Below are 57,671 nucleotides of genomic sequence, written 5' to 3' on the forward strand. Positions count from 1 at the left end.
AATGTTTATAAAATAGATTTCGATTACGGCTATAAGGATGGAAATTATCATGCATATCTCAAAAGCGTAATAGTGAAATTATAAAGAAAAAAATTTAATTTTTTCACAGGGGATTTAGAAATCCCCTGTAATTAAAAATTATTAGTTTCCCGACCATCTATCTACCTGTACTGCATCCTCTTGTGCGCGAATAATATCCGTAACGGCAACCTTTGACTCTATTTTTATCGATTTGATTGCTTTTATTAAAGCATCATTATCAATAGATTCGGGTGCTTCTATTGCAGGCATTAGTCCACCAGAAGCAAACTCTCTTTGGAATGGCAGTTCGAAACCCTGTGATGCTCTGGCGAAAAATCCGGTTACATCGGAGGGTGTTAATTCTTTACGTTGGGAGTTTATATAGCGTACCAAGCCGAGATTTTTACTTGTTGACTCTCTGTTTATAACATATTCGCCGCCTTCTACTTCTATATTTGTACCTTCGATGCGCATGCCGCCTTGTGAGTGGCGTTTGCCATTAAGCAGTCCACCGTCGGCAAATTTGGCAAGCTGCTTTGTCATTATACCCACCTGAATAGCCCCTGCTGCGGCAACTACCGCCGCCAATATAGGGCCGAGAATTGGCCCATAAGATAAAGCCTTTGTTACTCCTTGTGCTACATTAAAGATACCTTCACCAATATTTTTAAGTAATGTCGCTTTGCGGTTTAGCTTTTCTATTTTTTCTTGCTCTTTTTGTTTCTTGGCTTTTTTGTCTTCTAATGCTTTATCTTTATCATCATATTCTTTTTTAGTGGCTAAGATTCCATTATGATAATCTATTTCATTTTGAAGCTGTTGTGCTTTTTGGGTCTGTCCTTGTTCTGTTGCTTTTTTCTTTTCTTCTTCAAGTTCTTTTAATTTGCTGGTACTTTGTTCAGCATCGTATTTAATAGCTGCTATATTAACCTTATTTTGTTTTATGTCTTCATCTATTGCATCTATCTCTGCCTTATACACACTACTAATAGCCCCAAAAGTCGCACCAAAATAATCGGCAGTCTGGGTCAATGCTCCTTTTATGCTATTTGCCACCGTGCTTAGCTGTTCGGTATACTGCTTCCACTGCACCATGCCGAGATCCTGTTCTTTCTTCTCGGCGGCAGTGATGCTTTGCTGTATAGTTATCAGTTCGGCACCTGCCTGTTTTATATATTCCAGTTTTTTGGTTTCTATTTCCTTGCGTTTCTCGGCATTGTCGCCGGCGGCAGCTATTTCTTCATTAAATACATCAACTTGCGTCATCATATTTTGCATCATAGATGCCCGCAACGCCTTATCTTCATTTATCTGGTTGGCATAGTTGGTTCGGGTAGCCTGTATGTCGAGGTACTTCTTTGTGGCATCGGCAGCTTTGTCGGTAGCTTCAGCATTCTTCTTTGTAGCATCGGCAGATTGATTGTTGGCTTCTGCTGCTTTTTCTGCTGCATCGGTAATTGCTTTTTGCGATTTTACGGAATGGTCTACAATCTGGCTGACAGTCTTGTCCGAAAAGGTCTTATCTTTCAACATCATATCCTGAAAGAAGAAATCGAGTTCATCAGCCACTTTCTCCGTACTTTTCTTTATTTTCTTCGAAGCTGTATCTACATGTACTTCCATCTTTTCGCCACGCTGTTTCAGGAAATTCTCAAATGTACCGGCTTTGTCTTTCTGGTATTGCTGTTCCAGCTTGGCCGATTCCTCATTATATTGGGCGTCAAGGTCTTTTAGTTTCTGAAACCGGGCTATCGCCATCGCCTGCCTGTCGGCATCGGAATATTGTATGTGGGCTGTTTTCTCGTCTTCGGAGGCAATGGTGAGGTCGGTTGCATTTTTTATTGCCTGCGTTTCCAGTTTGTACTTGGCTTCTAGCGAGGCTTTCTGCTTCTCGTAGTTATCGTCTATGGCAGTAGCCATATTTTTCATCGAATCTTGTATTATCAGGGCGCGCTTGTCGTTGTTGTCCTGTATGTGCCTTGTTATTCCGGCTTCTGTTTGTTCATATAGTTTCCTTATCAGGGTTTCCTGCACGGTGGTATCATCCCCCCTTTTTTTAGCATTCGCGAGCGCAAAATTCAAAACGGAGAGATCTTCTTTTTCTTTTTCTTTTGCCGATTTTATAAAAGCGGCTTCTTCTTTTTTTATTTCATCCAGCTTTTTTTTATGTGCATCGCTTATCTTTTTTGCACCATCCAGTTCTTTATTTATGCCCGTTTGTATAGACGCCTGCACTTCCTGCAATCCTTTTGCGCTGCGGGGCAATAGTTTCGACATGCCTTCTACAATTGTACCCATCTTTTGATAAGCGGGTATAATCTTATCCATATTCTTTACCGGCTCGGGCGAGGTGAGTATGCCTTGTAATATTTCCTGAGCCGAAATTACGTTTATGGTCTTTATTTCCACATTCTCCAGCTTGTCCTTCAATGCTACAACATCGCTACTGTCAATTTTTAATTTAAGTGTTTTGTCTGCCATAAGTGTTTTTATGGTATAGATAAAGTTTTTTATTTTTGATTACCTTTGGTCGATAAAAAATTCACATACCACCGTCCCGCCGTCCTTTCGGATTTGCAATCCGAAAGTTTCTATTGTGAGGATTTATAATCCACCAAAGAGTTTATTGGATTGTAAATCCTGATAATAAAAAGCAGGGGATTGAAAATCCCCTGCGACGAAGCCTAATATACTGGAATTCTACTTTTCCTACCTCCTTATCTGCCTTTCAAACTTATACTGCTCATCTTCAGCCCGCATCTTATCTATCCGGTAAAGGAGGAATCCGAAAACTTCGACAACTGCCTTTCCAGTGATCTGGTCAAATAAGTATATTTTATCCTCCGCCAGATCGGCAATTGTTTTATACCACCCCCATTTATTACAAAAGTCTTTGTATCCTTTAGAAACCGGTTTGCCTGAGCCACCACCGTTGAATAATGGTGCAAAATCGCTTCTGATTTTTTCTTTTTGTACAAAAAAAAAGCGAGCAACGGTAGGGCTTTGTCGCAAGGCAGGTTGCGGAACGTCTCTTGTCGTATGGCGGCAGTATCGGGATTGTAGCTTTCACCCGCCGGACGGCATACGATAGCCAGCGTTTCCGAAATTTTGGTTTGGCTGTCACCGTTGAGCGTTTCCTCTACGTCTATCCATTCGCTCAGTGTGAGCTTGTCCGATACGGGGATAAAGAAATCCTGCCCATCGATATTGACCCTTGTTGCAGGTTCGAAATCGGTGTCGAACACAAAGCTGACAGCTTCGTATATGGCATCGAACAGTTGGGTAGGGGAGTCAAGCAACCATTGGCTGTCCAGCCTGCAAATGCCGGCTATGAAGTGCACGTATTCCATCTTGCCATCGGGGCGGTGCTTAAACCATTTTTCATAATCGGCAAGGCTAAGGTCGGCCCATGATTCGGGTAAAGAGATTTTCTGGTTGTTGATTTCGATTTTTAACATAATTTTTATATTTAAAGATTTCAAAATTTCAAGATTATAAATCGCTTGCGCCATTCTTCATTATTTCTCACTGTATAGATAAATTACTTTTATTTTGATAAAGGATTAATCAATTTTTTTCATGCGGCGATAGTAAATTTGTTTCATTTTATGATAAATATAATGTTCTCAAACTGCTGTTTACTGTATCTTGAGAGTTACACAACTCTATACGCTTCCCCATACGCTTCCCCATACGCTTCCCCATACGCTTTCTTATACACTAACCACTACACTAACCTATACGCTACCCTATACTATACTAAAGACAAGACTATACAAGACTATATAAAAAAGAAAATTAAATAAAAGAAAAAAGAATCGGGGTATAGATAATTTTAAAAAAATATCATAAAATCTGCATAAAGTTGAAATGAATTTATCTATGCCCCAAAAAGCGAGCCGAAAGTATGACAAATTTTATTCATAGTACAGTTTACAAGCTAAAAGTGCAACAGGTTGCCGGTTGCATGCCGGTATTGTTATGTTTCCCCCATGCCGGACTTATGCCTGTTTTGGGTAAGATAGTTGAGTGCAAGGAGGTTTCTCTTATTTTTTATCAGATATTTTCGGTAATAAGCAAGACTGTTTTTTTTTCAGGCGACTCTCCGCCACGTATTTCACCGCTTTATCGACACTATCTATTTTAACATAGAAACAATCCATTAAACAAAATTCACTTTCGTTACGTTAATACTATGTGTTTTTCATGGTATTAGATTTTAAGGTTAATAATGAAGATTGGTTGTTGTGAAACAACCTTTTCTTTTTTTATTTGGCGTCTGCGTGTGTATCCTTTTTGCTATTTTGATAAATAAATATTTATCTTTATCAGGTTATTATGGAAATCAAACTCATTGGAAGGAACGAAAGACAAAAGATAGCGGGTCCAAATATTTTTAATTCTTTTTTTAGCGATTGATTGTTAAAAAAAAATCTATATTTTTTACTTTTATTATATGAATTAAATTGCTAAATATGTTAATCTTAACAAAATTATATCTAAGAAAAAATCTATATTCAATCTTTTTAATATGTTAAATATGAAAAATAGGATGTAATTTTATATATTCCTCTCACAACTTTATCTATACTTCTTTTATGTTTATTAATTAAAGTAAAAACTAAACAATTATGAGAATTAAAATTTTTTTTCTTGCGTTTTTGATCTCTTGCGTTGGCGGAATAAGTTATGCTGCTGTTGATGGAATAGTTAATGTTGCCTTGCATAATGCCGGTGGACCTGGAGAGACTGGTCCTATATTTCCTATGGCCAGAATGTTTTCTGTATCTCCGGTAACAGTGACTGTAACCGATGATGTAAATCTGGATATATTATTCAGGAGTAGTGTTGGTGCAGTAGTTGTGGCAATTAAAGATGAAGCAGGTGTGGTACACTATGTGAAAAGCGTAGATACTACAGAAACAACCAGCTTATCGGTAGATATCAGTATGCTTCCGCCCGGAACATATACTATTTCATTTACAAATGCGGATAAGACATTGAACAAATATGGCACTTTTGAGGTTAATTAATCATTCATTTTTTACAAAATAAATTCAGAAGGGTTCGGGTTTACCAGCCCGAGCCTTTTCTATTCTAGGTCTTAGTTTAATGAAAAATATAGCATTTAGTAAAAGTTATATACTTTGTCTACTACTAATTTTCTTTTTCTATTCCTGCAAAAAAGACAATCATTCCGCAGAATTGTTAACAAAGGCGCAAAGTATTGTAGATAATAATCCATCCGAAGCCCTTTTATTGCTGGACTCGATCCGCAATCCGGAGCAGATGGATAAAAATAATTATATGCAGTATATAGTAGCAAGGGTGCAGGCAAAATTTAATATTCATCGGCCGGATATAAAGAATGACACCTTGATTTTCGATGCATACAAATATTTTGATGAGAAGAAAAATTATCAGCAAGCGGCTTTGGCTCATTATCATACAGCAGCCCTGTATAATGAAAACGAATTTGCTGATAAAGAACTGGAACATTTTAAACTAGCAATGCATTATGCTTTAAAAGCAGGTGATAACCTTTTGGCTGGCAAAAGTCTTCATTGGATTGGAAACCTGTATCACCGTAAGAATATACAGGACAGTGCCATAGTTAATTATAAACGGGCTTTACATTATTACCCGGTAAGTAAGGAATCTGAGAAATATATATTGCATGCAATAAATCTTACAGGCTTTTCCTATGAAATGGAGGGTAATTTCGATAGTGCATTTGTTTATTTTAACAAAGGTATGCAATTGGCAAAACAACTTGATAATAAAGCCTCCCAAATAACCTTTTCTCATTTATTAGGTATCGTTTATCGTGATTTGGAAGATTTTCCCAAAGCGGAATCTTATTTGCAAGAAGCAATACACGGAACTACCAATCGGGATGAGAAACGGCGTATTAATCTCAGTATACTCATGTTATACAACGATATGAGCAAGCTTGATTCTGCAATGTATTATTCCAATCAACTGTTGTCATATATTCCTGAAATGACATATATCAACACCCGCCAGGAAAGCTATGCAGCTATATCGGAATATTATAAGAAAAGCGGAGATTATAAAACGGCGCTTTATTATAATAATCTGTATGATACTACTACCCGGGAAATCAAAGAGGCTGATAATACTAAAAAGCTGGCTGAAGCCGACCGAAAGTACAAGGCGGTTATAGAACAACAGGAACTGCAAAGCACGCGCATGCGCAGTTATCTGTATTCAATAGGCGCTGTATCATTCACACTGATTATTCTTATGACCGTCTATTTCAGGAGCCGGACATCGCGTCTCAAGCGTCAGAGAGTAGCCGAGCGCAACAAATTACTCGAAGAGCAGTCGCAGGTGCATGCGAAATTGCTTGAACATCAGCACGAAAGCCTTACATATATGCAGGGTATATATCGTAGTATTGTAGACGAATGGGCGGATATAGACAAAAAGGTGAAGTCTCTGGCTAAAGAATTCGGGGTGAAAGAAGAACCCGAACTCTACATGAAAATAAAACAGATGATAGAAAATTTTAAACAGAATACCAATCAGCAGCTTGTGGTACTCGCTAAAGAGCATTTTCTGAAACAACCCTATGGCGATAGTGCCGTTTCTACCCTGAAGGACAAGGATCTGCTGCTCTTTATGCTTTACTACTGCGGATATAAACGTAATGATGTCGCAATTTTGTTGGGTGTTAATCCACACAAGGATAATATGGCCTTCCGCAAACTGGATTTGAGGAATAAACTTCTCAAAGCAGGAATGGAACAGTATGATATTGAAAAAATATTATTTTCGGAAGAAAATATAAATTAAAATATCTAACTTTATCAATTGGCTGTAAATGCCTGTTTAGAACACGCAATAATTTAAAAATTAATCTATTATGAGAACAAAATTTTACTTCTTAGTGTTTATTATGTTGTGTCTGGGAGGAAATGCTTTTGCTGGTAATATCGTAGATATTGCGGTAGGAGACGGACCGGGTGAAGGCGGTCCTACTATAAATCCTCCGGCGGCTGCTCGAATGGCTGTTATGTCTACCGTATCTCCTATATCAGTAAAAATGGTTGATGACAAGAGTCTGGTAGTATCATTCACAGCTAATTTAGGTGTTGTAACCGTGGCCGTTAAAGATGAAACTGGCGCTGTATATTACACAAAGGTTGTAAATACGTCAAATTCAAGCAAATTGTCTGTAAATATTTCTGGACTTCCAGCAGGTAAGTACACTATAACATTTGTGAATACTGCTACTTCTTTGAAAAAATATGGTACCTTTGAAATTGATTGATATTAAATTTTTCAAATAACAATATTGAAGGGGTTCGGGACTTGTAATCCCGAACCTTTTCTAGTCTGGTTCTTTTTTAATGAGCAATATAGCATTAGCTAAAAGTCTTACATATTCTCTTTTATTCATACTCTTTCTTTACTCCTGTGAGAAAGGCGGGCATTCTGCAAAGCTATTGGAGCAAGCCCGGAGTAAAATAGAAGACAATCCTTCCGAAGCACTTCTTCTGCTCGATTCTATCCGTAATCCTTCCGGTATGGATCAAGACAGCTATATGCGCTATATTTTATTGCATGTTCAGGCAAAGTCTTTGATGCGTAAGGATATAAAGAGCGATACTTTGGTCTTTGAAGCACAAAAGTATTTTGACACAAAAAACGATCCTTATCAGTCGGCACTGGCACACTATTATGCAGCAGGTGTATATCATGCGAATAATATTCCCGATAAAGAATTGGAGCATTTTATGCTGGCAGGGCATTATGCCCGTAAAGCCGGTAACAATTTACTGATGGGCAAAAGCCGGCATAGCATCGGTAACTTATATTATGAAAAAGGTGTGATGGACAGTGCTATTGTCAACTACAGACAGGCATTGGATCATTATGCAAAAAATGGAGGGATGGAAGACTTCAGGCTACAGATAATGAGATTTACAGGTATAGCTTACCAGTCTGAGGGAAAACTGGATAGCGCTTATTATTATTTTGACGAAGGTTTACGTTATTCGAAAGAACTGAATAATATTCCATCTCAGGTATCTTTCACCCATATGTTGGGAATGCTGTATCGGAAAAAAGGCGACCATCAGAAATCTGCTGATTATCTGAGAAAAGCGCTTGCCGAAACTACCGACCAACAAGAGGCAATAAGGATATGCCTTAGTTTTTTGAAGTTATATCATAATCAGAATCAACCGGATTCGGCAAAGTATTATTCGGATCTGATGAAGGAACATCTGGTCAAAATAACATATCCGCGGACATTGGAAGATCTTTATAAATCTCTGGCGAGCTACCACGAAGAAAATGGAGATTACAAGGAAGCATTGCATTACAATAACTTACTATTGGATGTTACCCGGCAAATAAATGAATCAAACAGTCTGCAAAAATTATCGGAAGCAGATAAAAAATATAAAGCTGCCCTCCATAAAAAAGAGTTGGATAGTTTGCTTATGCGCAACTACCTCTACTTACTGGGCGGTATATCGCTCGTATTCATTGTATTGGTAGTAGCATATTTTAATAACAGAACCATGCGGCTCAAACGTCAGAGGATAGACGAACGCAACAAATTGTTGGAGGAGCAATCACTGGTTCAGCAGAAACTTCTCGAACATCAGGACGAAAGCCTGACGTATATGCAGGGTATATACCGTAATATTGTAACCGAATGGGTGGAAATAGATAAACAGGTGAAATTACTGGCCAAAGAATTCGGAGCCAAAGAAGAACCCGAACTTTATGTGAAAATAAAGAAGATGGTGGAAAGCTTCAGGCAAAATACCAATGAGCAGCTTGTGGGACAGGCTAAAGAACATTTTCAGAAACAACCGTATGGTGAAAATGTGCTTTCGGTGCTGAAAGATAAGGAACTACTACTGTTTATGCTTTACTATTGCGGATATAAGCGCAATGATGTTGCAGTCCTGTTGGGAGTACGTCCGCACAAGGAGAATATGAATTTCCGCAAACTGGATTTACGGAATAAATTACTCAAGGCAGGGATGCCGAAAGAGGATATTGAGCAGATATTATTTGCAGAGGATAAAGAAGACTGATATTATCCGGTTTTTTCCTTTGTACCCAATCCATTTCCTTTTTTGATATTTCTATTGTTTTGGTTAGGTGTGAGCATCTGTCCGATTTATTATTTAATACCACAGTCGAATCTTTCTCTTATCTCATCTGTTGTAGGTTTGGTATGTATATGCGATTGTGTTTTGAATGAACGAAGTTAAATAAAACTCCTCCATTCTGTTATCAAAATCGAAATAATTTATCTATACTCTAAAAACACCAATGAAAAAAGCAGAAAATATGAAACAACATTCGACAGGAGCCGATTATGCAGTAATTAAATTATCCCAATCGGTAAAATCATACCCGACGTTCACCCGCAACACAAAAGGTTGGGTAAGCTATGACCGCGACAATTTATTGCCGCAGCGAATCATTGAACTGAACAACGAATCGGCAATCAACAAAGCTGTGATAGACAACAAAGTGACTTATATTTGCGGAACAGGAGTGAAGGACGGGGAATATTACGGTCAACCTAATCCTGCCGACGACTGGGATGCTTTGATAGAAAAAATAGCTAAAGATTATGTGACTTTCGGCGGATACTGCTTTCAGGTGATACTGAACGAAAACGGCAAGACTGTAAGCCTTTACCATACCGATTTCAGTAAAGTGAGGGTAGGGGAAGTCAACGAGTTTGGCACTTATCTTAGCTTTTTCCTGTCTAACGACTGGCGCAAGACGTACGGGAAATTCGCCCCTGTAGAGATAAAGGCTTACGGGGCCGAAGAAATGCAGAAAGGCGTTCCGTATCTTTTCTATTACAAGGATTATGAGCCGAGCCTCGATTATTATCCTGTTCCCCAATATTATTCCGCATTGAATTATATAGAGGCGGATGGATTGCTGGGTAAATTTTACCGCAACTCTATCAACAATGGTTTTGTACCTTCTACCATTATTACGATGCCGAGTAATCCGGCAGAGGAACAGAAAGAACAATTCCAGAAAGATATCGAAAGCAGCTATGCAGGTACCAACGGGGCAAACAGCATCGTTGTGCTTTGGGGCGAAAGTCAGGAAGTAAAGCCTGTGGTGACATCATATACAGCGAGTAACAATGCCGATCTGTACAACAATGTGGATGAGATTATTTTCCAGAAAATCATATCTGCTCACCGCCTCACTTCGCCTACACTGGCAGGCCTGTCGGGTTCGGGCAACCTGAGCGGAAATGCCAATGAGATAATCAATTCATATGTGCTTTACAATCATACGGTTATCCACCAGCTTCGCCGCAAAATATTGGATACGCTAAGTATTTTTACCATCAATAACGGATATAAACGGTTGGTGGTGGAAGATCTGGATATCGTGAAAGAACTTGCTGCCGACAGCAATAATTAGTTTTTTGTATTTCATGTGCGGGTACGGGCTTTAAGATTCGTACCCTTTTCTTTTATTCAATCCCCACCCACCATTCTTTAAACGTCTGTGTACTGCCTTTCAGATTCACCACTTCGCCTATCATTGGGGTCAGCAGGCGCATATTCTCTACCTTACCTGCTGCTGTCACCCTTTTCAGAGGGTCGTCCCACGAATGGTTTGCAAGGGCATATTTAGACGAATGGACCGGGAATAGTACCTCTGTATGCAAATCTTTGGCTGCCTGCACCACTTCTTCGGGTGTCATATGGATATATTTCCATCCTGTGCCATATTGTCCGTTTTCGAGTATCGCCAGGTCTATCTTGCCGAAGCGTTCACCTATTTTGGCAAAATGTGTGTCATATCCGCTGTCGCCGCCCAGATAGATTTTCATTGTAGGTGTTTGCAGGAGAAATGAAGCCCATAACGACTGGTTCGGAGAAAGCCCCCGACCCGAAAAATGCCGCGCAGGAAGGCAGTATGTCGTAAATCCGTCACCGATAACGGCATCCTCGTTCCAGTCCAGTTCTACAACCTTATCCATATCAAAGCCCCATCTTTCGAAGTGCTCTGCCACGCCCAGTCCGCAAATTATTTTATCTGTGCGGTCTTTGAGCGCCATTACACTTTTATAATCGAGATGATCCCAGTGGTCGTGCGAAATAAATAAGTAATCTATATCAGGCATATCTTCTGCTTTATATCCGTCGGCACCATCGAAAGCCTTGTTAGCAAAAGAAACGGGTGATGCGGCCTTACTGAATACCGGATCGGCCAGTATGCGCTTGTCGTCTATCTGTATGAAATAGGATGAATGCCCGAACCAGACCAGTATATCATCATTCCGGTCGAGATGGAGTAAGTCGGTTTTCACTGAAGGAATTTTATCGGTAGGAGTCACACGTTCGTGTTTTACAAAAAGAAACTCATACATAATACCTATATATCCTTTGTCTCCCGTTAGTTGCGGTGTATGGCTCAAATTCTGGAATTTTCCGTCCCTGTAATTCGGTGAGTTCTTTACCCGTTCTTTACGTTCCCCGCTTGGTGTACAGCCAAAACTTGGCTGATTGACAAATATTGCAACTGTGACTGCTAATAATGCTGTGACTGAAAGTATTATAATCATTGCGCTTTTTATTCTCTTTTTAGTTTTCGGCTTCATGAAGTTTCAATTTTTATGTTAAAAGCAAAATTTGTGCCATAATTTATATGAAACTTTAAAGAGAACGCTGATCTGGGAATGATAGATTCCCTGATAAATATTGGATGGTGTCAAACTTGTGTTTTTATTTTTCCTTATATCCCTTTCCCTGTCCGAAGGTGATAAGTATATGTTCGAAGCCCATTGCCTGCAAAATAGGACGCAGCAGGTTCACAGCACTATCGCGGCTTTTACTGTCCATATCCAGTTTTTCAGCTTGTTCGCGTAACTGCTTTTCGGCCTGACGGTAGGCTTCATCCGCTATCTGTGTCGATTCCCACAACCCGAACTGCATATCGTAGATGCGCGAAGCCGAGTGATCTATGGTTACATGACAGACTTCCGGGGCAGGCAAAGTCAGGCGTATGGAATCGCCGGAGGTGTATATGTCTTTGGGTTTGAGCCGTGTGAGGTCTATGCAGCAGATTACTTCACCCGATACGATGAGTGCTGTCTTGGCATTTGGCAACCAGTGCCGCACTTTCTTGTATTCCACCATATCCTGAATGTTGTATTTCAAGACTTCCAGATTGCCGAGGCTTTCTATTTTCTCTACAATCATATTGTGAGAAACTTCTACTTTGTCTCCTCCTTTGTCTTTAACGCTAAAGAGGTACATGACAATGCCACCGATAAGGATACCGATAACGAGCATATTTATATAACTGCGTTGCTTTATTGTATTTCTGCCGGACATATATTGCATTTATCTGCTATTTGGAGTAAATGTACGAAAAGCAATTGTTTTTTGAACAAACTGACAGCACAATAGTTTAACTCTTTATTTTAAAATGATGTAAAAACAGACTTTATGAAAACAGAAAGAAGGTGTGTCAAAAGTATTTTTCACTTTCTATTTACATACGCTACGCTCCTGTGACCGTTGGTTGTCATGTTGAACGGAGTGAAACATCTCGTTTCTCTGGGTCGAGATCCTTCGTTACACTCAGAAACAACGTTCGGCAGAGCGAAGCGGAGCCAATGACAAAGAGGGTAGCACATTGATAGTACTGTGCCCCTTTTGATACACCCTCTTTGCGATGAAATATGAAGTCTTTCAAAAGATTTTCTCAGTTATTGTTGTGTAGTAGTCGATACATTGCCTTATGTCCGGAACGGAATTGTCCCAATTGTTCTCATATTCTATAGATATGTATCCTTTAAAGTTTTGTGCTTTAAGTGTTTTCAGCATCCCCTCTACATCGAGTATGCCTTTTCCCCAGATAACGTCGTGTTGTTCGGTTTCACCATCTTTCTTTTCGGCTATATCCTTGAAATGCAGCGATACGATGCGTCCGTCCAGTTTCCTGAGACAGTCTGTCTGGTTTAAGCCTTCGCGACGCCAGTGACCTACGTCGCAGCATGCGCCTATCATCGGGTTGCGATTGGCTATCTGTGCCAGCAGCAGATCGGGGTTCCAGTAAGTTGACGGCTGCGGATGGTTATGCACGGCTATTTTTATGCCGTATTTGTCTACAAGGCTTTCTATAAGGTCCCAGTCTTTTACGGCCGGTTCGCAGGAAATGAATTCCATGCCCATGTCTTTGGCCAGGATAAATTCTTTTTCCCAGTTGTCGGGGTTATCTGTGCTATATACTCCGGTGGAGATTATTCTTACACCTTTGCTTTCGGCAAATTCTTTTATTTCTTTGCGTTCTTCGGCAGTGAGGTCTATGCCGAATACTTTGTCACCCCATTTATCGCCCAGCTTGTGCCCGGGGAATACCTCGATGTATTTCACTCCCAGTTCGCGGGTTTTGTCCAGAGCTTCGGCAAAGGTGAACCGGTGGAAAGTATAGGACTGTAAGGACAGGTACCATCCGTTTTGTTCGGCCTTGGTTACTGCTTCAACTTCGGTCCGGTTAGCTTCTTCCAGTTGTTGCTTGTTCTTTGTATTGCATGATGTATAACTGCACAGTATGCCTGCAATCAATAGGTATTTACATAGTTTTTTCATATGTCAGATTCGTTAGGGTATATCTTAATTAACAGTGGTAAAGATAAATAAAAGTTTGGGTTGGGTTATATATTGCAGGCTGATTTCGGAATAACAGGTTAATATTTAACTTTTTTCGCCACGTTGTTTTTACTCGATATCCGTTATATAAACATCATCTATCTCCTCTTAAATTAAAATTATCTATAAAATGTACTTTATTAAAAAACTTACCAGTAAATTTAGCTGTTAAAGAAAAGGTATCAATTTAATAACTACTTAAATTTTTTTATACCTATGAAGATACACGAATATCAGGCAAAAAATCTATTCTCGTCTTATGGCATTCCCGTTGAAAAGTATGTACTATGTAATGTAGCCAATGAGGCTGTTACCGCATACGACGGGCTGAACATGGAGCGTGTGGTAGTAAAAGCACAGGTGCTTACCGGAGGCCGCGGTAAGGCAGGAGGAGTTAAACTGGCAAAGAACAGGGAAGATGTAAAACAATATGCAACGGATATTCTGGGTATGAGTATCAAAGAATTTCCCGTTACAAAAATTATTGTGAGCGAAGCTGTTAACATAGGTTCGGAATACTATGTGAGTTTCGTTATCGACCGCAATACTAAATCCGTCATCCTGATGATGAGTGCCGAAGGCGGTATGGATATAGAGGAAGTCGCCGAACATTCACCGGAAAAGATACACAAATTTGCCATTGATCCTTTTATCGGAATTCCTGATTATCTGGCGCGGCGGTTTGCATTTACTATATTCGAAGAAATAAACCAGGTGAATCAACTGGCAGTAATATTACAAAAACTATATAAACTGTTCATAGACAAAGATGCATCACTGGCCGAAATCAATCCGCTGGTACTCACAAAAGAAGGCAACCTGATAGCAATAGATGCCAAAATGACCTTCGACGACAATGCGCTCTACCGTCAGCCGCAGATACATGCCCTTTTCGAACCTACCGAAGAAGAGAAAACAGAGGCGTATGCCAAGGAGAAAGGATTCAGCTATGTACATCTCGATGGCGAAATAGGCTGTATGGTAAATGGTGCAGGCCTTGCTATGGCTACTATGGATATGATAAAATTATACGGTGGTACACCCGCCAATTTTCTCGACATAGGCGGTAGTTCCAACCCCAATAAGGTGATAGAGGCCATGACCTTGTTGCTCAAAGATCCGAAAGTGAAAGTAGTGTTAATCAATATATTCGGCGGCATAACCCGTTGCGACGATGTGGCTTCGGGTTTGCTTACCGCCTTCGAACAATTAAAAACCGATATTCCCGTTATCGTTCGCCTTACAGGTACTAACGAAAAGCAGGGGCGTGATATGCTTGCAGGAACCCGCTTTAAAGTAGCGGAAACAATGGGTGAAGCGGTAAAATTAGCTGTTAGCCAATAGCTGATAGCTTTTAGCTTAAAAATAGTATCAATCGAAAACAATAAAAGCTAATGGCTAACGGCTATCGGCTTAAAGCTTAAACAATATGAGTATACTAATAAACGAATCCACACGACTGATAGTACAGGGAATTACCGGACGCGACGGCAGTTTCCATACTAAGAAGATGCTAGAATACGGTACTAATATAGTAGGCGGTACATCACCCGGAAAAGGTGGTACGGAGATACTCGGCGTACCCGTATTCAATACCGTATATGAAGCTGTACAACAGACTCAAGCCAATACATCCATTATATTTGTTCCTGCTAAATTTGCAGCGGATGCGATTATGGAAGCAGCGGATGCGGGAGTCAGACTCATTATCTGCATATCGGAAGGACTCCCTACACTGGATGCGGTGAAGGCATACCGTTATACCCAGATGAAAGGGGCGATGCTGATAGGGCCTAATTGCCCGGGGCTGATGTCGCCCGACAAATGCCTTGTAGGGATCCTGCCGGGACAGATTTTTAAGAAAGGGAATATCGGTGTCATCAGCCGGAGTGGTACATTGACATATGAGGTAGTGTATCACCTTACGGCAAACGGTATGGGACAATCCACTGCCGTAGGTATGGGTGGTGACCCTGTCGTGGGGCTTTACTACCGCGAATTGCTGGAGATGCTGCAGAATGACCCCGATACCGATGGCATAGTTATGATAGGCGAAATAGGTGGTAACGCAGAAGAACAGGCCGCAGAGTATATCCGCAAGCATGTGACAAAACCTGTTGTCGGCTTCATCGCCGGGCAGGCAGCTCCTCAGGGTAAACAGATGGGGCATGCCGGTGCCATTATAGCAGGCGGCTCGGGTACGGCAGCCGATAAGATTGCTGCACTGGAAGCTGCGGGAGTAAGGGTGGCGAAAGAACCGTCGGAGATACCTGCTCTGCTGAAGGAACGGCTGGGTAATTGATAAAATATTTTTAGATAAAAATCCCCTGTATTACACTGTATACAGGGGATTTTCTTTTATTATGCGGATGCATTGTTTTATGTGTTTACTAGCTTCTTAAACGCATTATTAACCAAGTTTAACGGCTCTAATAGAACATTATTATATAATTCTGCGTTATATTTGTGTAGTTTTGTAAAGTTTGTGTTAAGGTTGAAGAGGTCTGCGATGTGATATCGGGGACTTTTTCTTTTTATATGATATTCTCCTGTTAACGGGAATAAAACGAGCAACTTATCGGTTACTTTCTTTCTCCTTTTAGAATTTGGTGTCACTCATTGAGCCTGTCTACAGCCCATGCCAGAATATTACTGAAAAGTATCTTTTTCGGCTCATAACCTGTGTTAGCCAGATTGGCCCATGCACCCCCGTCGGTGAGCAAAATGAGTGCACCCTTGCTGTCGCTGTCCTCTACCAGCAGGATACGCGCTGCTCCGTCCGACACCTTGGCTATAGGGATAAAGCGGTTTCGGACAGATGTATCGGTAACTGATGCTGCCAAATCTATCTTCCAGTTGTAGTCGACATCCCTGGCAAAAGATAAGCCGGATGCATTACCAAAAGGTCCGTTGACAACCTTGTCGTTCGGCGATGTGAGTGTAGTTGAATTTACTATAATACCCGCTTCGGCATTGGTTGCGGCAGAATAGGTCGCCGATACGGATGAAGTACTGACTCCTAACAGACCTGCGACTATCGATACTGCACCCGCCACAGGAACGGTGGTATTGTCTACAGCATAGATAAGTATCTTTCCGCTTTTGATATAAGCCAGCGCTGTTGCAGCCTCTGTCGCATTCAAAGTCATACTGTAATTGATGATGGTTACGTCGGTAGCCTTATTAGTCATATTGGTTATTGTATTGGCCGTAGAACCGGTGGTAGAAGTTATCTTTTCCACTTTATCGTATATTCCGCTTGGCCCGTAGTTGGCTGTATTCCCGGCTATAGTCGTCATAGAAGCGGGATAGCCTGCGTATGAAATGTTATTTATGTACACTGACAAAGCAGGATATACTGCTTTTATGGTAAAAGGACATGTAGTAGCAGACAATGCACTGTTTGTTGTGAGGGTGAAATTATTCAAACCCTGCGTCAACGGTTTATCAGTCAGATTAGCCGGGGATATTGTAAATGTCTGGCTTCCACTTGCCAGTAATCCTGTTTTGGCAAAAGAATATCCGTTGACTTCATCTGTCTTTATTTCATACATTCCTCCTGCCGAAGGTGCCGTGGCTATACCCTGTATTGTAAGATAATTGGTTGACGGATTCAAATCCGTTCCTACCAGATATGTTCCATTTACAGCCAATGTATTACAGTCGATAAGATAATCTAATGGCTTACCGAGAACCTGATTGGTCAAAGATATTTCAGCAGTATTGATCCTGATCTCTATTGCATCCGGTATGTTGGAAAGATCGCTGGTGGATAGAACGGGTGTACCACTTCCCGGCACCATGATTGTTTGTACTCCTGCTGTCAGGAATTCGCCTGTTAGAATATAATCATAGCCATTGGTGGTGGTTCCTGTGATAATATATTTTCCGGGAACAGAAATATCCAGAACTATATTTAAATAGTTCAGCGGAGTAAGTTCCATTCCTTTTATATATGTACCTCTCACAGTGGCTGAAACCAGTGTGAAATCAGCCGCAATATCAGGTGGACAGCCGGTATCGGAGATGGGAACCCATTGAGTGCCGTCCCATATATTAAGCCCGATAGAGAGTTCCGGTGTTTCCTGCATATTATACACAACCATACCTGTCGATTGTTTTTTTTCCTCTTCGGTTGCCGAGATAACCAAAGGCACCATGCTTTGGGGGCTGACCAGAGATACACGCGGTAATAGCAGCCCTTTTGTGGAATTTGCTAAATTGCTGCCGCTTGTATCCGTCTCCTTGAGATCAAGTAAGGCTCCTGTCCTTGGAGAAAGGTTGGAACCGATCGTTACTTGTGCTGTGAGTATTGAGAAGTTCGACATTATTAAAATTACGATCAAATGTAAAGTCGAAGTCCTTGTTATTAGTTTCATAAGTTAATAGTTTGAACAAATACGTCTTATGTCTTTTGTGTTGTCTTATATTTCAACAAATATCTGTTCAATTAGTTTGATAAGTTTTTGTCTTTACTCTATTATTGTCTTTATTGTCTTTTTTTCGAGGCACAAAGATATGACATGATTTTAGAAAAAATAGTTTACTATATCGAAATAATGACTTTTTATTGTTAAAAATAGTTTCTTAGGCCAAATTTAAACTGTAAAAACAGAAAAAAGACAGTTTATTCAAACTGTCTTTTTTATAAAGAGATTGTTCTTGAAAACAGGAATCTGAACTAGCGTTTCGGAAAATAGAATCCGCTGTCGAATTCCATATCTTTTTTACACTTATTTTCCGGCTGCCACAATGGATAGTTAGTACGGCACTTATAAAGGAAATCCACAAGTTGTTGTTTTAACATATCTGCATCATTCTTTATCCACTGCCGCAATTGTGCAAGATCTTTTATATCCACACCTTTACTGTTTTCACTTTCCCGGATTGTAATGCCCTTGTTTACAATAATAGCCCAATGAAAAGGTAAAGCCTGATATACAGCGCAAAAGGAGAGGGCAGGGGCGATTTTCAGTATCAGGTCGCTGTTTTCCGGAGTAAGGGTATTGGCCGATACCTGTTCGCATAATTCTTCCATCAGCGGTTCGCCCAGTATGTCTGCAATATGAAGCTCCTGTGCAATACAGATATAGGGTATGAACTCGGCGATGTCGGTGCTGGATGTCACAGGGGAATGCATCTTGAACAGTTTCTCACTTATCAGGGGTAATTGTATTAGTTCTCTCATAGCTTTTTACTGTATAGATAAACTTTTTTTAATTTGATAATGCCTGATTCAAAAAATATATATAATATGATTGTAAAAAAAAGAAAAGATTGTTTCACAACAATCTTTTCCCAACTAACCTTATTTTAATACTATGGGAAAACATAAGCATTAAAATAACAAATATCTTTATCGGATGATTATCGTCATATATGGCTGTTTTATTTTCGATCCTGTGCGAATCTTAATTCCGGGCAATTTATGCGTAGCTTCTATTTAGCGGAACATGTCAGGTCTCTTCCTACTTGTGCACTTATGCACCCGTCTCATTACAATTTTCCAAATATAAGAACATTACGAGAATGAAGTAGGATTATGAATGGATAATAACATTATTTAAGTAAAGTTGTCCTTATGCTGATAAAGCGGGGAGTTAGTGTGTTTACAATAATGTTATTAAAATAAAAAATTCACTTAAAAACAATGAAAGTAAATGCTCTGGTAGTCAATAGGTTAATTAACTATGTTAATGAGTGGTTTTAACACGATATATTCTGTTTTTTTACATAGTTCTGATTATATTTGTAATGCATACAACGTTCTTTACATAAAGAAACTTACTTGGTAAAAAAACGGTTTGAAAACGGTAGCCGTTTTGCGATTTATTTCTTTAGGATGATGCACTGCTAATGCGGCGTGCTTTTCATTAATTAAACACTTATATGATCGCTTTAGCCAAATTTTTAAACTTCACATTCCGAAATTTTAAAACGGGGAAGACTTGCAATAATATAGATGTATTGCAAGTCTTTTTTGTTTTTTGAAGCCTTTATTTTTATTCTTATTAAAAAGGGTGTCTTTATAGCCCAATGAGTCTCTGTTTGATAATGATTAATTACTATATTTGTAATACAGGTAACGGATTTCTTTAGTAGACAATATTAACAAATAAATACCTCGGATTATGAAAACAGACCTTTACACCAAGATTGTACTGACAGTGATAGCAATAGCTTTAGTAGGAAATTTATTGAAAGATGTAGACTTTGTAACTAAAGCACAAGCCAAGCCCGTAGATTTAGACCTCTCTGCCCTGAAAATAGAAAAGGCAGAAAGTGACGATGATAAGGAAATGACGTTTTTTATTTATGAGAATAGTAAGATACGAAGATCTTTTTCTGTCGATAACTATGAAAGATGTGAAATAGGGTATAAAGATGTTCCCATTTATATTATAACAAGTAAAAAAGTTCCTCGTTTTAGACAGACTCATATGAGTATAAGCAGAACAGAATAATTTACATTCCTTTGCCCCATAAGGAAGCCTGAGAGAATATTCTCAGGCTCCCGTCGCAGGGGATTTGTAATCCCCTGTTTTTTATTATCAGGATTTACAATCCGATAAGCTCTTTAACGGATTAAAAATCCTGACAGTAGAAATTTTCGGATTGCAAATCCGAAAGAACGAAGAAGAACGAAGGAAATCACCTTGTGATTTTAAACCTTTATCTAATATATTCGTCTACATTTGTAGATAATATTAACAAATAAATACTTCGCATTATGAAAACAGACCTTTACACTAAGATTGTACTCACAGTGATAGCAATAGCTTTAGTCGCTAATTTCTTTAAAAATAACGATGTAATATCATCGGCTTACGCTTCCCAAAACAATCAAATACAGGCTTTACCGGTACAAAAAGAAGTAATAGATGTAAATATTGTGAGTGTTAGTAAACCGATAGATGTGAATTTGATGCAGTATGGAGGGACGTCTATAAATGGTTATAATGAATATAGTATTGAAAAGTATTTTGGATATAGAGGCAATTATCTAAATGGTATTCCTATATTAATATCAAAGTGAGTGATAGTTATATAAAACATTGATAAAAAGCCTGAGTTATTTCTCAGGCTTTTTTGTTATCATTTTCAAATAACTTTATCTATACTCTAAAAAGCATTATGAAAAAAACGAAAGAATTAGTAATTAAAGTAAATGGTACAGAAAATGTAGAAAAACTGGCTGATAATTTGGATAAGGTAGAGATAAAAATGATGGAGAGGTGAAATTAGCAATCGCCTTGTGATTTTTAAACCTTTATCTAAAATATTCGTCTACATTTGTAGATAATATTAACAAATAAATACTTCGCATTATGAAAACAGACCTTTACACTAAGATTGTACTGACAGTGATAGCAATATTTTTAGGAGTGCTTATCATCAAAGACGTAGACTTCGTCACCAAGGCTCAGGCCAGCGACCTAGACCTCTCTGCACTGAAAATAGAACAGACTGCCAGTGCTGATGAAAATGAAATGACGTTTTTTATTTATGAGAATAGTAAGATAGCAAAGCCGTTCTCCATTGATAACTATGAATATTGTGGGATAAGTATTAAAGATATACCAACTCATATTATTACAAATAAAAAGCCTGAAATAAGATATCGTAATAATATGTCAGTGGTGAAAGTGAAGTAATATATAATTTGAGTATAAAAAAGCCTGATTTTTATTATCATTTTTCAATTACTTTATCTATACTCTAAAAAGCATTATGAAAAAAACGAAAGAATTAGTAATTAAAGTAAACGGTACAGAAAATGTAGAGAAACTGGCTGATAATTTGGATAAGGTAGAGATAAAAATGAAAGAACTTCCTATATCGGCAAATATTATCGCAGAAGTCTTGAGGACAGGATTTGTCGAAATATCAGATGATGCTATTTTGCATGTCGCCAAAATAGGAGCTACTGTCTCAGAGCTTAGCGCCCATACCGAGCAGGCTATCGGCAAGAACAGAGAAGCAGCGCAGGAACTGGTTAAAAGTATCAGGAAATCAGACGAAAGTATTCTGTCTTCTATAAAGGCTACAGTGAAGAAACTGCCCGTTGTTATGGAAAGTTATCTGACAATGGTAACGAACTCTTCCGAGATGCAAACTACACTATTGGCAGACCGGACAAACAAGAATAAAGAACTTATTGAAAAGTCTTTGACCGATATAGAAGTGAAGTATATAGAGAAAGGTAAGAGGATTAAAGACGCCAATCTGAAAACATATGAAAGTTTTATTGGAGATTTGAAAGGCTATAAATCGGAAATTGAATCCGCCATTTTGCAGACAGGTATTCAATACGATGCTATGAGTGCGCACTACGATAAGGATAGCGAAGAATTTAAGAAAGCTCAGGAAGAAAAGAAAGCTGCTTTGGATAGTCTGCAAAAAAAGGTAGTGGAAATAAACGTAAAAATTGAAGAATCTAATATTTCGTTTCTTGAGAAATGGAATAAACAGGGCGATAATGCAATGGCTGATGTTGCTAAAAAAAGTAAAACAATAGCAGATTCTGTAAAAGAGTTAACTAAAACTACTATATGGGATGATAAAGCTCCCGATGATAAGAAATCATCCTTCCAAAAACTAAATGAGGATATCAAAAGTGTTATTAAGCCACTAGATGATATACAATCAAGTCAAAAAGCCCTGTACGAACAAGAAATAAAATATATAACCGAAAGTACTAACCGAAAGAAAGCCGAACTAGATAAGCAAATAAAAGAACTGGAACAGGAAGCCAAAGACAAGAAAAAAGAACTGGAAGTAGACAGGCTGACGGCTGAAAAAGGAGTCAACGACAGCAATGTCGGCAGATATTCAGGAAAGATATCGGAATTAGAAAAAGATTACGGATTAGAGAAGGATACCGAAAGCGGTGGGTATAAAGAAGTTGCGGGCTGGGATGAAATGTCTCCTGAGCAACAAAAAGAAATCGAAGATGCCAAAGATAGATTAGAACAACTAAACGAATTGAAGAAACAGGAAGAAGAAGCATCGGCAGATAAGGCGAAAAAGATAAAAGAAGCCAACGATATCATCTTTCAGAGCGAACAGAAAGTATTAGATGAAAAACAGCGTATAGAAGCTGAAAAAGCAGCATTAGACAGAAAAGCGACAGAAGAAAAAGCAAAAGCGGAAGAAAAAAAAGCAAAAAAAGAGGAACAGATAGCTAAACTCAAGAGGATAAAGGATAAAGCGGAACATGTGGTAAAAATAGCACAGGCAATCAGTGACGTAGCCGGAGGGGTAACGAAAACATTAGGGGCATATCCCTGGCCTCTGAACGTTGCATTAGCAGCATTGGTTGGATTGCAGGGAGGAATACAAGTGAAAATAATGACAGAGCAACTAAAATACATGCAGGACGGCGGACTGCTCAATGGCAAGCGCCATTCACAAGGCGGCATGCGCATCGAAGGTACAAATATAGAAGTAGAGGGTGGCGAATATGTTATAAACAGAGAATCAACAAATAAAAATCTCGGTTTGGTACACTATATAAACTCCCAACGCAAAGAATTGACACCCTCCGATGTAACCGGATTTTTCGCCAGAGCATCACAGGGTTTCGATCTGCCATTTCAACGGGAATTCGCAGCGGGAGGGATGATGCCTGCGCCGTTTTTAGCCCCTAATTTTTCTTCCGACAACGATGCGTTGGTACATGCCATTAAGAACATCCGCATAGAGTCGGGTTCTTCGGGCGACAACGAAGCCCTGATAAATGCCATCAAAGGCATTCGTATAGAGCCTAAAGTGGCCGTAACGGATATAATCCGTGCGCAGGAAGAGGCTGTACAGGTGGATAAGTGGTCGGGAAACTAATTAAACATTCATCAAAATAAAAGTAAGTTATCCATACAATGAGAAATAATGAAGAATGGCGCAGGCAACCGCTATAGTATCCAGGTCTTAAATCTCTGACTCAAAAATACCCCCGGGAGAATAGTGAACTTTCGGGGGTATTTGTTAATTTGTATATAAATGTGCGCTTATATCCCGGAGAACAAGATATAATTGCCGTCTTCTGTTGCAGGACAACAAGTCAACAGGAGTGTTCTGTTACAGACAAATCATTATACATTTCTGACATATCCCTGTCCTTTAACATTTGTACATAAATAAAATAGTTAATCTATTATTATTCATGTTATATTTGCATGCAATTTAACTAAATACCTGATTAACGATAATGAAGAGCCTGTTCTTCCTGTACACTCTACTGTGCCTTACCCTCACCGTGTCCGCCTCCGTCCCGCGTATAAAGGGAAAAGTGGTAGAGGCCGGAAAGAGCACACCAATCGATTATGCCGATATAATCCTTATAGAAAAAGGGAAGATAAATCCCGTATTGCATACCCTGCCTGAAACAGACGGGGAGTTCATCCTTTCCGATATCAAAGACGGAGAATATTCACTGCTGGTAAGAGCTGTGGGCTTTGATGTGTACACACGTTCCGGTATAGTGCTCAATCCTTCTACAACAGTATTCAATTTGGGTATCATAGAAATGAAACCGTTAGAACAGGGTTTGGCTGAAGTAGAAATAGTAGCACAGAAAAGACAGGTAATCTATAAACTGGATAAAAAGGTAATAGATGTATCCAATAATCTGCTGGCAAGCGGTGGATCGGCAGGCGATATACTTGAAAATACACCTTCAATCCGTGTCGATGCCGAAGGAGAAGTAACATTCAGGGGCAGCAGTGGCTTTGCAGTTTATGTAGACGGTAAGCCGAGTGTCTTTAGCGGTTCGCAGGCACTGGAACAAATACCGTCGGGGCATATCGAAAATATAGAGATAATCACCACCCCGTCGGCCCGTCACGATACAGGAGGCGACGTAGGCATTATCAATATCATCACCAAAAAACATTCTCAGCAGGGACTGAACGGCATGGTAAACCTTACGGGAAGCACTATGCTGTCGCGTGGCGTAGATTTCCTGCTCACACAGCAGGATAAGGCTTCGCGCTGGTATCTGGGTGGCGGATGGAACGACAGACTGCGCAAAAGTAAATTCAGGCAGGAGAAAACCACCATTGTATCCGATGTGACCACCATATCCGATTCGGACGGGCCACGCGAAAGCAACAATTTCGACTATTCGCTAAAAGTCGGCTGGATGTACACATTACCTAAAACCACATTCAATGTGGATGTGCAGGGTGGCTATGGCGGCCGTACGCGCAAAGGTGATCTCGATTACAAGGAGGAACAGACTAAAGCCGGCTTGCCTTTGGGTAGTGGCGACTATATCAGCCATGATGACTATGACCTGCACGAAACATATTATCAGGGGACGGTCGGTTTTGCCCATAAGTTTAATGATAAAGGGCACGACCTCACAGGAAGTTATTACCTGAAATACGGCGGCGATGCCATGGAATATTTCCAGAGCGACCTGTTCAATTATCAGGGTGAACGTCAGCAGGGACACAGGGCTTGGGAAGACGAACACCGCTGGACAATGCGCGGAAATATCGATTATATATTTCCATACCGTGAAACGGGACGTATAGAAGGCGGCTACCAGTATTTCTCCTATCTCGAAGACGGTGATTACAGCATGCAGTTCTGGAATCCGGAAAAAAAGGAATTTTATTGGCGCGATGATATTTACAATACGTTCTATTTCAAATACGGCATACATTCCATCTATGCGATAGTGGCCGACAGTTACGGGAGTTTCGATTTCCAGCTGGGGCTTCGCGGCGAGCATACCCACCGTGTGCTTCGCAGTTCGAAGGAATGGGCAAACCGTACATATGACAAATTCGAATTTTTCCCGTCGGCACACCTCGGTTACAACCTGCCGGGAGGGGATAAGGTACTGGCTTCTTATTCGCGGCGTATTACGCGTCCCGAACTGTTTTTTATGGAGCCGTATATAACATACCGCGATTACTATTCAGCCGAAATAGGCAATCCCGATATCCGCAACGAATACATCAATTCTTACGAACTGAACTATAAGAAGAATATAGGCGAACATGCGCTTTCTGCATCTGCATTCCACCGCAGCCGCAAGGATAAGATAGAGCGCCTGCGTGTCCCGTATCAGGCAGGGGTGACGCTGGATTCGATGGCAAATGTAGGGCATGATTATTCGACAGGTCTTGAAATCAGCGCGCAGATGCAGGCCACACGCAAATGGAATGTCAATATTAACGGAAGCTATTACCATTACAAAATAGAGAATGAATACAAGACCGAAAACGGTGACGAAACCAGCAACAATTATGAGATAACCCTCAACAATTCATACGATGCCGGTAAAAACACCCGGGTACAACTCGATGGTAACTTTGTGGGGCCGTCTGTGACCACACAGGGGAAAACCAATTCGTTCTGGTATGTGAATATGGCAGTACGCCAGCAGTTGCTCAACAGGAAACTGAATGCCACCCTGTCTTTTCGCGATGTGTTCAATTCGGCACGCTATGTAAGCAATATAAGTACAGCAAACCTGAAATCGGTGACGCATATAAGACCCAATTATCCGCTGATTACATTAAGTCTTAGTTATACATTCAATAACTTCAAGGCGAAGAGTTCCCAAGGTAAGGAAAATCACGACTTATTTGAAGGCACGAATCACTAATGTATTATTTGTTAAATATATAATGCCGGTAGGGAAATTCCACACCGGCATTATATATAGACATAATTTGGTGATTTTGCGATCTTTGAATCTTTAGATTCTGAACTCTTTAAATCCAAACTATACCTTATTTCTTTTCTTCCTCAGGATAGATGATGATACGAGGACGCTTGTTAACATCCGGAATCATCAGTTTACGCTCTGCATCTGTAAATCCCATCTTTTGGGCAAATGTTTCCACATGCAGTCCCGACCTTATTTCGGACGAATAAAGCATTTTTAAGACTGTCTTTTCCTCTTTCGAAATATAGAAAGGTTCTTTCATCATATGCCGTATTTCGTCCTGTGAACGAAAGAATTGCGGAATTACCGACCTGCCGATAGTTACATAATAAGGGTATAGTTTGATAGGATGGTCAAGCCCCAGTGCATGTTGAAATTCATGCATCAGCGTTTGCGAACTGGCATGACAACCATCGTAGATGACTGCAAAATTGATACTCCATGAGTAAGACGTTTTGCGGTTCACTTTCGACATTCCGTTCAGACAGACAGATTGCGGCAGCTTGTTTGATATTACTTCGGGTACGCGCCTGTACACATGCAGGTTGCCACCCCTGGTCACACGCTCCATCTTTACAGGGGCAATAAGCGGTGCCAGTATGGCGATAACGGAATCTACTTCGTCTATCGACTGCCGGCTAAGTTCTCCGATATTTTTTATTTCTACCTTTATATCCCTGTCCCACTTGCGTATACGGGAGTTTTCAAACATAAACGCCACGTCGCAAAACAGGCTGAGTTCGTCATCATTATATCCTGTTTCCCTGAATTTGTGTGCATTGAACCGGCGGGTTTCCTTTACTGCGGCATTTTCATATACGAACGATACCAACCCTGTTGTTGTGGATAGGATTATCAAGGAGAATATGGTATATTTAGCATACTTCACCATGTTTTTCGGTATTTTGTAGATTCATATAAATGCGCTGTCAAAAACGTCCGACGCACATCCCCCTTTAATACAAATATATTAATTTATATTTGTCTGATGTTATATAGAGGGAATTTTTAAGCGGATTCCATAAATAAATGAGGAAAAAATAAGGAAAATAATCAAAAATTTATTGATAGAAAAAATAGAAGGGACATGAGGATGTGAAATGAACGCGCATACTTATATTCTCTTTATATCTGCAATATCTTTGACTTACCATACCGGAATATATCGATTTGGCAACCGGAAGGATCTTTTTTCAAAAAAAGACATTTGTAAGTATTAACAACAACTATAAAAAAATTAATAATTTTTATTTGTAGTTCTTGCTCTTCATAGTCGTCCCATTCAGTTTATATATCATTCAACATTTACGATGTCGATTAATTTTACCTCTAACGCCTGACATATTTTATATAAAGTGCCCAAGGTAGGATTAGTGCGCCCCTTCTCTATTCTTATGAGATTATTGTATTCTATATCAAGCTTATCCGCTAAATCCATCATGCTCATATTTCTACTCTCTCTTATCTCCCTAATCTTCAAACCTACTTTTTTAACTAAAATTTCTTTATCCATGAATTTCTATCATTAATGATTGTTCATTAAAGAAAATTGATTATGTTTGTATCACAACAATCATATATGATAGTTTGTGTTAAAGGCTATTTTATTGAAAATCAGATTTAACACATTATGCCTTAATGTTTAACAGATTTATAGAAGGAGGTAGATATGAAAACATGAAACCATGGATCAGAACCTCTGTGTACAGAAAATGCCCGGATTTATACTGTATTCAGATTATTTTTAACGATTTAATGCTTTATTATTAACGAATCTTATTAAAAATTAATGAAAACACATCAGCAAATTAATGTCCTTAATTCAGGATCTTTATGTAGGTCGTTTTCATCTTTGGCAGCTGCAACTTTAGGATTATTCCTCTTTTGCACACCGAATGTCCACGCTGCCGATGGAAATACTGAGAAAAAGGCTGTCTCTCATGAAACTTCCCCTTTACAAAAGGGACGGACAGTCACTATAACTGTAACAGACGCGGATGGGCCTCTCACCGGCGCCAATGTAGTGGTAAAAGGTACTACTAACGGAAATATTGCAGATGCAGATGGAAAAGTTATCTTAAATAATGTACCCGACAATGCTGTGCTGGTAATATCATTTGTAGGTTTTATCCCTAAAGAAGTTCCGGTAGGCAATCAGCAAACGATAAGTGTAAACTTGTTGGAAGATGCTCAGGCACTCGAAGAAGTTGTGGTAATTGGTTATGGTACACTGGAGAAAAAACAGGTTACCAGTGCCGTTACCTCCATATCGGGAAAAGACCTGATGGTAGGGGTAGGCGGCTCCGATATATCCGCTTCATTACAGGGTCGTATCAGCGGGCTTATTATGAATAATATAGGGAGCGCCAATGCCGGTACTACATTCCAGCTGCGCGGGCTTACTTCCATCAATGCCGGTAAATCGCCCCTGATTGTAATCGACGGATTCCCGGGCGGGGATATACGTTCACTTACACAAGACGATATTAAATCGATAGACGTACTTAAAGATGCCTCTGCCGGAGCCATCTACGGTACACGCGCCACTTCGGGGGTAATATTGATTACAACCAAAAGCGGTTCGAATACCAACGGCAAGGTAAAACTGACCTATAGCAACGAACTTACTAAAAAACAGGCTTACGGAGCACCTCAGATGCTTACCGGACGCGAGTACGCCGAACATGGTATAGGTACGGATTACGGTTCGGATACAAACTGGTGGAATGAAATGATAAATGATGATAATTTCTCTCACAAGCACCATGTAGCTATAGATATGGGAACAGAAAAAGCACAGGTTTATACATCGTTCTTTTATGAAAAAAATCAGGGGATATCTTTGAGCGACGAACGTGAAGACTATGGAGGACGTTTCAATGCCAATTTCAAACTGTTTGACGACTGGCTCGAAGTACGCCCGAATGTAGATTACCGTCAGGCATGGAGAAACAACAACATTCCTGCCTTCCAGCAGGCCATGCGAAACAACCCTACACGTTCGCCCTACGACCCGGAGAGTGAAACCGGCTATAATGTATGGCTCAACGAGTCGCTGGACTATAATGTGGTAGCCGATGCCAGATTGAGCACTTACGAAGGACTGGACAAATGGTTCAAACCGGAAGTTACCTTCAAATTGAATATAAAGCCTGTTCCGGGTCTGTCTTATTCGCAGACAATAGGTTATGAAAACCGCCAGTGGGAGTATCACTTCTACAGGTCGCGTTATCATCGCTCCGAACTGGAAGAATCTCGCAGGGGGGCTGCATATCTCAATTTCAGCAAGACCGAAAATATTACATCCGAAGGGTATGCAAACTATATCAAAGAATTTAACGGAGGACATGTGTTAAATGCTACAGCCGGCTATTCATACTTCGAAAACAATGGTGAAGGTTTCAGCATGGAAAACTTCGACTTCGATGTGGACGGTCTCAAGTTCTGGAATATCGGAGTTGGTTCGTACCGCAGCGATGGGAAAGCAAATCTGGCCTCAAGTAAAAATATCACAGAACGTTTGTTTTCGGTGTTCGGGCGTGCCAATTATTCTTTTCAGGACAAATACTTGCTGCAGGCATCTCTTCGTCACGAAGGCTCTTCAAAATTTGCCGCCGACAATCGCTGGGCAGATTTTTGGTCGGTATCGGCAGGATGGCGTATTTCCGCTGAAAGTTTTATGAAAAACCTTACATGGCTCAAAGACCTCAAAGTACGTTTCGGCTATGGAGTAACGGGTAACAACGATTTCAGTTCCTCTTATATGGCCGATATGTTAAGTTCAGATGCTTACTGGATGCTTCCTGACGGGACATGGGCATATTCGTTTGGTAAGTCACAGAACGTAAATTCCAAACTGGGATGGGAAGAGAATAAAGAATGGAATATTGGTGTCGATTATTCGATATTCGGTGATCGCTTTTATGGTAAGTTCGACTATTATCGCCGTAAGATAGACAATCTTATTTATAACGTGAAAGTTCCTCAGCCTCCTTATACCCAGGGTTCTCAATGGCAAAATATAGGTAGTATGGAAAGTAAAGGCTGGGAATTTGAATTCGGCGGAGATATTATCCGTACAAAAGATTTTACTTGGACTACCAATATGAATCTCAGCCACAATTCGGGTAAGATACTCACTTTGTGGGGCAACAATACTTATTACAACGGCAATGGCTTTGTTGCTCCGGGCACCCCGGGCGATGCTGCACGTATAGAGGAAGGTTCGAAAATAGGTTCGTTCTACATCTGGAAATTTGCAGGGTTCGATGACGATGGGAACTTCCTTCTTTACAATAAAGACGGAGAAGTGATACCGGCTGCCCAAAAGACCGAAAATGACAAGCAGTATATGGGCAATTATCTGCCAACACTGATTGTAGGCTGGCGTAATACACTCACATATAAAAATCTGGATCTGGGGATCAGCCTGCGCAGCTGGATAGACTTCGATGTATATAACACCTTAAATATGTATTTCGGTATTCAGGGACGGGGCAATACCAACGTGCTCAAAGATGCTTACGGGAAGTTTGCCCACATCAAGGGAGAAAAGCAGATTTGTGACTACTATCTCGAAGACGGTACATTCCTGAAAATCGATGCCATTACATTGGGATATACTCTGCCAATGAAAAAATACACCAAATTTGTTGACCGCATACGTGTTTACGGGACTGTGGGTAATGTCGCCACTATCACAGGTTACAGCGGCATGAATCCCGAAGTGAATATCACCAATTGGGATGGGGGTACGGAGAAGTTCTGGGATGGTAGTTTCTATCCGATGACGCGTACTTATACATTTGGTCTTCAGTTAAATTTCTAAATACATAGGCAAGAATGAAAAAGAATAAGATAACTAAATTCATATTGTCGGGAGCCCTTTGTCTGCTCACTGCTACGTCTTGCGATGTAGATCCGACTTTCTATACACAGGTAGTACCCGAAACCTTCTATACCTCGCAGGAAGCGGTATGGGAACGTTTCAACCGCCCTTTCACTCACTGGCGTTGGTATGTAGGACAGGATTCTCCCCGCTGGTTGCTGCAGGAACTTGGTACGGACGAATTTTGTCAGCCTACCAGAGGCAGCGACTGGTTTGATGGTGCCAATTATCAGAAATTCCACCATCATGAATATACAGAAGATATGATTTTCATCGAAACAGGATGGACTAATTTTGCGATGGGAGTTGCTCTTGCCTGGGATGCACTCGAAGATCTTGAAAAAGTGGACTTCGATGCTCTGGGGTTTCCACAGGGCACGCGCGAATCGATGCTGAATCAGCAAAAAGCATTGGTTGCATCCTTGTACCTTGACGGGCTCGACTTTTTCGGAGGAGTAGCTCTCTATACCACGACACAAAGCGAGGTAAAAGGCCGTTCGACCGATAAGGAAACTTTCGAATTTATCGAAAACCTGCTCAAAGAAGCCATCCCTAACCTCCCTGTGAAGGAGGAGCTCGGAGGTCTTGAGAACGGCAGTATCAACAGGGCTGCAGGAGCCGCTCTTCTGGCACGCCTCTACTTCAATGCCAAATCGTATATCGGTACGGAAATGTATGCAGAGGCCGGACAGATATGTCAGGATATTATCAATGGTGTATATGGCAAATATGAACTGGATGCGGACTGGACAAACATTTTCGGTTTCGACAACGAAACGTGTACCGAGATCATATGGTCGGTACCTAGTCAGAATGCCAAATTGGAGACTGACGGTATGTACTGGGATCGCATGGTACCATACAATTACAGGAATTATCTGGGAGGATTGGAAGGTTCGGGTTCGAATAATGGTATCGGGCTGATTCCAAGTCTCGACCCTCTGGGCAATAAATATCCTTACAAACTGGGTGGTGCTTATTCCAAATTCCATGACAGCGATATACGCAAACAACCATACGTGTATGAAAACAATGGCAAGTACCGGGGGATGTTTATCGTAGGTAAACTGATTAATCCTACCAATCCCGATTGGGTTTGTACAGGTAGCCGTGAGTATAACGGGCAGATAATAACAGTCGTAGACCAGGTATCGTATTTTGCCAAATTAGGTTCGGCCGAATATCCTACGTTGGCATCACTGCCATCTACTATTGCCACGGCTGAGGAGTCATCCTGCGTACGTGTTACCAAACGCAGTCCTCGTCCAAATCAGAGCGAAAAGAACCGTAAATTTGACCCCGATGTTCCAATTATCCGTTTAGCTGAAATTTATTATACATTGGCTGAATGCAAGATGCGTGCAGGGCAAACAGGAGAAGCGGCACAATTGATTAATACCGTGCGCAAACGCTATTTCGCAAACGGAAACGACCCTGACCCTGTTACGGCTTCCAACCTTGACAAATACCGTATGCTGGACGAATGGTTACGCGAATTTTTGGGCGAAGGCCGCCGTCGTACAGATTTGGTACGCTGGGATGCTTATGTAACAGAAGACTGGTGGGATCATAAAGCGACTAACAATCCAAATCTGAACCGTTTTCCGATACATTACAGCCTGATAGGGGCTAACAACTTACTGGAACAGAATCCGGGATATTAAGAATGAGCAGATTGTTTGGTATATAAATGCCCGTTTACTGTTTAGGTATAGGCTTTAAACAGTAGAATTTGAAAGAGGCTGTCCGGGAAGGGCAGCCTCTTGTTTGTTTTATATAATATACTTTTTTTTAAGGCAGGTAATATTTAAAAACCACCCCGATAATAATAGCCACAGAAAAACTCGAAAGCGTTCCTATCATTACATATTCTGTCATTTTTATTTCCTGTAACTCTTTCAGGTCGCCATATCTGAATATCGACTTGGCTGCCAGAAGGAATCCGATGGCTTCGAAATTTCCGGTAAATATAAATGTAATTATAAGAAAGCGTTCGATGTAGCCAATCCATTTTCCGGCATCCTGTAGCCCGTTATTTCCTGTTACATTCAATTGGCTGCTCCATTTTTCGGTGAATATGCCGATAAGTATCGAAGAGGGTTGCAGTATGAGGATATATGCTATCAGGACAATCCACATCTTATTGCCGGCAAACAGGCCGGATATATATTCCCATAATGCCCCGAACTGGCCTTCACAGATAAGCCAAAGCAATATCAGAACAATAATGTGTAACAGTTGGTCTATCAGGAATGGTTGCAGTCCATCTTTTTTCCGCTTATACAGGAAATCTATCGCAAAATGGGAGACCAGTATCCCTGCGGGAATATACCAGCTTAACCATGCCCCTGCTATAATGTACGCCGCGATAGCATGTATAAGACTGTGCATTATATTTGCTTTCAGACTTATCTGTATATCATCACTCTTTTTCCTGTCTACCAGTGATCCGGGCTGAAACAGGAAGTCACAGAGGAAATGTGTGCAAAGTAACCTGAGTAAAATATTGATTTCCATCTTTCTTAAGATTTTTGTTTTTCCAAATCCGATACCTTCCTTCTGAACCGGTTTGCATATTTGATTATATTACCGGCTTTCGCATTTAATAGTAATTTGCTGATAGTCTGTTGCGTTTTTCCTGTTATTTCTGCAAGGTCTTTTTGAGACGTATGTTCCGCCATCATAAGGGGATATACAACCGAAGCCTGTGCCTGTGTCCAGCCGGATACGATATCATCAGCAAAGTTTGTGCTGACACTCAGTTCATCATTGAAGTCATCGTCAGGTGTAATAATGCACATACGGCTGTTCTTATCCAGCATATCAAATGCCTGCCCCGACAAGCGGAAGGCTTCTCCATCCGATTCCACTACACTGTCTGTAATAAACTCACCTTTTCCTATCCCTAATCCCATACGCGCATCCCAGCGGAGATTGGCTCCCGAATTCGCTGTCAGGGCAGCCCTTAATGTTATAGCTGTCCATACGGTAGCTTTGGCATTATCGGTAATTATCTGGAAGCTATCACCCCTGTATATCTCTATCCTGGCATTAGCTATTGCTAAGGTGTTGACATTAGAAATAGCGCTATGTAATATATCCAGTAGCCTGTCCCTGTTTCCGGAGCTCAGTATTTCCGTAGAGTCTACTATATCGCCTGTAATTACTCCTATCCAACCCATTACTCTCTTTTTTTATACAAAGATACTATTTTTATTTTACTTACAGCCTTTTTGAGCTGTTTTTTGTTAATACAACCAATTTAGGCTGTTTTTTGTTAATACAACCGGTATGGGCTGTTTTTAGTGTGATAAGAATGAATATTTTTTGTAATACATCCAAATGTTAATTTTCCCATTTATCTGCATTTTTCCCCAATCCAATTATCTATACCCTAAAAAGCAGATAATCTATGAATTTACCTATCTACAACTGCATTATCGACGATAACGAAGACGATATGACGGGCATCTGTGCCATATCTTTTGTCGATTGTCCGGCCAATGAGGTCGATTTTGTGACATTGAAAAAAAACAGTGAACACATTTTTCTCAATCGTGATACAAAGAAACGCATTCTTACAGGCGTAGTACTGAAACCAGAGCAACTTATCTACCGTCAAAGTGAAGAACTGGGCGACTATTACATCAGGTTTTCGGCCGAACAAATAGAAAGGATAGCACAGAAAATGATGCGTACCGGTGTAGCACTTCACAATACCACACACCAGCATCAGACACCGCTCTCAGGCAACTACCTCACCGAACTGTGGATAGTGGCAGACCCGCAGACAGATAAATCGAAAGCATTAGGATTTGAAGACCTTCCCAAAGGTACCTTGATGTGCAGCTACAAGGTCGGGAATGAAAAATACTGGAACACAGAGGTGATGACCGGCCACGTCAAAGGCTTCTCTTTGGAAGGTTTCTTCAATCAACAACCGGATATTTCCAAAATTAAAAATCAAATGAATGTAAACATGAACAAAAAGAAACCGAAACAAACATTGCTCGGTCGCATTGCACGCATGTTGCTCGACATCGAAGCCGTAGAAAAGGCAGATATGACGGCCAGCGGTACGCCTTATGTAGTCTTTGTACTGGCCGACGGCAAGGAAGCCTATGTGGACGAAGACGGGTTTGCTACGCTCGACGGAGAACAAATGCCGGCCGGTGAGCATCAGCTTGCAAACGGCAATTTGCTGGTAATCGATGAGCAGGGGCAATTCACAGAAACGCGTGAAGCATCGGAAGACAAAACCAAACCTGAAGAAACGAAAGCTCCGCAAACATTGAAGCGCAGTAAGGCACGGCATAAACTGGCCGGTTTCGAACCCAAAACAGCAGAAGCCCTGAAAGCTAAGATTGCCGAAATGCAGCAGACTATCGACCAGTTGACTAAAACATTGGAAGACGCACAGTCGATGCTCGAATCTACAAAAGGGCAGGTAGAAGAGATGCGCAGGAAAACACCATCGGCACATCCTGCCGTTCAACTGTCGCGCACAACTAAAAATGCAGGGGAAATGACTACGGCCGAACGTATGGCAGCTGCATTGAATCAGACAATAAACAGAAAGAAGTAATATGCCGATGTGCCAATTGAATGCAACTGTTTGAAAATTGGTACATTACACACTTCGGATAGTAATTATCAGGATGAATACAATTAAATAAAAGTATAATAACTAACTAAATTTAGAAATATGGCAAACATGTATGACATCTCATCACTGAATTATCAGCCGTCTACCAATATGGACTGGTTTACAAAAGCAATCTTTGGTGGGAAACTTATCGAGAAAGGTAAAATAACTCCCGTTGTAGGAGTGAAAGAATCGACTCTAATCAACCTGATTGACATCAACGGCAGCATTTTGCAGGCAGATGCCCGTGACTGTTCATGGAATCCGCAGCAGATGTCGAAGTTGAGTGACAAGGAGTTGAAAGTAAAAACGTATAAAATCAATCTGGAACAATGCCTCGACGACCTTGAACGCAAACGCACCGTATGGATGCTCAGTCCCGGAGCAAAGAACAGGGAATTGCCCGATACGCTCGAAGACGCAACAATGGCTATCCTTGCTTCCGAATTGAGCAGTGAGATAGAAACTAAAATCTTTAAGGGAGACAGTTCTGTGGATGCTAACGATTTCGATGGAGTAGTCAAAGTCTTAACAGACAGTCCGGACGCCGTTAAAATAACAGGTGTAGCTCTTACCAAAGTAAATGTATTGGACGAAATAGAAAAGGTATTTACAAACATTCCGGAAAATGTTGTAGCTGCCGGCTTACAGGAAGGTACATTGAATATTTATGTTTCTTATCCTACATTCCTGAAAGTAAAAATGGCTCTTGGAGGCATCTACGGAAGTAATGTGGTAGTCATCCCCAACTTTACAGTAGAGGGCGACGTGGTGCGCTATATGGGAGTGGAGCTTGTTCCGGTAAAAGGACTCGGAGACAATGATATAGTAGCGGCTGATGCCCGCAACTTCCTTATCGGGACAGACCTTGTGCGCGACCTTGAAGAAATCCGTCTTGGACAAAAGGCTGCCCCGCAGGATAATATCATCTTCATAGACGGACGTCTGCGTCTTGGATTCGCTATTCCGTTCGAAGACGAAGTGGTGTTTTATAGTCCGAATAACTAATCAATGTGTCAATCAAAAAAAGCTATTGGCCATTAGCTAACAGCTATTAGCTTAAAATATAGGCACATTGGCATATTAAAACATTAATTCATCAACTCATTAAAAAAAAATATTATGTCAGGATGTAAATTAACTTCAAATATAACAAAAGACAACTGCCATTATTCGGTAGCGGGTATAAAAGCCGTATATCTTTTCAATTACGATGCCGGGAACGATTATACTTTCGGAGCCGATGGAGGAATCGATACTATTACGCTTGCCGAGAGTGCCAAAGCGTATAAAGTTGACTTTGCTGATAATACAGCTTCATTCTCCGACGAACTGGCCGTAAATGGTAATGGAGGAAAATACCGTACCCACACTGTCAATTTTACCATCAGCAACTACGATTACGAATTGTTGAATCAGGAAAAGGCGTTGAGTCTGGGTAAGTTTACGGCGGTAATCGTTGATAAATCGAATCGTGCGGTGATGCTTGGACGCAACAACGGATTGAGTGCCACAGCATTCAACTATGCATCAGGTGCTGCCGATGCCGATGCTTACGGCTGGACCGTAACCATGGCCGGAACGGAAATAGAGATGGGCCGCCTGCTGAAAGATGAAAGCGTGATCTCTGCAATTGCGGACAAGACTGTGGTTACACCGTAAAGTCAGCATTTAGCTTATAGCCGTTAGCCTACAGCCTTCAAGGTTTTCGCTGACGGCTTTACTTTTATTTATTAACTGCTACTGGCTATCAGCTAGTGGCTAAAGGCTAAAAACAATGACTTGCAGATTATTACAGAATATAAAACATACCTGCGACTATAATCCCGGAGGCATTACAGGACTCTATCTGCTCGATATCCGCGATTTTGAGACATATCAGTTTGCCGGTGATGGGCTGTTCGATAAGTGTTATGTAAACCGGATAATATCAGATGTGCCTTTCTTGGAAATAGGAGCAGTAAACGAAAGCACCTTTACTGAGACGCAGGAAAATGGCATATACAAACAGGAGTTGGTAACATTCGTACATACACTGAAGGGGGAAAAAACATCGGATCTGCTGTTAGCTGCTGTAAATAAATATCTGGTGGCTTTCCGTACATCGCAGGGGCTGATGTATAGTTTTGGCAGCGACGGTGGGGTATCTCTTTCATTCTCCCAGATAACAGGGCAAACAGGCGAAACATCGGGCTATCAGATATGGATACGCAAGAACTCGGTTTACCCGCTTTTCGAAATCGATGCATCCCGTTTCAATACGATGCCTGTACTGGGTACGGAAGACCGCCATATAGTAATGACTGAAGATAAAAAGAATGCAATACTGGCGGAGTAAATCAAATAGAGGTATAACCAATTAAACAAAATAAAATGGCTAATGAAACAAGAAAATTAGACCCGGTAGAACTCTCTTCTCTCAAGACGATAGAAGACCCTAAAGGTTTTTATATATTCGGTTCGATAGAGGAAAACGGAGTGATGAAGTCGGGCAAATGCAAGTTCGATACGCTGGATAGGCTACAAGTGGAACGGCGTATTTCCCTGACTATGGAAACAACGGCAATGGAAATGTTTATAGGCGAAGAGATGACGATTTATAAAGTGGATGCCCTGAATGTGAAGTCTCTTACTATTGATGATGAAACATTTACTAACCTGAATAATATACAATTGGACAAGAAAATAGAAAAACGCTCGAAGGTCAGGTTTGTGATCGAAACCCAAACAACAGACCCGACTGCTTATTTATTCATTTATGCTAAAGCAATATTACCATGATATATGAAGTAAAGAAAGATGATATTATAATGTTGATTGACGACACGGTGTTTTTTGCAGAACAACCCAAGGCGTTTAAAACAATGTTTCGGGAACTGGAAGACCCTGACAACCCCGGATATGCTGAGTTTGACGATTGCAGGGCTTACCTGACCGAATTAGATAGAATATTATTTTCACCCGTTAAACAAAATTTATAAGAGATGAGATACGCATTTAAAGACAGATATACAGACTATCAGGGGGTAGATGTAGAACGGGTATTCCCTACTAGATTTTACTCCTATGCGGGTACGGGTACGGATGCCAGCAGGCAAAACCCCTCCAGGTCTACCGGTACCATTGCTGCTACGAGCGGGCAGAACCAGTCCATCATACTGGGCGGCGGATACCACAAATTCAGCGTTGGAACGACATCGGCGCCTGTGAATCAAAACAACCTGATGTTCCGGATTATCGGAAGCGGTATGAAAAACAGTATCATAGACGCCATTTTATACGAAGGCCATCAGATGTCCTCCGGTACATTTAATGGTGTATTTCTTAAAGACGTTGCTGTAAAAAATGTAATAACGTACAGGCTGGGTTATAATGGTCAGGGAACTTATAATAACAGATACTATCAATGCGAGATGCTGTCAATGCCCGGAACAACGAATCTTGGTGTAGGCATAACAAACTATTATGACCATTGTATTTTCAGAGTAAATCCGTCATCAGGCAATATCAATGGCAATAATTCCTTCATCGGCATCAATACCACCATAGGCTCAATAGCCGGTAATCTGCATACATGGGAAAAATGCAACCTTGTAGTCAATCAGTCATCGCTCGACAGCTACAAGAACAATTACTACGCATTCGACGACTGTAACTTCCGCATAGGCACGGAAACGGATTATACTCCGCTTATTGGCACAACATCTGAAGAGTTAAGAAGTAATTTTGTTTCACGTTGTACGGCTGCCGGGCTGACAGTTCCCGCCGATATTACAGACTATGGCATAACATTGACTTTAGGCCGTTGGCTGTTCACCAAAAAACAAATATTCGAGGGCATTACATGGAAAGATTCGGAAATTAACCTGTTCGAAACATTGCGTTTTATCTCATTCGGATATTCAACATCCCGGGGCTCTAAGATACCAATTACCGCAAGTAACAATGTGCCCGCCAGCTTTGCTCCGGGGAACCCGCATAGCGACGGTTTGGATATAGCGGATGATTCTTTGTCTATTGATAAAACCGTGGATATAACACAGCGAAAAAATATGTATCTCGATTCGAAAATAATATGGCTGGGCGCTAAAAAAAAGCTGACGAAAATAGATATTCCAAATGATCTGCCTTATCAGTATGGGGTATTGATAGACAGCATTCCGAACCTGCTATGTGATTCCGGGGAGGAGGTGACTGCGATAGAAGCCGGTGAGATGTATATGCTGCGTTCATCTGATGAAAATGCGGCATCCGTTACCTATAGCGGAAGCACTTATTCATCCGTGCTAAGTAGCAGGAATAATATTTTTAAAGGTGTGGCAGGTGTGACAACTTTTACTGTTGCCTCCGGAAACCCGGTAGTGTATAAGATAAACGACATACTGGGTTACCAGTCGGTACAGATGCGTATCGTAAATAAAATACCCGATGGAAATATTGTATCCGGCAATTTACAGGTGGATTATTGGTATCTGGTAGAGCATGACAATGACCAGAAAAATACAACTGACTATGTAACATACAGCGGGATAAACTACAAGGCAGGAGATTCTTTTATGGTAAAACCGGGTGTATTAACATTCACTAAATCGGGAAACATTCACCTGCGCCGTTGCTGGAAACAGGATTTCGATTTTAATACGGAAACAATGGATAAATCCTTTTGGCAAAATGAACAAAAACCTGAATGGTGCGATGTATTACCCGAAGACCCGCGTTGCCTGATGAAAGATAGCCATATTCTTTCATTCGAGATGGCAAGAGGAACGGATGGTAAGTATATATCGTCAGGACATCCCGAGTATTATAATAATATATCGGGTGCATCCGGTGTATTATCGCCTAACGATATATACATAAGTGGTGTATATATGCAGATACGGCTACCGATAACAACATTAAATCCGATGTAGAATGAAACGGAAAGTGAAGAATGAAGAACGAAAAACGAAAAATATTTATCACTTATCACTTTTAGTTTTTCATTTATCACTTTTAGTTTTTCACTTTTCATTTATCACTTTTCACCTAAGAATTATGGCAGATTTTGATAATGGTTTACCACCCGAAGGTATTGATGTTACTGATAACAGGATTATTAGTGTCAATATAGGCAAGTCAGATGCCGATACTATCAATATTAATGATATTAATAGTATCAATATCAGCAGTTCAAATGTCGATACGCAAAGTGTAAAGAAGGTATACGCCATCCTCTTTTCCACCGAACCCACCGGCAAAAACACTGCAATGTTCCTCTAACACTCTCTCATAGCTGTCAGCTATATATAAATGGCTGACAGCCTATTCTTAATTATAAAATTCTCAATTCTTAACTAATTATCCCATGTTATTGATAATAGAATCATTATTGACAGAAGACTTTGTCACCCTGCGGCTCAAACTGGCTATCGTATCCATTATGTGGCTCCTGGTAGCTATCGCTATCAGCCTCGATCTTATCAGCGGATGGCGCAAGGCAAAGGAGCGTGGCGAGCAGCGCACCTCATACGGACTGAGGCGGACAGTTACCAAAGCTGTTTTGTATTATGCTCTGATGCTGTTTGCTTTCATGTTCGATTGTATAGGAATGTTCTTCTATGCAGAACCCTATATCACGCTGATTGCAGCCGCGTTCCTTATATTCATAGAAGCCAAGTCGATACTGGAAAAGGCACATGAAAAAGATAAGAAAAAAATAGGGCGAAGCCTTGAAGAACTAACAGTAATTTTCGAAAATAAAGACGACCTGATAAAAGGAATAACCGAAATTGTAAAGAAACAACTAAAAGCCCCTGAAGAAAAAAATGAGAAAGATAGATAAAATTATACTCCACTGTTCGGCCACAAAGGAAGGACAACATTTTACCGTGGAAGATATAGACCGGTGGCACAGGGCCCGAGGCTTTGCCAGGATAGGTTATCATCATGTGGTATATCTCGATGGCTCTGTGCATAAGGGAAGGGATGAGTCGCTGATAGGAGCGCATTGTCTCGGGCACAACGCTACATCGATAGGTGTGTGCTATATTGGCGGGCTGGATGCCGCAGGTAACCCTAAAGATACGCGTACCGAAGCTCAGAAGAAGGCAATAACCGGATTGGCGGAGAACCTTAAAGTACGCTATCCCAATGCGAAAGTGCATGGACATAACGAGTTTGCAGCAAAAGCCTGCCCGTGTTTTGATGTAAAAAAAGAATTCAGATGAGAAACTATTCAGGAACAAATATAATGGCCTTGCTTATGCTGGTCTTCGCCCTGTCGGGATGCAGGACACGCACAGTATTCATCCCTGTGGAATCGGTACGGACAGAGTACAAAGACCGCCTGCTACGCGATTCGGTTCATCTTTACGACTCGGTTTTGGTGAAAATGCGAGGTGATACCATCTGGCTGGAAAAGTACAAATATTTGTACCGGGACAAACTTTTGCGTGATTCCGTCTTTGTGAACGATACCATCCGTGTACCTTATCCTGTAGAAGTGGAGACAGAGGTAAACCGCATGAGTTCATTCCAATCGTTTCAGATATGGTGCGGACGGATATTATTGTTGCTGGTTACCGGTTGGGTAGGAGTGAGGTGGTGGAAAAAACAAGTGTGAAAAATGGGACTGTCTCAAAAGTAATATTACGTTAGCAAAGTATTACTTCCTATTGTCATGTTGAACGGAGTGTATGTAAAAAGAAAGTGAAAAATACTTTTGAGACACCTTCATTTTTTTATTGTATGAGTCAATTGTTATATACTGTGCGGGAGTACGCTTCATATTATTTTCATTCTATCACAAATACGACTGTGCCTTCCACCGGAAAAGTATCATAAATAAACCTGGCATGTGAGGTCGCATTACGCACACACATATGCGACCGGGGAGTAGTTCCCAGCGAAGCGCTGTATTCTATAAAATCTTTGCGGGGGGCATTCACGGGCACGCCATGCAGGTATCCGCCATTGGTAAACCGGCTGGCGTAAGGAGCAAAGCCGCCTGTTTCTGTGGTGCCGTCGACAAGGAAAAACATCTTATACTTCTTCTCCTGTATGACGAACATCCCCAGCGGAGTTTCCTGCTGATGCGGCGGTTTGTGCAATCCTGTGGTGACAGGATTCATGCTTCTTATCATCCATTTGTCTCCTTCCTTTTGCAGCGTGACCACATTCTCATTGATGCGGTCTACAAATATCGCACTGTTGAAGACTACACTATCTGCTATCTCTTTCACATACTTACGGGGAACAAGCCATTCACCGGGAAAGTATATGGTCTCTATCTTTTCAAACTTTGTGCTGTCTGTTCCCTTTATCAGTTTCACCAGCGAACCATCCCTCCCGTAACGCTCGGGGACAACAGTGTCCCCGACAGGATATAAGGGTACCGACTGGTAGCGTTCCACATCGTAATTGTCGGCTATGCGTTTATATACATTACGGTGATATTCCTTTACCAGCGGAGCTTCCCCGTTGTTGTTCCTGTAGTTTTGCAAGATGCCCCACGAGGCATGTTCTATCTGCATGGAATCTATCGTTTTCAGTCCGGCCTTGATCTTCTCCCACTGAAACCGCCGTGTGGTATCTTTGTAAGGATAAGTGTCTTCAAGCGTATATTTATCATAGAGAAGTTCCTTTTCTACGGTGACTGTATCCGTTCTTTTTGTTTCATCTTTATCCTTCACAGCCACCGTATCCTGCGAGGGGGGATCTGCCGGTTCGGGTTCAACATTTTTCTGTCTGCACGAATTGAATATAAGAATACTGATAACTAGGAGACTCGTAGTTATTTTAGCCATAAACTATTGTTTTTGTATTTATAGTGAATATACGTTTATCTTAAAGATATTGACGATTTCCTTTTTGTTATTATTTTTTATAGTTATTTCTTCTTTATAAAAATATTAACTTTTTATTATAAAAACAAAGAAGATGCTTTATTGTTTCCCGTATTTACAAAATATACCTGTCCTGTGGCTTAAATGAAAGGACTTTGAGGTTGCTGCAAGAAAATGTCCGGTTTTATGAAGGCGCGTCAAAAGTAATTTTTTCCATCTCTTAGTCTTTTATATTTTACCAACAATAACTAACTACATATTAACTCTTTCGAATGAACACGGATATTCCCTTTTCTGTTTAAATAAATATATCGGTATCAATTTAAAACACGACTTCATGAACAATATACCCATAATAATAGAAGAAATTTATCCGGAGCCTCTATCTAAGGTATGGAAGGCAATCACCGATAAAAATCAGATGAAAGAATGGTATTTTACCATCGAAGATTTTGAACTCAGAGAAGGCGCCGAATTTAATTTCACTGTATCCTTCGAAGATGTTATCTATCACCACCGTTGTGTAATAAAAGAAATTGTTCCTCAAAAAAGATTCAGCCACACATGGACGCATCCCTCACAGAGCAAAGGCGAATCGGTAGTTACATGGGATCTGCAACCCGTGGATAACGGGACCAAAGTTGTCCTCACACACGAAGGTGTAGAAAACTTTGCCGATGCCGGAGCCGGCTTCTCCCGCGAAAACTATGTGGCAGGCTGGGAGGAGATATCAGGAACATCCCTCAGGAATTTTCTATCAAAATAATTTAATTACCAATAAAAAACAAGATCAGTATGGCAACAAAGACGAATCCCGTAGTATGGTTTGAGATTTATGTAGACGATATGGCCCGTGCCCGTAAGTTTTATGAAACAGTGCTGGCCAAGGAACTGACCGATATGCCGATGGAAGGTGCAACGGATTACAACATGGTAATGTTTCCCATGGCAGACGACATGGATGCACCCAATGCCTCCGGTGCACTGGTATGGATGAAAGACGTGAAAGCCGGAGGTAACAGCACGGTAGTGTATTTCGGGTGCGACGATTGCGCCGTGGAAGAGAGCCGGGTAATAGCTGCAGGCGGGCAGATACACCAATCAAAATTCCCGATAGGGGAATATGGCTTTATTACACTTGCTGTAGATACCGAAGGGAATGTCTTCGGGCTGCACTCTGAAAAATAAACCCCAAAAAACGATAGGATGGAACACGTAAAGAAAGAAATCACCGTAAAGGTTCAGGTCAACCTGTCGCCGCATATCGTGTGGGAATACTGGACAAATCCTGAACATATAGTCAACTGGAACTGTGCGTCTGACGACTGGCATACACCTACCGCCGTCAACGATCTTCAGCAGGGCGGGTGGTTCAGGTGGCGTATGGAAGCCAAGGACCGCAGCGCAGGTTTCGACTTTGAAGGACGGTACGATGAGATTGTACCAAATGAAAAGATAGTATATACAATGGCTGACGGTCGCAAGGTTAAGATATTATTCACAAATGTGGATAATAATACCCTGATTATAGAGACATTCGATACTGAAAACCTGAATCCGGCAGATATGCAGCGTGCCGGGTGGCAGGCCATCCTCGACAGGTTCAAATATTATGTGGAATTGAACGAGAAATAAATTGTCACGCAAAGGCGCGGAATATAATTTAATTCTACCTTCATTGCTTAACGAAAATGTTGGATTATTTTCTGCTACACTTCGTTCGATCTCACCCCTGCCCTTTGGAGAGGGAGCCGCCCGCTAGCGCGGACTTCCAGTCCGTGTCTTGTTGACAGGGTAAAATGTTTGCTACGCAACACACAGACGGGACGTCTGCGCGAGCGGGCGGCGACAAGACAAATGTTCTTCAGGCTCTGGCCATACGTGCGTCAGCCGACTCGTAACTTGTAACTGCCCACAGGGCGCAGTAACTTGTAACTAAAAATAGAACAATTTTATACTGCAACAATAAAAAAATATCCCCTACATCGCCGACCGGCATTCATATCCGGCAATCACTTATTTATATTCATTCTAAATATAATTCAATAATGAATTATATGAGTTCAATATTTTGCATATAAATAAAAATAGTGTAAATTTGAACCATAATTAATAATTGAAGTATATCTCAAATATAATACATTTTTATGAAAATAAAATTCAATTATCTATACAATAAGAAATAATTAAGAATGAGGAATGAAAAAACGCGTAAGCGGTTAATACTCATAACTTATTACTTATAATTCATAACCTATAACCAACTAACATGGGCGCATTAAAAATTGACTGCTATTGCAACGAACAACAAATGGAAAGAATCGTAAGGCATATTACCCGCCACCTGAACGAATCGGACAGGACGGACATAGCCGACTTCGACACACTGATAGGCGATGTGCGTATATGTGTGGAGTTCGAAACCTATATGGATACCGTACTGCTGAAAACATCGGAAGTCCTCGACCGCAATTGGGATTTGCTCGACGAAGATTCTGCCGTACTCGCCTCACGCCTCAAACCTGTACTGGAGGAATACAACCGCAATCACCGTGAAGCCTTTGCTCAGGCACATCATGTAATCAGCGACAGGATATTTTAATGAATGTACCAATGTTATAATGTAAGCTATTGGCCATTAGCTAACAGCTATTAGCTTAAAATATTGGCACATCGGCACATTAAATAATTAGCATATCAAATAAAAATGACTTCCTATATCGAACTTATAAACAACGCCTGGGAATTGAGAGAACAGGGAATTATTTCAGTCCACGAGCACGATTTGTACAACTATCTGCTGCACAAGTGCAACAGGCTCAACTGGAAAAATCCTTTTAATCAATCCACGGAGATTATATGCGCCGTTCTCGGTATTAACCGGAATGCGCTGACCAATCGCAGAAACAGGCTGAAGCAGGCAGGACTCATCAAATTCAAGGAAGGTACTGCCAAAATGAAACCCGCCGAATATACCATCACCTGTATCGAAAAAGATACGCAAGGCGATACGCTTTGTATTACACTTACCGATACACTGTCCTATACGCTCGACCATACGCTTCCCTATACCTATACTAAAGACAAGACTATACAAGACAAGACTAAAGAAAAAGGGACGGCGAAGCCTGTTGTGATGTTTAGAAAACCATCACCGGAGGAAATCGCAAACTATTGCCGCGAGCGGAAAAACACGGTAGACGCGCAGGAATTTTTCGACTTCTACGAATCGAAAGGATGGATGATAGGCCGCAACAAGATGAAAGACTGGCAGGCAGCCGTCAGAAATTGGGAGAAGAAATTTACAGGAAAGAATCACAATGCGGCTTCACATGATAATACCAGACCCTATGAAGAATTTTAGAGACATCACCGACCTGATGAAACGACAGCAGATGCCCCTACCCTCTCAAAAGGTAGAGATACAGATACCCGCTGCCGAAAAGATTTTGCGGGAAGCCCTATTGCATTTTCTCCAAGCCGAAGGACGCGAAATGCAGTGGCTGCCCGAGTACGAAAAAGTGGCCGGATGGCTTGCCGGAAACCGTGGTAAAGGCTTGTTTCTTTACGGTAACTGCGGACGGGGAAAGAGCCTGCTGTGCCGTTATGCGCTGCCCGCCATCATGCTCGGATATTGCCGGCGGGTGGTATCGGTATTCGACACGCATCAGATGAACAGCAATATAGACCTCGTATTGTCGAAGCATATCATCAGTATCGACGATATCGGTACCGAAGATGTGAGCAACGTATATGGCAACAGGCGCATGGCTTTTGCCGAAGTGATGGACGCCGCCGAAAAACACGGCAAACTACTCATCATATCCTCCAATCTCCCGGTGGAAGATATACGCAACCGCTATGGCGACCGTGTACTGGACAGGATAAAGTCGACCACAATGCGGGTATTGTTTGAGGGGGAAAGCCTTAGGAAATAATGAACTAATAGGATAATGTGCCAATGTGCCAATCAAAAAAAGCTATTAGCCATTAGCTAACAGCTATTAGCTTAAAATATTGGCACATTGGCATATCAGCTAATTGACATATTAAACAAGAATAACATGAAACTAGGAAACAGCAACGGCAACAACACAGGTAAGAAATACTTTATCCGCGGACGCGACGACCGGAACGAACCACAGCACGCACACCGCAGGAAGGCGGACGAGTTTAACACATGGTTTGCGAAAAACCACGAACAACTGGCCAGCTTCCTGATAGGTAAATACGCCTACGACGAGGATGTATTCTACACCACTTATATGCGTATCAGCGAGAAAATCCTCTTTTCGGGGATGGTGATAAAGGACTATCAGGCCTACTTCCACCGCTCTTATTTTACCAATTATATACAGGACAGTGAAAAGGAAAGCCGCTATGTAGCGATACCCGTCCACCATCATCTGGAAGCGCACCACTCCAATCCTCATGAGCACGAGCGTATGCAGACACAACTGGAGGATGACATATTCAATTATGTGTACCGCCGCTACGACTTGCGCGAATTTGAGCTTTTTAAGATGTACATCACCCTCAAGCCCGCAGTCAATTACCATACACTGGCCGCTATAACCCATGTGCAGGCGCATAAAATACAACGCATCGTATCCAAGATCCTGACCGATATACGCAGCAATAAGGTACTGGTGGGCAGGTATCGGGAGGTAAGGTGATTTTAATTAATGAACTAATAAGATAATATGCCGATATGCCAATGAGATAATGTGCCAATGGCGCAAAGCGGCATATTTAATTGGCATATTGGCACATTATCCCATTAAACAATTAAAATATTATGTTTACAATCCGTGAAATCAGAATAACAGGCATCACCCGCCTGAAAGTAAATATAGAGACGGACGATATCGAACATATCCGCAGCGAATGCGCCCGTACCTATAAAGTAAGTAAAAGCAAGGTGAAATTTGTATATGATGAGAGAGAATGATGTACAAAAGAACAGGGGCGAATACACTGATTCGCCCCTGCATAACTTATAATATAACCGGATATGCCCGTATCATTTTACGGTGTATTTATACCATTATATTGTGCCTGTTTGATGGCCCATGCCAATGCATTTGCCATAAGACGGGCATTTTCCACGTTTCCTCCGGTCCATCCGGTGCGGGTAATAGGTTTGAAACTGGTATCGATAGCAAGAGGATATGTAGAAACCGATCCTCCTGCACCGGGACCTGTAGCGCCATTGTGGTTAGCTGCAAATCCCCCCTCGCTGATGAAAAGGAGATTATATCTTTTGTGTCTCAGTATCATTGGCGTACCACTACTGTTTCTCGATATAACAACAATCTGGTCATCGTCGGGCAATCCTTGTGCACCGGAAGCGCCATAACTGTCATTACCCCATAAAAGTCCGCGTATATCGCCAAACGGGCCATTAACAATCTCGTCATTTACAAAATTCAGGGTCATCACATTTGTTGTTGTCCAGTCTGCAGTAATTGTATAGCCCGGATACAGAGCTTCAAAGAAGGCTTTTACCATTGTCTGACGTTCACAGACAAAGATGAGCACCCCGCCTTTTTTCAGATAATCGACAAGATTGGCTGCCATTGCAGTTTTATCAGTAACATCAAGGTCAAATCCTGTAATAACGATATCAGGTTTAGTATCCAGATAACTCTTAACTGTAGCAGTATTATAAGCGGCAGCGCCGCTTACAACGTTGTAAGGATAGAATGTCTGGGAAGATGAATAAGGCACTATTTTGACAGTACTGTTCTCTGTATTACCGAAATTAACAGAAGCATCCATCATCTTTCTCAGTCCCGATCCCGGCTGACCTAAATACCCTGCCGTATTTTCATAATATCCGAACGCAAATACGGATTTTGTAGGGTAGCTGACCACGACAGTAGCTTTACAGGTAGAAACATCCGATGAACTATTGGATGTGATTGTCATCACCTTATTTTCCACACTGGTCGGTGTGCCATAACCTTGCAGTTTAACAGTCTGGCTCGCCGAGTTCAGCATACCTGAGCCTTTGAAATAAATACCATCCACAGTATTTGTCTCTATGGCATAAGTAGCACCATATGGCGCCGTCACATTCAATGTCACTTCAATATAATTAGCGTCCGGGTCCAGTTCTTTATTTAACTCATACACACCTCTTACTTTGGTCGCGCTACAAGACATATAGTAAACCGGCTTCACAGAAGAGTCTTCCACCTTTATATATAGCGGATCGCAGGCATCCATTGCCTTGTTATTGAATGTCACTTTTATGCGGTCTCCGGTTCCGCCGCTTGGCGTATAGTCCAGAGGAGTTCCTGCACCCGTTATCGACAGGAAGTAATAACCGGGAGTTAAGAATACACCCGATGCCGTGAAATAATAACCGTTGTCAGGATCAGGCATTGCCGTTATGGTATATGCGCCGGCCTTTGTCACATGCAAGGGTATTGTCATGTAATTCCCTGCATTTAAGGATACGTCGTTTTTATATATTCCGAAAAATTTCAGGGAATCGCAATTGCCAAGAGTTGCGATAGCATTGCCAATCTTGGACTGGAAGCAGTTCCATTGTTCTCCGTCCCATTGATTAAGCCCCATGCAGAGTTCCTTATCGTCATTTTCTACCAGATTGTAAACGATAAGCCCTGTATGTGCCTTGTCCAATACCGGCTTATTAGCTGCATAATCGGTACTGGGTCCGGAAGCGGGATTATCGGGATCGGCCAGGAACATCGGGTAAAGTTCCTTCTTCTCCGAAAGAGTTACACGGGGCAGCGCCAACCCTTTACGGGCATTGAGTGTACTGTCCGATACATTATCCTTGTCTTTCAACTGCAATAAGGCTCCTGAAAGCGGCTCTTCGCTTGTTCCTATGGTTACCTGTGCAGGCAGAGTCAGATTTATACTTAATATCGCTATCAGCAATAATAGTATTTTAAATGTTGCTCCATTTCGCTGTTTTTGTCTAAAGTTTGTTTGAATCATGTAGTTTTACGATTTAGTTCAAAAAAAATAAATTACTTGTCTTTGTCTGTTATATTTTGTCATCCATTATCTCTGTTATAATCATTATCGCGCAACAGTTTCAATACCCCATATCCCTGCCCGATACTTTCCCAAGCGGCGATCAGGAGCAAGGGAGAGAAGATTTTTCTTTAAAGACAACAAGAATCTCCCTATCTGTGAGGTATTGAAGCTTTTGTATAAAATGAGTGCATGTTATAGTCCGGAGAAAAGCCCGGCAGAAGATAAGATTGCCTGCATCTGTAAAGAAACGGGTACTAAACTGGTTTTTATATCCGGAAAATAATACAATATCCAGTGTATATCTACCTGTAAGAATAGTAATGTGGCTGATATAGGTACATGCGGCTTTGACACTCCTCAGGAGAAGGAATGTAAAGGATATAATAGAAAGAAGAAATAAAGATAGAGTGTTAAGTATGGTCATTCTCTCTCTCTCTCTAACAAAATAGAGTTAACCTCCAAATTTTCAACAGAAAAAATGAAGTCCCTTCTTGCAAAGAAATCAGAAAAAAGCAGTCTTAACCACATGCCGTATATACTATTGTCTTTTATTGTCTTTATCTAAAAGTTGTCGTATTCTTAATAGAACAGTCCAAAATTAACTATTATTTTTTATAAACAAAGTAAATCATTAAGATATTTTTGCTCTTAGCCCCGTTATACCCATTAGCGGCTATTGAACTTAATGATTTAAAATTTAAACATTTAATGATTCTGCCTTGATAGCCGGAATCTTTGAATTGTTAAATATCTACATTATCAGATATTGTATCAAGACACGGGTCAGGTCATAATTTCGTCTGCAAATTTCTGTAAGAAGAATAGATTAGGTTCAAGCGGGAATACCTTATAAGTGGCACGACCCACCAAAAATATCATTTTTTATTTTTCTCTTAAAATATTCTTTCCCATCAGTCGTCTTCATTAATAGAGAGCTCTTTATTAAAAAACAGATTTAAAATTAAAAACAAATAAAATTATGATGACAAGAGGTTTTGGAATGGGATTCTTCGGAAGAAACCCTTTCGACAACGATGCAAGAAAAAAGTTCAAAGAGGAATGGTCTAAAATGACCGATAGTGAAAAACTGGAGTTTATGAACAAGCGTATGGAATGCCTTGACAAGCACGAAGACCACTTTTCGGTGGAGGCAATAGATGCCCGCTGCGAAAAATGGATGAGTATGTCGGGTGAAGAAAAACAGGCATTCGTTGACGAAAAGAAAAAAGCTTTCGAAAGCAGGATGCACGGGATGCACGGCGGTTTTGGTTTCGGACATTAAAGACGAAAAAGCAACAAAAAAAGCCTGACTAAGCATTTGGTCAGGCTTTCGGTACTTATATTATAATCAAGCTGTAAGGTTTCTGTGTTCCCTGTGTAATGCCTGTAACTCACTGGACATCATCTCCAGTTCTTCCAGCAATATATCCATATCTTCGCGGGAGATATTACGGTACGAATCTTCAAATCGCTTCCTTGCCATATGAATTTCATTAATCAGTTCTTCGTGGCGGTTCATGGTCATATTTTTAAGTGTTGTTAATTTAGTTTTTATAGCTGAAATAAACAATAAATTCCCATATTGCTATACAAAGATAGCAATTATTGCAATCTGAACATTACAATATGATGGTTTTTTGAATATGTTTTTCAACATATTTTCCATATACCATTCATAATCAGAATTTTAATTTGCAAAATAAATATCTTATCTTTACTGTATAAACAATCACTAAATATGAGCCAGTTATCAGAAGTATATAAAACATATTCTGCAACCGCCCTGCTGCGGATTATAGAGAATCCCGAAAATTACCGTCCCGAAGCCGTGAAAACTGCACATGAAGAACTCAATGCCCGTAATCTTACCCCCGATGATATAGATAAGGCCAGAACCGAACTGGAAGCCGAACGGCAGGAAGCCGCGGCAAAGAAGGAACGGCACGATGAAATAAAAAATACACTGAAGGAAAAAGGATCGGGTATTATGGATTATATAAACCCCATACAGAACGACGAAGACGATGCACGCAAATCGCCCAGACTGATAAATACCATTGCCATTATATTCATGGCAATAGCCCTGTTGCAGATCGCCACCCAGTTCGACCTGATTACAGGACTGTTTCAGGATACGAAATGGGATTTCAGCGTAGTTATATTCCTGTTTCCTGTCATTATAACGCCGCTGGCAGCCATACTCTTCTGGATGAAAAAGCCGGCGGGATGGATATTACTTTCTATCTACCTGAGTTTTGCGCTGATGGGGCTGTTATGGATGTTCTTCATTGCTTATGATCCTACATTCCTTATCGGCAGCTTATTTTTCAGCGGTACGCTGTGGACCATCAGCCAGGAAAGAATCAGGACTGTGTTTAAGATTTCAACCGATACCATGTATGTCTCTGTTATAGCATCCATCTTCATTGTAGGGGCTATATTGGGCATATACTTTTTTGTTTTATGATTATTTAACACAAAAAGACGGCTTTCCGAATTTACTTTTTCATATTTCTATAGTCATAATAGACGGTATGTATAACTTAATTTTTATAATCTTATGAAGAAGTTAGTATTGTTTCTTACAATTGTATTGTTCGCTACAAGTGGCGTATTCGCTCAACAAAGACAACGTGCCACACCTGAAGAAAGGGCCAAACGACAAACTGAAACACTGGCAAAGGAACTCAGTCTGACCGAAGACCAGCAAAAGAAAGTATATGAAATAAATCTGAAATTTGCCCAGCCGCTAGCCGACCAGGGAAAAGAAACTGACAGGGAAAAGTTAAGAGCTCAATTCCAGAAGAATCAGGAAGAACGTACTGCTGCGATTAAAGCTGTACTGACCGAAGACCAGCAGAAGAAATTTGATGAGCATCAGAAGAAAATGCAGGACGAACGCAGGAGAGGGAACTGACGATATGATAATAATATGGAAAAAGGCTGTTCCAAAAGTAAAAAGGCTTTTGAGACAGCCTTTTTTATGTCATAACCCATGCCTTTACTTGAGATTCCTGCATTTTATTTTTAGCCGCCCCTACCAAAACCTGTATTCGTTATACTTATCTATTATTTTCTGGTTTTCGAGGAATTTAGGCGCTTTTCCAAACCGTTTGATAACCGAGAACTGGATAGCGCCCGCATCGAACGCCATCTTCGAAGGCGCAGTATAGAGAATATACACCCGGTTGTTGACCACCGACGCCCCTACCGACCATGTATCGTGGTTATATCCCATCGAGAAGCGGGGAAATACAGAAGGATATACTTTCACCCGGTTCTTTCTTCCGTCTATATTTTCAAAACCTACATTTGCCGCCACCGAAAGCGACAGGGATACATATATCCGCTTATTGGCCACCCACGTATAGGCATAGCCGCCATTTACACCCACCTGATAATTTTTCAGCTTGTGCCCGCCATCAAACACAAGCGAACTGTCGGCACGGGCTTCATTGAAATATACTGCGCCCCCCAGAAGGAAACTTCCCGCCGATTTCAATTGCTTTTCGCTCTGGTTGAAAGCTGCCGGATAGGAAAATTTGTTGCCGTTGAAAACATACTGCCCATATACTCCGTACTGCTTCAGCCTGATGTCGGGATACAATTCATATTTTTCGTTTTCGGGTTCGGTATATAAGCCTTTATAATTCTGAAAAAAGATATCGTAGACAAACTTCCGCCCGTAATGATGATACTGAAAATCGAATGAACGGGTTTTTCCCCGCTTCTTATCGCGCATAAAGTCGAAGCCATAGGCGCCACTCAGCGAGACATTCTTGTACGAAAAACCAAAGCCGATACCGAAAGGGGCGTTGGTGCGGTAAGAAGTTTCATTGTCATGGTCACCCTGCTGATGCGAAAGCACGGTAAACTTATCCATGAAGTAGGTACGCACCGAGAGAGGCTGCTCAAAGAAGCCTATATAGGTACTGTCGGTCTGCGAAAATCCGTATTGGGACACGAGTACCCAAAATATCAATAGAGATATGTACCTGACTCTTGATAAGCGGTTTCGTTTTTTGATTAATGCCGGCATTTTATATACTTGCTCTCTTCATTTTATTAAGGAAACGGATTAAGCGTAAAAATAGTATAAAGGCGTTAACACCAATCAAAAAGAGAGGAATAATTTGGATTATGACCGTATTTTGACGCAATATTTCACAAAATTTATCTGTTTTCGAGTTCCAGCCTGTAATTTTACCATATACCCGAAAAACATATACAGGCGGTATGATATAACCTATTCTTTTCTATCTTTACAATAAAAATGAACAAGCCTTCAGTTTTGATATTAATATAACCGGTAACTGCGGGCTATTAATTCCTGAATAAAAAATGGAACTCCGGACAGTAAACGTCATACGATATATCACCCCCTTGCGTGAAGGTGGTTCGTTGCCTGCTTTGGCCGAGGCTGACGACGGATTCAAATATGTAGTCAAATTCCGTGGCTCGGGGCATGGCACAAAAATGCTTGTGAGTGAGCTTATAGGCGGGCTTATTGCCCGGACACTCGGTTTCCGTGTCCCTGAAATGGTATTTATCTATCTCGACGAGGCTTTTGGCCGCAGCGAGGGCGATGAAGAAATACAAGACCTGCTAAAAGGCAGCCAGGGACTGAATATGGGATTGCACTTCCTTTCCGGAGCGCTGACATTCGACCCCGTAGTGACACGGATAGACGACACTACCGCATCGCAGATACTATGGATGGATGCCTTACTGACCAATGTAGACCGCACCGCCCGCAATACAAATATGCTGATGTGGCATAAAGAACTGTGGCTGATAGACCACGGTGCATCGCTCTACTTCCATCATTCGTGGACGGGATGGGAAAAGTATGCAGTAAGCCCTTTCCCTCAGGCCAAAGACCATGTATTGTTACCCTATGCCAGCCGTCTTGACGAAGTAGATGCAGAATTTAAGAAGATACTTACACCGGAGAAGGTGGCCGAAATAGTAAGCATATTGCCCGACAACTGGCTGCACTGGGGAGGACGTGACGAGTCGCCACAGGATATACGGCAGGTATATAACGACTTTCTGAATGAGAGAATAAAGAATTCAGCAATATTTATAAAAGAAGCACAGCATGCAAGGGAAGCACTTATATGAATACGCCGTCATCCGTGTTGTACCGAGGGTAGAGCGCGAAGAATTTATAAATGTGGGCATTATTATGTACAGTAAGCGGGAAAAATTCCTGAAAGCCCGCTATTATGTGGATGAAAACAAACTCCGCCTGTTCACATCGGAACTGGATACGGGCTCAATACAGGAAAACCTGAAGGCATTCGACAAGATATGCTCTGCCGCCAAGGACGGAGGCTATGTGGCTTCGCTGGATATAACAGAGCGCTACCGCTGGCTGACGGCCGTGCGGAGTACATCCATACAGACATCGCGCTCCAACAGGGGCTTTTCGGATGATTTGAACAAGACTTTCGAAAAGTTGTTTACAGAGCTGGTGATGTAGCAGACAACGTACCCAAACAACTTCTAAATCTCCTTTATCACCCTGCACGGATTGCCCACGGCCAGTACATTGGACGGAATGTCTTTCGACACCACGCTTCCCGCACCTATCACCGTATTGTCGCCGATAGTAACTCCGGGCAGGATATGCACGCCCGCACCTATCCATACATTATCGCCTATGGTGACAGGATAAGCGTATTCAAGCCCGCTTATACGCTGTTCTACATCGAAGGGATGTCCGGCTGTATAGATACCTACACCGGGAGCTATGAACACATTGCTTCCGATAGTGACTTTTGCCCCGTCGAGGACTATGAAGTTCATGTTGGCAAAGAAGTTTTCACCTATTTCGATATTGTATCCGTAATCGCAAAAGAACGGAGGTTCGAATATGAAGTTCTCACCTGTTCTACCCAGAAAACTTTTCAGCATTTGCTTTTTTTCAGTTTGCATGCCCGGGCGCAAGAGGTTGTAGTCGTAAAGTATTTCTTTAGCTTTTTCCCTCGCCTGTAAAAGATCTTTATCATTGTTGGCATCGTAGAGAAGGCCTGCGGCTGCTTTTTCTTTTTCTGTCATGAGACGTCGTTTATAGTTACAAATCCAAATATAAGGGATATTTACTAAAGTTTATCCTCTGCTTTTCCCATTTTCCTCCTTATTTACGAATCCTGCAACCCTCAATATTGAAAAAGAGAAAGTGCAGACAACCGCCGTTACCCGCACTTTATTTACACAAATACCTGTATCAATCAAGCGTTTATGAGCTTCTCGATATCGAATTTTCTCATTTGCATAAATGCATCCGTCACCCGTCCTGCTCTTACCGGATCTTTCATCAGGTCGGCGAGGATAGCGGGAACTATCTGCCACGATAGGCCATACTTGTCTTTCAGCCAGCCACAGTAGCTTTCCTCACCGCCATCGGCAATAAGGGTGTCCCAGTAATAGTTTATTTCTTCCTGTGTATCGCAATATACCTGAAACGAGACCGATTCGTTGAAGCGGAACTCGGGGCCGCCATTGAGGGCGGTAAATGCCTGTCCGTTGATTTCAAATTCTACGGTAAGCACAGTGCCTTCGGGCTGGTTGTGTATATCAAAACCTTCTTTTCCGTAGTAAGTAATGTCGTTTATCTTCGAATTACTGAATACAGATACATAAAAATGCGCGGCTTCTTCGGCTTTGCCCTCGAACCACAGACAGGGGATTATCTGATATTTCATGATTTTTTTTTTAGTATGGTTACTGATTTGTTTGATTAATGCTAATCAGTAGTTGGTTTCTTAATGTTCTATTATTTTCTGCTACACTTCGTTTCGCTTGAATGTTCATTTTGGCATTGCCCAAAACGAACCAAAAGGCTAGCGCTTCGTTCCTCGGCGACCCACAATCGGTTTGCCAACTGAAAGTGACGAAC

The 57,671-nt window shown here is 41.2% G+C and carries 56 protein-coding genes; 38 read left to right on the forward strand and 18 right to left on the reverse strand.

Annotated elements, in window-relative coordinates; all coding sequences use genetic code 11:
- Positions 1-141: 141 nt before the first annotated feature.
- Together B3317_RS04720 and B3317_RS04725 are read right to left on the reverse strand one after the other, a co-directional pair.
- Positions 142-2,502, reverse strand: coding sequence for a hypothetical protein (locus tag B3317_RS04720; protein WP_291109129.1), 2,361 nt, complete (start codon positions 2,500-2,502; stop codon positions 142-144).
- Between the two features lie 284 nt (positions 2,503-2,786).
- Entirely contained in the window at positions 2,787-3,479 is a 693-nt protein-coding gene (locus B3317_RS04725; protein WP_291109131.1) for a hypothetical protein, read from the reverse strand.
- 1,173 nt (positions 3,480-4,652) lie between these two features.
- Between B3317_RS04725 and B3317_RS04730 the strand changes: the two genes are divergently transcribed.
- From B3317_RS04730 to B3317_RS04750, 5 genes are all read left to right on the forward strand, one after another.
- On the forward strand, positions 4,653-5,054 hold the full coding sequence (locus B3317_RS04730) for a DUF3244 domain-containing protein (protein WP_291109133.1): 402 nt from the start codon (positions 4,653-4,655) through the stop codon (positions 5,052-5,054).
- Positions 5,055-5,133: 79 nt separating this feature from the next.
- Positions 5,134-6,840, forward strand: coding sequence for a tetratricopeptide repeat protein (locus B3317_RS04735; protein WP_291109135.1), 1,707 nt, complete (start codon positions 5,134-5,136; stop codon positions 6,838-6,840).
- A 70-nt stretch (positions 6,841-6,910) separates the two neighbouring features.
- Entirely contained in the window at positions 6,911-7,318 is a 408-nt protein-coding gene (locus B3317_RS04740; RefSeq protein ID WP_291109137.1) for a DUF3244 domain-containing protein, read from the forward strand.
- Between the two features lie 79 nt (positions 7,319-7,397).
- Positions 7,398-9,101, forward strand: coding sequence for a tetratricopeptide repeat protein (locus B3317_RS04745; RefSeq protein WP_291109139.1), 1,704 nt, complete (start codon positions 7,398-7,400; stop codon positions 9,099-9,101).
- A 241-nt stretch (positions 9,102-9,342) separates the two neighbouring features.
- Positions 9,343-10,470, forward strand: coding sequence for a phage portal protein (locus tag B3317_RS04750; RefSeq protein WP_291109141.1), 1,128 nt, complete (start codon positions 9,343-9,345; stop codon positions 10,468-10,470).
- A 52-nt stretch (positions 10,471-10,522) separates the two neighbouring features.
- Here B3317_RS04750 and B3317_RS04755 read toward each other — a convergent pair whose 3' ends face one another.
- The 3 genes from B3317_RS04755 to B3317_RS04765 form a co-directional block, all read right to left on the reverse strand.
- Positions 10,523-11,656 (reverse strand): MBL fold metallo-hydrolase, encoded by a 1,134-nt coding sequence (locus tag B3317_RS04755; RefSeq protein ID WP_291109143.1) that lies wholly within the window; start codon positions 11,654-11,656, stop codon positions 10,523-10,525.
- A gap of 124 nt (positions 11,657-11,780) precedes the next feature.
- The gene (locus B3317_RS04760; protein WP_291109145.1) at positions 11,781-12,392 is read right to left on the reverse strand and encodes a DUF4230 domain-containing protein; all 612 of its coding nucleotides are present in this window, start codon (positions 12,390-12,392) and stop codon (positions 11,781-11,783) included.
- A gap of 360 nt (positions 12,393-12,752) precedes the next feature.
- On the reverse strand, positions 12,753-13,652 hold the full coding sequence (locus B3317_RS04765) for a sugar phosphate isomerase/epimerase family protein (RefSeq protein WP_291109147.1): 900 nt from the start codon (positions 13,650-13,652) through the stop codon (positions 12,753-12,755).
- A gap of 276 nt (positions 13,653-13,928) precedes the next feature.
- On the opposite strand from B3317_RS04765, the gene sucC reads away from it, so the two are divergent.
- Together sucC and sucD are read left to right on the forward strand one after the other, a co-directional pair.
- Positions 13,929-15,056: an ADP-forming succinate--CoA ligase subunit beta gene (gene sucC, locus B3317_RS04770; RefSeq protein ID WP_291109149.1), complete on the forward strand. Its 1,128-nt coding sequence runs from the start codon at positions 13,929-13,931 to the stop codon at positions 15,054-15,056.
- An 85-nt stretch (positions 15,057-15,141) separates the two neighbouring features.
- Positions 15,142-16,014, forward strand: coding sequence for a succinate--CoA ligase subunit alpha (gene sucD, locus B3317_RS04775; RefSeq protein WP_291109151.1), 873 nt, complete (start codon positions 15,142-15,144; stop codon positions 16,012-16,014).
- Between the two features lie 310 nt (positions 16,015-16,324).
- On the opposite strand, the gene B3317_RS04780 is transcribed toward sucD, so the two are convergent.
- Together B3317_RS04780 and B3317_RS04785 are read right to left on the reverse strand one after the other, a co-directional pair.
- Positions 16,325-18,091: a hypothetical protein gene (locus B3317_RS04780; RefSeq protein ID WP_291109153.1), complete on the reverse strand. Its 1,767-nt coding sequence runs from the start codon at positions 18,089-18,091 to the stop codon at positions 16,325-16,327.
- 302 nt (positions 18,092-18,393) lie between these two features.
- A complete protein-coding gene (locus tag B3317_RS04785) occupies positions 18,394-18,900 on the reverse strand; it encodes a DUF6712 family protein (protein WP_291109155.1) in 507 nt (168 codons plus the stop codon).
- A gap of 943 nt (positions 18,901-19,843) precedes the next feature.
- On the opposite strand from B3317_RS04785, the gene B3317_RS04790 reads away from it, so the two are divergent.
- From B3317_RS04790 to B3317_RS04810, 5 genes are all read left to right on the forward strand, one after another.
- The gene (locus B3317_RS04790; RefSeq protein ID WP_291109157.1) at positions 19,844-20,176 is read left to right on the forward strand and encodes a hypothetical protein; all 333 of its coding nucleotides are present in this window, start codon (positions 19,844-19,846) and stop codon (positions 20,174-20,176) included.
- A 266-nt stretch (positions 20,177-20,442) separates the two neighbouring features.
- Positions 20,443-20,748, forward strand: a complete 306-nt coding sequence (locus B3317_RS04795; protein ID WP_291109159.1) for a hypothetical protein — start codon at positions 20,443-20,445, stop codon at positions 20,746-20,748.
- Positions 20,749-21,040: 292 nt separating this feature from the next.
- The gene (locus B3317_RS04800) at positions 21,041-21,367 is read left to right on the forward strand and encodes a hypothetical protein (protein WP_291109160.1); all 327 of its coding nucleotides are present in this window, start codon (positions 21,041-21,043) and stop codon (positions 21,365-21,367) included.
- A 76-nt stretch (positions 21,368-21,443) separates the two neighbouring features.
- Positions 21,444-23,552 (forward strand): hypothetical protein, encoded by a 2,109-nt coding sequence (locus B3317_RS04805; RefSeq protein WP_291109162.1) that lies wholly within the window; start codon positions 21,444-21,446, stop codon positions 23,550-23,552.
- A 367-nt stretch (positions 23,553-23,919) separates the two neighbouring features.
- Complete coding sequence (locus tag B3317_RS04810; protein ID WP_291109164.1) at positions 23,920-26,331, forward strand: outer membrane beta-barrel family protein; 2,412 nt, start codon at positions 23,920-23,922, stop codon at positions 26,329-26,331.
- Between the two features lie 127 nt (positions 26,332-26,458).
- Here B3317_RS04810 and B3317_RS04815 read toward each other — a convergent pair whose 3' ends face one another.
- Both B3317_RS04815 and B3317_RS04820 read right to left on the reverse strand, forming a co-directional pair.
- Entirely contained in the window at positions 26,459-27,286 is an 828-nt protein-coding gene (locus tag B3317_RS04815; RefSeq protein WP_291109165.1) for a hypothetical protein, read from the reverse strand.
- A gap of 402 nt (positions 27,287-27,688) precedes the next feature.
- Complete coding sequence (locus B3317_RS04820) at positions 27,689-27,907, reverse strand: helix-turn-helix domain-containing protein (protein WP_291109166.1); 219 nt, start codon at positions 27,905-27,907, stop codon at positions 27,689-27,691.
- A 276-nt stretch (positions 27,908-28,183) separates the two neighbouring features.
- Here B3317_RS04820 and B3317_RS04825 point away from each other — a divergent pair, with 276 nt between their 5' ends.
- Positions 28,184-31,222 carry a SusC/RagA family TonB-linked outer membrane protein gene (locus B3317_RS04825; RefSeq protein ID WP_291109168.1) on the forward strand — a complete coding sequence of 1,013 codons (3,039 nt, stop codon included), beginning with the start codon at positions 28,184-28,186 and terminating at the stop codon, positions 31,220-31,222.
- Positions 31,223-31,236: 14 nt separating this feature from the next.
- Positions 31,237-32,946, forward strand: a complete 1,710-nt coding sequence (locus B3317_RS04830) for a RagB/SusD family nutrient uptake outer membrane protein (protein WP_291109171.1) — start codon at positions 31,237-31,239, stop codon at positions 32,944-32,946.
- A 127-nt stretch (positions 32,947-33,073) separates the two neighbouring features.
- Here the strand turns inward: B3317_RS04830 and B3317_RS04835 are convergent, their stop codons facing one another.
- Both B3317_RS04835 and B3317_RS04840 read right to left on the reverse strand, forming a co-directional pair.
- On the reverse strand, positions 33,074-33,799 hold the full coding sequence (locus tag B3317_RS04835) for a DUF3307 domain-containing protein (RefSeq protein WP_194222962.1): 726 nt from the start codon (positions 33,797-33,799) through the stop codon (positions 33,074-33,076).
- A gap of 5 nt (positions 33,800-33,804) precedes the next feature.
- Positions 33,805-34,464, reverse strand: a complete 660-nt coding sequence (locus tag B3317_RS04840) for a helix-turn-helix transcriptional regulator (RefSeq protein ID WP_291109174.1) — start codon at positions 34,462-34,464, stop codon at positions 33,805-33,807.
- A gap of 230 nt (positions 34,465-34,694) precedes the next feature.
- Between B3317_RS04840 and B3317_RS04845 the strand changes: the two genes are divergently transcribed.
- From B3317_RS04845 to B3317_RS04895, 11 genes are all read left to right on the forward strand, one after another.
- Positions 34,695-35,867: an XkdF-like putative serine protease domain-containing protein gene (locus B3317_RS04845; RefSeq protein WP_291109176.1), complete on the forward strand. Its 1,173-nt coding sequence runs from the start codon at positions 34,695-34,697 to the stop codon at positions 35,865-35,867.
- Positions 35,868-35,987: 120 nt separating this feature from the next.
- Positions 35,988-36,935 (forward strand): hypothetical protein, encoded by a 948-nt coding sequence (locus tag B3317_RS04850; protein WP_291109178.1) that lies wholly within the window; start codon positions 35,988-35,990, stop codon positions 36,933-36,935.
- A gap of 114 nt (positions 36,936-37,049) precedes the next feature.
- Entirely contained in the window at positions 37,050-37,589 is a 540-nt protein-coding gene (locus B3317_RS04855) for a hypothetical protein (protein ID WP_291109180.1), read from the forward strand.
- A gap of 115 nt (positions 37,590-37,704) precedes the next feature.
- Entirely contained in the window at positions 37,705-38,265 is a 561-nt protein-coding gene (locus B3317_RS04860) for a hypothetical protein (RefSeq protein WP_291109182.1), read from the forward strand.
- Between the two features lie 35 nt (positions 38,266-38,300).
- On the forward strand, positions 38,301-38,708 hold the full coding sequence (locus tag B3317_RS04865) for a hypothetical protein (RefSeq protein WP_291109184.1): 408 nt from the start codon (positions 38,301-38,303) through the stop codon (positions 38,706-38,708).
- Positions 38,705-38,908, forward strand: a complete 204-nt coding sequence (locus B3317_RS04870) for a hypothetical protein (protein WP_291109186.1) — start codon at positions 38,705-38,707, stop codon at positions 38,906-38,908. The genes B3317_RS04865 and B3317_RS04870 overlap by 4 nt, the downstream gene beginning before the upstream one ends.
- A 3-nt stretch (positions 38,909-38,911) precedes the next feature.
- A complete protein-coding gene (locus tag B3317_RS04875) occupies positions 38,912-40,840 on the forward strand; it encodes a hypothetical protein (protein ID WP_291109188.1) in 1,929 nt (642 codons plus the stop codon).
- Positions 40,841-40,964: 124 nt separating this feature from the next.
- Positions 40,965-41,189 (forward strand): hypothetical protein, encoded by a 225-nt coding sequence (locus tag B3317_RS04880; protein WP_291109190.1) that lies wholly within the window; start codon positions 40,965-40,967, stop codon positions 41,187-41,189.
- An 85-nt stretch (positions 41,190-41,274) separates the two neighbouring features.
- Positions 41,275-41,751 (forward strand): phage holin family protein, encoded by a 477-nt coding sequence (locus tag B3317_RS04885; RefSeq protein WP_291109192.1) that lies wholly within the window; start codon positions 41,275-41,277, stop codon positions 41,749-41,751.
- Entirely contained in the window at positions 41,735-42,136 is a 402-nt protein-coding gene (locus tag B3317_RS04890; RefSeq protein WP_291109194.1) for an N-acetylmuramoyl-L-alanine amidase, read from the forward strand. The genes B3317_RS04885 and B3317_RS04890 overlap by 17 nt, the downstream gene beginning before the upstream one ends.
- Complete coding sequence (locus tag B3317_RS04895; RefSeq protein WP_291109196.1) at positions 42,133-42,531, forward strand: hypothetical protein; 399 nt, start codon at positions 42,133-42,135, stop codon at positions 42,529-42,531. The genes B3317_RS04890 and B3317_RS04895 overlap by 4 nt, the downstream gene beginning before the upstream one ends.
- 172 nt (positions 42,532-42,703) lie before the next feature.
- Here the strand turns inward: B3317_RS04895 and B3317_RS04900 are convergent, their stop codons facing one another.
- Positions 42,704-43,714 (reverse strand): L,D-transpeptidase, encoded by a 1,011-nt coding sequence (locus B3317_RS04900; protein ID WP_291109198.1) that lies wholly within the window; start codon positions 43,712-43,714, stop codon positions 42,704-42,706.
- Positions 43,715-44,090: 376 nt separating this feature from the next.
- Between B3317_RS04900 and B3317_RS04905 the strand changes: the two genes are divergently transcribed.
- From B3317_RS04905 to B3317_RS04940, 8 genes are all read left to right on the forward strand, one after another.
- Positions 44,091-44,519: an SRPBCC family protein gene (locus B3317_RS04905; protein WP_291109200.1), complete on the forward strand. Its 429-nt coding sequence runs from the start codon at positions 44,091-44,093 to the stop codon at positions 44,517-44,519.
- 29 nt (positions 44,520-44,548) lie between these two features.
- Complete coding sequence (locus B3317_RS04910) at positions 44,549-44,941, forward strand: VOC family protein (RefSeq protein ID WP_291109202.1); 393 nt, start codon at positions 44,549-44,551, stop codon at positions 44,939-44,941.
- Between the two features lie 18 nt (positions 44,942-44,959).
- On the forward strand, positions 44,960-45,388 hold the full coding sequence (locus B3317_RS04915) for an SRPBCC domain-containing protein (protein WP_291109204.1): 429 nt from the start codon (positions 44,960-44,962) through the stop codon (positions 45,386-45,388).
- Between the two features lie 634 nt (positions 45,389-46,022).
- A complete protein-coding gene (locus B3317_RS04920) occupies positions 46,023-46,355 on the forward strand; it encodes a hypothetical protein (protein WP_291109206.1) in 333 nt (110 codons plus the stop codon).
- Between the two features lie 105 nt (positions 46,356-46,460).
- Positions 46,461-47,117 carry a hypothetical protein gene (locus B3317_RS04925; protein ID WP_291109208.1) on the forward strand — a complete coding sequence of 219 codons (657 nt, stop codon included), beginning with the start codon at positions 46,461-46,463 and terminating at the stop codon, positions 47,115-47,117.
- On the forward strand, positions 47,104-47,691 hold the full coding sequence (locus B3317_RS04930; protein ID WP_291109210.1) for a hypothetical protein: 588 nt from the start codon (positions 47,104-47,106) through the stop codon (positions 47,689-47,691). Before B3317_RS04925 ends, B3317_RS04930 begins: the two co-directional genes overlap by 14 nt.
- 126 nt (positions 47,692-47,817) lie before the next feature.
- Positions 47,818-48,429 (forward strand): hypothetical protein, encoded by a 612-nt coding sequence (locus B3317_RS04935; RefSeq protein WP_291109212.1) that lies wholly within the window; start codon positions 47,818-47,820, stop codon positions 48,427-48,429.
- Between the two features lie 122 nt (positions 48,430-48,551).
- Positions 48,552-48,704: a hypothetical protein gene (locus tag B3317_RS04940; RefSeq protein WP_291109214.1), complete on the forward strand. Its 153-nt coding sequence runs from the start codon at positions 48,552-48,554 to the stop codon at positions 48,702-48,704.
- Positions 48,705-48,781: 77 nt separating this feature from the next.
- Here the strand turns inward: B3317_RS04940 and B3317_RS04945 are convergent, their stop codons facing one another.
- A complete protein-coding gene (locus B3317_RS04945) occupies positions 48,782-50,725 on the reverse strand; it encodes a hypothetical protein (protein WP_291109216.1) in 1,944 nt (647 codons plus the stop codon).
- A 142-nt stretch (positions 50,726-50,867) separates the two neighbouring features.
- Positions 50,868-51,191 (reverse strand): hypothetical protein, encoded by a 324-nt coding sequence (locus tag B3317_RS04950; RefSeq protein WP_291109218.1) that lies wholly within the window; start codon positions 51,189-51,191, stop codon positions 50,868-50,870.
- 555 nt (positions 51,192-51,746) lie between these two features.
- Between B3317_RS04950 and B3317_RS04955 the strand changes: the two genes are divergently transcribed.
- A complete protein-coding gene (locus tag B3317_RS04955; RefSeq protein ID WP_291109220.1) occupies positions 51,747-52,049 on the forward strand; it encodes a hypothetical protein in 303 nt (100 codons plus the stop codon).
- 66 nt (positions 52,050-52,115) lie between these two features.
- Here B3317_RS04955 and B3317_RS04960 read toward each other — a convergent pair whose 3' ends face one another.
- Positions 52,116-52,286, reverse strand: coding sequence for a hypothetical protein (locus B3317_RS04960; RefSeq protein WP_291109222.1), 171 nt, complete (start codon positions 52,284-52,286; stop codon positions 52,116-52,118).
- Between the two features lie 219 nt (positions 52,287-52,505).
- Between B3317_RS04960 and B3317_RS04965 the strand changes: the two genes are divergently transcribed.
- Together B3317_RS04965 and B3317_RS04970 are read left to right on the forward strand one after the other, a co-directional pair.
- A complete protein-coding gene (locus B3317_RS04965) occupies positions 52,506-53,234 on the forward strand; it encodes a hypothetical protein (RefSeq protein ID WP_291109224.1) in 729 nt (242 codons plus the stop codon).
- Positions 53,235-53,327: 93 nt separating this feature from the next.
- Positions 53,328-53,684: a DUF4890 domain-containing protein gene (locus tag B3317_RS04970; RefSeq protein ID WP_291109226.1), complete on the forward strand. Its 357-nt coding sequence runs from the start codon at positions 53,328-53,330 to the stop codon at positions 53,682-53,684.
- A 120-nt stretch (positions 53,685-53,804) separates the two neighbouring features.
- On the opposite strand, the gene B3317_RS04975 is transcribed toward B3317_RS04970, so the two are convergent.
- On the reverse strand, positions 53,805-54,806 hold the full coding sequence (locus B3317_RS04975; protein WP_291109228.1) for a DUF4421 family protein: 1,002 nt from the start codon (positions 54,804-54,806) through the stop codon (positions 53,805-53,807).
- 302 nt (positions 54,807-55,108) lie between these two features.
- Between B3317_RS04975 and B3317_RS04980 the strand changes: the two genes are divergently transcribed.
- Both B3317_RS04980 and B3317_RS04985 read left to right on the forward strand, forming a co-directional pair.
- The gene (locus B3317_RS04980) at positions 55,109-55,891 is read left to right on the forward strand and encodes a HipA family kinase (RefSeq protein ID WP_291109230.1); all 783 of its coding nucleotides are present in this window, start codon (positions 55,109-55,111) and stop codon (positions 55,889-55,891) included.
- Positions 55,869-56,252: a DUF3037 domain-containing protein gene (locus B3317_RS04985; RefSeq protein WP_291109232.1), complete on the forward strand. Its 384-nt coding sequence runs from the start codon at positions 55,869-55,871 to the stop codon at positions 56,250-56,252. Before B3317_RS04980 ends, B3317_RS04985 begins: the two co-directional genes overlap by 23 nt.
- 23 nt (positions 56,253-56,275) lie before the next feature.
- Here B3317_RS04985 and B3317_RS04990 read toward each other — a convergent pair whose 3' ends face one another.
- Complete coding sequence (locus B3317_RS04990) at positions 56,276-56,830, reverse strand: sugar O-acetyltransferase (protein ID WP_291109234.1); 555 nt, start codon at positions 56,828-56,830, stop codon at positions 56,276-56,278.
- A 173-nt stretch (positions 56,831-57,003) separates the two neighbouring features.
- Positions 57,004-57,477 (reverse strand): VOC family protein, encoded by a 474-nt coding sequence (locus B3317_RS04995; protein ID WP_291109237.1) that lies wholly within the window; start codon positions 57,475-57,477, stop codon positions 57,004-57,006.
- Positions 57,478-57,671: the final 194 nt, after the last annotated feature.

Source organism: Dysgonomonas sp. UBA7710 (assembly GCF_002482385.1).
Lineage (GTDB): Bacteria > Bacteroidota > Bacteroidia > Bacteroidales > Dysgonomonadaceae > Dysgonomonas.

Coding starts and splice junctions, on each gene's coding strand:
- B3317_RS04720 (WP_291109129.1), bottom strand. CDS start 2,502: ATGGCAGACAAAACACTTAAATTAAAAATTGACAGTAGCGATGTTGTA.
- B3317_RS04725 (WP_291109131.1), bottom strand. CDS start 3,479: ATGTTAAAAATCGAAATCAACAACCAGAAAATCTCTTTACCCGAATCA.
- B3317_RS04730 (WP_291109133.1), top strand. CDS start 4,653: ATGAGAATTAAAATTTTTTTTCTTGCGTTTTTGATCTCTTGCGTTGGC.
- B3317_RS04735 (WP_291109135.1), top strand. CDS start 5,134: ATGAAAAATATAGCATTTAGTAAAAGTTATATACTTTGTCTACTACTA.
- B3317_RS04740 (WP_291109137.1), top strand. CDS start 6,911: ATGAGAACAAAATTTTACTTCTTAGTGTTTATTATGTTGTGTCTGGGA.
- B3317_RS04745 (WP_291109139.1), top strand. CDS start 7,398: ATGAGCAATATAGCATTAGCTAAAAGTCTTACATATTCTCTTTTATTC.
- B3317_RS04750 (WP_291109141.1), top strand. CDS start 9,343: ATGAAAAAAGCAGAAAATATGAAACAACATTCGACAGGAGCCGATTAT.
- B3317_RS04755 (WP_291109143.1), bottom strand. CDS start 11,656: ATGAAGCCGAAAACTAAAAAGAGAATAAAAAGCGCAATGATTATAATA.
- B3317_RS04760 (WP_291109145.1), bottom strand. CDS start 12,392: ATGTCCGGCAGAAATACAATAAAGCAACGCAGTTATATAAATATGCTC.
- B3317_RS04765 (WP_291109147.1), bottom strand. CDS start 13,652: ATGAAAAAACTATGTAAATACCTATTGATTGCAGGCATACTGTGCAGT.
- sucC (WP_291109149.1), top strand. CDS start 13,929: ATGAAGATACACGAATATCAGGCAAAAAATCTATTCTCGTCTTATGGC.
- sucD (WP_291109151.1), top strand. CDS start 15,142: ATGAGTATACTAATAAACGAATCCACACGACTGATAGTACAGGGAATT.
- B3317_RS04780 (WP_291109153.1), bottom strand. CDS start 18,091: ATGAAACTAATAACAAGGACTTCGACTTTACATTTGATCGTAATTTTA.
- B3317_RS04785 (WP_291109155.1), bottom strand. CDS start 18,900: ATGAGAGAACTAATACAATTACCCCTGATAAGTGAGAAACTGTTCAAG.
- B3317_RS04790 (WP_291109157.1), top strand. CDS start 19,844: ATGAAAACAGACCTTTACACCAAGATTGTACTGACAGTGATAGCAATA.
- B3317_RS04795 (WP_291109159.1), top strand. CDS start 20,443: ATGAAAACAGACCTTTACACTAAGATTGTACTCACAGTGATAGCAATA.
- B3317_RS04800 (WP_291109160.1), top strand. CDS start 21,041: ATGAAAACAGACCTTTACACTAAGATTGTACTGACAGTGATAGCAATA.
- B3317_RS04805 (WP_291109162.1), top strand. CDS start 21,444: ATGAAAAAAACGAAAGAATTAGTAATTAAAGTAAACGGTACAGAAAAT.
- B3317_RS04810 (WP_291109164.1), top strand. CDS start 23,920: ATGAAGAGCCTGTTCTTCCTGTACACTCTACTGTGCCTTACCCTCACC.
- B3317_RS04815 (WP_291109165.1), bottom strand. CDS start 27,286: ATGGTGAAGTATGCTAAATATACCATATTCTCCTTGATAATCCTATCC.
- B3317_RS04820 (WP_291109166.1), bottom strand. CDS start 27,907: ATGGATAAAGAAATTTTAGTTAAAAAAGTAGGTTTGAAGATTAGGGAG.
- B3317_RS04825 (WP_291109168.1), top strand. CDS start 28,184: ATGAAAACACATCAGCAAATTAATGTCCTTAATTCAGGATCTTTATGT.
- B3317_RS04830 (WP_291109171.1), top strand. CDS start 31,237: ATGAAAAAGAATAAGATAACTAAATTCATATTGTCGGGAGCCCTTTGT.
- B3317_RS04835 (WP_194222962.1), bottom strand. CDS start 33,799: ATGGAAATCAATATTTTACTCAGGTTACTTTGCACACATTTCCTCTGT.
- B3317_RS04840 (WP_291109174.1), bottom strand. CDS start 34,464: ATGGGTTGGATAGGAGTAATTACAGGCGATATAGTAGACTCTACGGAA.
- B3317_RS04845 (WP_291109176.1), top strand. CDS start 34,695: ATGAATTTACCTATCTACAACTGCATTATCGACGATAACGAAGACGAT.
- B3317_RS04850 (WP_291109178.1), top strand. CDS start 35,988: ATGGCAAACATGTATGACATCTCATCACTGAATTATCAGCCGTCTACC.
- B3317_RS04855 (WP_291109180.1), top strand. CDS start 37,050: ATGTCAGGATGTAAATTAACTTCAAATATAACAAAAGACAACTGCCAT.
- B3317_RS04860 (WP_291109182.1), top strand. CDS start 37,705: ATGACTTGCAGATTATTACAGAATATAAAACATACCTGCGACTATAAT.
- B3317_RS04865 (WP_291109184.1), top strand. CDS start 38,301: ATGGCTAATGAAACAAGAAAATTAGACCCGGTAGAACTCTCTTCTCTC.
- B3317_RS04870 (WP_291109186.1), top strand. CDS start 38,705: ATGATATATGAAGTAAAGAAAGATGATATTATAATGTTGATTGACGAC.
- B3317_RS04875 (WP_291109188.1), top strand. CDS start 38,912: ATGAGATACGCATTTAAAGACAGATATACAGACTATCAGGGGGTAGAT.
- B3317_RS04880 (WP_291109190.1), top strand. CDS start 40,965: ATGGCAGATTTTGATAATGGTTTACCACCCGAAGGTATTGATGTTACT.
- B3317_RS04885 (WP_291109192.1), top strand. CDS start 41,275: ATGTTATTGATAATAGAATCATTATTGACAGAAGACTTTGTCACCCTG.
- B3317_RS04890 (WP_291109194.1), top strand. CDS start 41,735: ATGAGAAAGATAGATAAAATTATACTCCACTGTTCGGCCACAAAGGAA.
- B3317_RS04895 (WP_291109196.1), top strand. CDS start 42,133: ATGAGAAACTATTCAGGAACAAATATAATGGCCTTGCTTATGCTGGTC.
- B3317_RS04900 (WP_291109198.1), bottom strand. CDS start 43,714: ATGGCTAAAATAACTACGAGTCTCCTAGTTATCAGTATTCTTATATTC.
- B3317_RS04905 (WP_291109200.1), top strand. CDS start 44,091: ATGAACAATATACCCATAATAATAGAAGAAATTTATCCGGAGCCTCTA.
- B3317_RS04910 (WP_291109202.1), top strand. CDS start 44,549: ATGGCAACAAAGACGAATCCCGTAGTATGGTTTGAGATTTATGTAGAC.
- B3317_RS04915 (WP_291109204.1), top strand. CDS start 44,960: ATGGAACACGTAAAGAAAGAAATCACCGTAAAGGTTCAGGTCAACCTG.
- B3317_RS04920 (WP_291109206.1), top strand. CDS start 46,023: ATGGGCGCATTAAAAATTGACTGCTATTGCAACGAACAACAAATGGAA.
- B3317_RS04925 (WP_291109208.1), top strand. CDS start 46,461: ATGACTTCCTATATCGAACTTATAAACAACGCCTGGGAATTGAGAGAA.
- B3317_RS04930 (WP_291109210.1), top strand. CDS start 47,104: ATGAAGAATTTTAGAGACATCACCGACCTGATGAAACGACAGCAGATG.
- B3317_RS04935 (WP_291109212.1), top strand. CDS start 47,818: ATGAAACTAGGAAACAGCAACGGCAACAACACAGGTAAGAAATACTTT.
- B3317_RS04940 (WP_291109214.1), top strand. CDS start 48,552: ATGTTTACAATCCGTGAAATCAGAATAACAGGCATCACCCGCCTGAAA.
- B3317_RS04945 (WP_291109216.1), bottom strand. CDS start 50,725: ATGATTCAAACAAACTTTAGACAAAAACAGCGAAATGGAGCAACATTT.
- B3317_RS04950 (WP_291109218.1), bottom strand. CDS start 51,191: ATGACCATACTTAACACTCTATCTTTATTTCTTCTTTCTATTATATCC.
- B3317_RS04955 (WP_291109220.1), top strand. CDS start 51,747: ATGATGACAAGAGGTTTTGGAATGGGATTCTTCGGAAGAAACCCTTTC.
- B3317_RS04960 (WP_291109222.1), bottom strand. CDS start 52,286: ATGAACCGCCACGAAGAACTGATTAATGAAATTCATATGGCAAGGAAG.
- B3317_RS04965 (WP_291109224.1), top strand. CDS start 52,506: ATGAGCCAGTTATCAGAAGTATATAAAACATATTCTGCAACCGCCCTG.
- B3317_RS04970 (WP_291109226.1), top strand. CDS start 53,328: ATGAAGAAGTTAGTATTGTTTCTTACAATTGTATTGTTCGCTACAAGT.
- B3317_RS04975 (WP_291109228.1), bottom strand. CDS start 54,806: ATGCCGGCATTAATCAAAAAACGAAACCGCTTATCAAGAGTCAGGTAC.
- B3317_RS04980 (WP_291109230.1), top strand. CDS start 55,109: ATGGAACTCCGGACAGTAAACGTCATACGATATATCACCCCCTTGCGT.
- B3317_RS04985 (WP_291109232.1), top strand. CDS start 55,869: ATGCAAGGGAAGCACTTATATGAATACGCCGTCATCCGTGTTGTACCG.
- B3317_RS04990 (WP_291109234.1), bottom strand. CDS start 56,830: ATGACAGAAAAAGAAAAAGCAGCCGCAGGCCTTCTCTACGATGCCAAC.
- B3317_RS04995 (WP_291109237.1), bottom strand. CDS start 57,477: ATGAAATATCAGATAATCCCCTGTCTGTGGTTCGAGGGCAAAGCCGAA.